The sequence below is a fragment of the Variovorax sp. OAS795 genome (assembly GCF_040546685.1).
Lineage (GTDB): Bacteria > Pseudomonadota > Gammaproteobacteria > Burkholderiales > Burkholderiaceae_C > Variovorax.
This window is the reverse complement of the sequence record NZ_JBEPOH010000001.1, coordinates 1,676,730-1,732,153: the sequence shown is the minus strand read 5'-3', so window position 1 is coordinate 1,732,153 and position 55,424 is coordinate 1,676,730. Positions and strand designations below refer to the sequence as shown.

Genomic DNA, 55,424 nt, shown 5'->3' with positions numbered 1-55,424 from the left:
AGGCATTGAGCCCGCTGCCGCGCGTGGCCACCGCGTTGAGCGGGGGCAGTTCGTCCACGCTGCGCATCAGCTCGTCGAGCTTCTGCAGCGCTTCGCCGGTATCGGCGCTGGCGCTGCTGCGCAAGCGGTCGGCATCGCGCTGCATGGCACGCTGCAGCGGCGCAAGGCGCGGCTGGGCGGCGCGCGCAATGCGCTGGTCGCCGGCCTTGAGGGCCGCAAGCAAGGGCTCCACGCTGCCCGTGACCTGGGCCTGCTGCAGCGCAAGGCGCACGGCCGACTCGATGTCGACCACCAGGTTCTCGTCGCGCGAGCGCGAGAGGCTTTGCATCAGCTCCTCGAGTTGCGAGCGCTGCAGTGCGACCTCGGCGACGCGGGTTTCGGTCAGGGCGGCGCGCGCCGCGGTGTCCCGCACCGTGTCCATGGCCTGGCGCGCGAGCGTGCGCGCTTCGAGCGATTGGGCTTGCGCATCCGCGCTCTGTCGCGCCAGCTGCTCCTGCATGCCGCTGACCTTCTGCCAGAGCGAAATGGCCACGACCAGGGCCGCAAGCGACACGAGCGCCAACAGGCCGAGCCCGATGCGCGAGAGCGTGGTCGCGGCGGCGGCCAGCGCTTCCGGCGACTGCGATGCCGCCAGCGGGGCAGGCACCGGAGGGGGGGCGGAGGGGGGGGAGAAGTCGTCGGACGGGGACGCGGCACTCATGTGAAGGATTCTATCGACGCGATCAGTGCCTCACGAAGTGGCTTGCACACCCGCACCGCGCCGAATCCCGCGGCCCGCGCGGCTTCCGCGATGCGCGCATGCGTTGCGACCGCGCAGGCCGCGTGCCATGGGGTGCCGGGCATCGCATGGCACAGGTTCGCGATCGCTTCGGAACTGCTGAACAGCCATAGCGCACGCCCCGCGGCGCCCTCCAATGCCAGCGCGCGCGCCGCCTCGTCGAGGAACGGCGCGAGGCGCCGATAAGCAACCACCGTGTCTCGGTCTCCATGGGCGGCATCGATTTCGTTCGCAAGCCAGTCGCGCCCGCTCGGGTGCCCGGCCGCATCGCCGCCCCGGACGATCAGCACGCGCACGCCCGCCGCGACCTGGGTCCGCACCCGTTCCCACAGCGCCTCGGAGTCGAAGCGATCGGCATCGGATGGCGGCGCGTCGATGGCCTCGGCCGGCACGCCCGCGCGCAACAGCGCGCGCGAAGTGCCCGGCCCGGTGGCCCAGAAACGAAGGCCCGCCGCGATCGCATCCTTTGCTGCCGCTTCGTCCGCATGAAGGAAGAAATGCTCGGCGGCCGTGGCGCTCACGAACATCAGCGCCGCGTAGTCCGAGAGGCGTCTCCAGGCGGCCCGCAGCGGCTCGGCGTCCACGGCAGGCTCGATGGCAATCAACGGCAGCGCGGCGGCCTCGACCCCGGCGGCGCGAAATTCGTCGACCCACTGCGCGGCCTCGCGCGCCGGCCGCGTCACGATCACGGGCTTGGCGGCAGCCATCCGTCTTTTCGCGATCGCCTCAGCGGGCGCCGGCAGCACGAAGCAGCGCGGCGGCGAGCTCGCCGAGCGCGCCGGCCTCTGCATGATCGGCCGCCTGGGCTTCGGCATGGACCCGCACCAGCGGCGCGCTGCCATCGGGGTCGCCCCACGCCGCATCGATGCGCAACGCGCCACCGGCTTGCCAGCGCGCATGGGCCGCCAGCGGCATCGAGCAGCTGCCACCCATCGACCGGCTGACCGCGCGCTCGGCGGCGGTGGCCAGCCAGTCGCCGCGGTGCGAGAGCGATTCGAGCAGCCCGATCAGCTCGGTGCGGTCGGCCCGCACCTCGATGCCGAGGGCGCCCTGCCCCGCGGCCGGCAGCATGGTGTCGGGATCGAACGCGACACGGATGCGCGTTTCGAGCCCGAGCCGCTTGAGCCCGGCCGCCGCGAGCACGATCGCGTCGTACTGGCCTTCGTCGAGCTTGCGCAGGCGGGTGTCGAGATTGCCGCGCAGCGGCTCGATGCGCAGGTCGGGCCGCAGCGCGCGCAGCAGCACCACGCGGCGCAGGCTGGAGGTGCCGACCACAGCCCCCTGGGGGAGTTCGTCGAGCGAGGCATATTTCGGCGACACCAGCGCGTCGCGCGGGTCTTCGCGTTCCAGCACGCAGGCCAGCACGAAGCCCGCGGGCAGGTCCATCGGCACGTCCTTGAGCGAGTGCACCGCGATGTCGGCGCGGCCTTCTTCGAGCGCCAGCTCCAGCTCTTTCACGAAGAGGCCCTTGCCGCCCACCTTGCTGAGCGACTTGTCCAGGATCTGGTCGCCACGCGTGGTCATGCCCAGCAGGCTGACCGCGTGGCCTCTTTCTTGCAGCAGCGCTTGCACGTGTTCGGCCTGCCACAGTGCCAGCCGGCTCTCGCGCGTGGCGATCACGATATTGCTCAAGACCGCTCCCAAAAAGTATGAGTTTCAGACCGCCGGAATGCTAGCATGTTGCGCCGCAGCAACGCAGGCGGCGCACCCATTCAAGTCCCCAGGAACAACATCGAATGAAAGCCAGCAAGACCCCTGCCCCGCCCAAGCGCCGCCAAGCCGAAGACCAGCCGCTGATCGACGACATCCGGCTTCTGGGCCGCATCCTCGGCGACGTGATCCGGGAGCAGGAGGGCGAGGAGAGCTATGCCCTGGTCGAGAAGATCCGCACCCTGTCGGTGGCCTTCCGCCGCGATGCCGACCAGGCCGCGGACCGCGCGCTCAAGAACCTGCTCAAGGGCCTGAGCGCCGCCGAGACGGTGCGCGTGATCCGCGCCTTCACGTATTTCAGCCACCTGGCCAACCTGGCGGAAGACCGCCACCTGATCCGCCGCCGCACCGAATCCGAGCGCGCGGGCGAAAGCGCCGACGGCGACCTGCAGACCGCGCTCGCGCGCATCCGCAAGGCGGGCGTCAAGCCCGACGAGGTGGTGGCTTCGCTGGCGCGCAGCTATGTCTCGCCGGTGCTCACCGCGCACCCCACCGAAGTGCAGCGCAAGAGCATCCTGGACGCCGAGCGCGCCATCGCGCAGCTGCTCACCACGCGCGACGAAATCAAGCTGCGCCAGAATGCCTATGCCGCGGCCAAGGACGCACTCACGCCGCTCGAATTCGCAGAGAACGAAACGCAGATGCGCATCCGCGTCACGCAGATCTGGCAGACGCGCCTGCTGCGCTTCTCCAAGCTCACCGTGGCCGACGAGATCGAGAATGCGCTGAGCTACTACGAGGCGACTTTCCTGCGCGAGATCCCGCGCGTGTATGCCGACCTCGAGAAGGCGCTGGGCCAGGGCGGCGTGGTCCCTTCCGTGGCGCCCTTCCTGCGCATGGGCCAGTGGATCGGCGGCGACCGCGACGGCAACCCGAACGTCACGGCCGAAACGCTCGAGTACGCGCTGCGCCGCCAGGCCGAACTGGCGCTGCGCCACTACCTCACCGAGGTGCATTACCTCGGCGGCGAACTTTCGCTCTCCGCCACGTTGGTCGACGTGTCTGTCGAGATGCAGGCGCTGGCCGAACGCTCGCCCGACACCAGCGAGCACCGCAAGGACGAGCCCTACCGCCGCGCCCTCACCGGCGTGTATGCGCGCCTGGCGGCCACGCTGCGCGACCTGACCGGCGGCGAGGCCGCGCGCCACGCGGTTCCGCCGCAGAACCCCTACGCCACAGCCGAGGAGTTCCTCGCGGATCTCCACACGGTAGAACAGTCACTCGCCGAAAAGCACGGCAGCGTGCTCGCGGCGCCGCGGCTGAGGCCGCTGATCCGCGGCGTGGAGGTGTTCGGTTTCCACCTGGCCACGGTCGACCTGCGCCAGAGCTCGGACAAGCACGAGGCCGTGATCGCCGAGCTGCTGGCCACCGCGCGCATCGAACCCGCCTACGCTTCTTTGGCCGAAGAGGCCAAGCAGACGCTGCTGCTCAAGCTGCTCGACGATGCGCGCCCGCTGCGTGTGCCCGACGCCGATTATTCGCCGCTCGCGACGAGCGAGCTCGCGATCTTCGCGGCCGCGCGCACTGCGCGTGCGCGCTACGGCGCGGCGGCCATCCGCCACTACATCATCAGCCACACCGAGACGGTGAGCGACCTGCTCGAGGCGCTGCTGCTGCAAAAGGAAGTGGGCCTCCTGCGCGGCAAGATGGACAGCAACGCCACTTGCGACCTGATCGTGGTGCCGCTGTTCGAAACCATCGAAGACCTGCGCAACGCCGCGCCCATCGTGCGCGCCTTCTATGCACTGCCGAACATCCAGGCGCTCATCGAACGCTCGGGCGGCGAGCAGGACGTGATGCTCGGCTACAGCGACAGCAACAAGGACGGCGGCATCTTCACCAGCAACTGGGAGCTCTACCGCGCGGGCATCGCACTGGTGGCGCTGTTCGACGAGCTCAACAAGAAGAAGAAAACCAACCCGATCCGCCTGCGCATGTTCCACGGCCGCGGCGGCACCGTGGGCCGAGGCGGCGGCCCGAGCTACCAGGCCATCCTTGCGCAGCCCCCGGGCACGGTGCGCGGCCAGATCCGCCTCACCGAGCAGGGCGAGGTCATCGGCTCCAAGTACGCGAACCGCGAGATCGGCCGGCGCAACCTCGAGACGCTGGTCGCCGCCACGCTCGAAGCCACGCTGCTGCCGCAGGCCAAGTCGGCACCCGCGACCTTCCTCTCGGCGGCCGGTGAGCTGTCGGCCGCGAGCATGGCGGCCTACCGCAAGCTGGTCTACGAAACACCAGGCTTCGGCGACTACTTCTTCGGCTCCACGCCGATCCGCGAGATCGCCGAACTCAACATCGGCTCGCGTCCGGCCTCGCGCAACCCGAGCCACAAGATCGACGACCTGCGCGCCGTGCCGTGGAGCTTCAGCTGGGGCCAATGCCGGCTCACCATTCCCGGCTGGTTCGGCTTCGGCGCCGGCGTGGAGCAGTTCCTTGCCTCGGCCGAAACGCCGGCCGCGCGCAAGGAGCGTGTCGCGCTGCTGCGCCGCATGTATGCGCAGTGGCCGTTCTTTCGCACGCTGCTGTCCAACATGGACATGGTGCTTGCCAAGAGCGACCTCGCACTGGCCTCGCGCTACGCCGAGCTCGTGACCGATCGCAAGCTGCGCCAGAAGGTGTTCTCGATGATCGACACCGAGTGGCACCGCACCTCCGACGCGCTCACCCTCATCACCGGCGCCAAGCAACGCCTGGAGGGCAACGCCGAGATGCAGCGCTCGGTGCGCCACCGCTTCCCGTACATCGATCCGCTGCATCACCTGCAGGTCGAGCTGATGCGCCGCTATCGCGCAGGCGAAGGCGGCGAGCGGCTGCAGCGCGGCATCCACATCTCGATCAACGGCGTGGCGGCCGGTTTGCGCAACACCGGTTGATGCGAGTGAAACCATCGGCAGGCGCGCGGCCATGACCACCATCCAATCCCGCCGCAGGCTGATCGTCATCATCCTGCTGTGCGTGGCGATCGGCGGTGCGCTGCTGCGGCACTATGCCGAGCGCGGCACGACCACGCGCGACATCGGCACGCTCCTGATGGTGCTGTGGGTGCCGATCATCGGCAACGTCATCGGCTGGCTCATCGGCAAGATCCCGCGGCGCGCGGCGCCGGCCGAGCCCGTGGGCTTCGATGCGGCGGGCGCGTTCACGCCGCACCTTCGCATCGAACTCACGCTGCGGCCCACGGCGCTGCTGTCGCACAACGTGCCGCTGTCCGCAGGCGAGTACCGCTGCGCGCTGGTGGTCGGCAACGAGGGCTTCTCCGCGCGCTGGGTCGTGCCCCGGGGCGCAGTGCTCGAGCGCGGCACGCCGCACGCGCTCGAGGTCGAACTGCTGGCGCCGGACACGGCGAGGGTGAAATTCCCCGAAGGCGAGAGCTTTCGCGTGCTGGTGGGCGACTCTTTCATTGCCGACGGGCGGGTGCTGCAAGCCCGCATCTGACGCGGGCCGGCGAAAGCCGGCGCCGCAGCAAAAGGGCCGATTGTTCGCCCTGGGGAAACTGACTACTGCTTGCAAGGCCCTTTGTCAGGAAGCGGTCTGCTTCCACACTGGACGGCCATTGCAACAACGCATCCGCCGCGCCCCGGCCGGTGCGAGCCCAGGATCCAGTTCCCCATGAATTCACCCAGCAGCAACCCTTGCGCCGACGACCTCGTGCACGAACCGGCCGAGGCCGCCCGCTCCACCCGTTCCGCCTGGCCGGCCGTCGGCTCGATCGCCGTCGGCACCTTCGCCATGGTGTCGACCGAGTTCATGCCGATCGGCCTCCTGACCGACATCGCGCGCGGGCTCGACGTGTCCGACGGCACGGCCGGCCTCATGATCACGATGCCGGGCGTGCTGGCCGCCTTTGCCGGACCCGCGCTGATCGTCGCCTCGGGCCGCCTGGACCGCCGCACCGTGCTGATCGCGCTCACCAGCCTGCTGATCGCCTCGAACCTGCTCGCCGCCTTTGCGCCCAACTTCGCCACCATGCTGGTGGCACGGCTGATGCTCGGCCTGTGCGTCGGGGGCTTCTGGACCTTTGCGCCCGCCGCGGCCACGCAGCTGGTGCCCGACGCATCGAAGGCGCGCGCCATGTCGCTGGTGCTGGCGGGCGTGTCCGCCGCCACCGTGCTCGGCGTGCCCGCGGGCTCGTTCCTCGGCACCCTGTTCGGCTGGCGTGCTTCCTTCGCGGTGACCGGTGCGCTCGCGGCGCTGGTGCTGGTGGTGCAGCTTTGGCTGCTGCCCGCGATGCCGCCAGCGCGCGCGATCGGCGCACGCGACCTGCTCACGCCGCTCACGCGGCGCATGGCCCAGGTCGGCCTGCTCGCGGTGCTGTTCTTCATCGCCGGCCACTTCGCGGCCTACACCTACCTCAAGCCGCTGCTGCAGCAAGTGTTCGGGCTGGCGCCGAACTCTGTCTCCGCGCTGCTGCTGGTGTATGGCGCGGTGGGCTTCATCGGCACCTTCATCGGCGGCAGCCTGGTGGCGCGCAGCGTGCGCGGCACCACATTGCTGGCGGCGCTGATGCTCGCGACGGCGCTGCTGCTGTCGACGGTGATCGGCAGCGGCCTGGTGCCCGGCGCGATCGTGGTCTTCATCTGGGGCGTGGCCTTCGGCCTGATCCCGGTGGCGCTCACGGGCTGGATGATGGAAGCCGTGCCCGACGCGCCCGAAGCAGGCCAGGCCCTGCTCGTGAGCGGCTTCCAGGTGGCGATCGCCTCGGGCGCGTTGATCGGCGGCGTCACGGTCGACAGCTACGGCATTTCGCACACGATGGTGCTGAGCGGCGTGCTGGTGCTGATCGCCGCGCTCATCGTCGGCACCTTGGGACGTGCCCGCGGTGGCGCGCCGGCACTGGCGGTTACGTCGCCCGAGTGAGAAGCGCCGCTCGGGCGCCGCGGCGGGGCTACTCCCCCAGCAGTTCACCAATCGGCTGAAGGTCTTCGACCCGGTCGCAGATCGACTTGATCACCATGGTGATGGGAATGCCCAGCAGCAGCCCCCAGACGCCCCACAGCCAGCCCCAGAAGATCACGCCGACGAAGACCGCGACGGGGTTCATGCGGCTGGTCCGGCTGGTGAGCCAGGGCACCAGCAGGTTGCCGACGAGGGTGTGGATGACCAGCGAGGTGCCGGCCACCAGCAGGCCCATCTCGATGGTGTTGAACTGCACGAAGGCCACCAGCCCGGCCGCGGCCATGACGATCACCGAGCCGATGTACGGCATGAGGTTGGTGACCGCCGCCACAATGCCCCAGACGGCCGCGTTGTCCAGGCCCAGGAACCAGAACGCGAGCCCGGTGGCAACGCCCACCAGGATGCTGGTCAGTATCTGCACCAGCAGGTAGCGCTCGATGTTCTTCGTGATGTCGTCCAGCACGTGCACGGTGATCTTTTTCTTCTGCAGGCTGGGGCCGGTGATCTTGATCAGCTTGCGCCGGAACGTGTTGCCCGAGCACAGCGCGAAGAAGGTGAGAAAGGCCACCAGGGTGAGCTGCCCCATGGCGCTCAGCAGGCCGACGGTGCCGCTCCACAGGTACTCGCGCACATTGAACGGCGGCCGCTCGATGACGACGCGCGCCACGCCCTTGCGCGCCGCGACGCGGGCCGAGTTCTCCTCGGCCGCGCGTTCGAGCTGCGCGGCAGCCTGCTGCACGCTGTCCAGCGGCGTGGCGGCAGCGTTCCTGTCGCTGCGCGCGGCCTGGCGCAGCTTCTGCGCCGCGACCGGCAACGCGTCCAGCAGCTCCGAGGCGCTGCCCGAGAGCGAATAGCCAGTCCAGCCCAGTCCGCCACCCAGGCCCAGCAGGATCACCGCCGCGCCGATCCAGCGCGGCACCTTCCAGTTCTCCAGCACGTCGACCAAGGGCGACAGCGCGTAGCTCAGGAGCAGGCTCAGCATCAGCGGAATGAAAACCGCCGAAGCCCAGCGCAAGGCGAAGACGCTGGCGAGCACCGCAAGCACGACCAGCGAGGCGCTGCGCACGTCGACCGGCATGTGCAGCAGCACGCGGTCGGGTTCGGGCTCCGGTTCGGGCTTGGTTTCCGGCGGCGCGGCGGCCTCGGGAAGCGGTTCGGTGACGGGCTCGGGGGGCAGTTCGGGCGGAGGCTCGACGGGCTGCGAGGCCGCCTTGTCCGCCACAGCCTGGCCGCCTGGATTCTTGTCGTCGCTCATCGCGGCTCCTTCAGCACTTCTCGCACTGCAGCCAGTTGCCGCCGCGATACGGCGACGGGTTCGGGGATCGCGTCGAGGCGCAGGGCCCAGCCCTCGGCGTCTTCCCCGTCATCGTATTTCTCGAGCGCGCGGATGGCCGAGCGCGCCACCAGCGCATTGCGGTGCACCCGCAGGAAGAGCGCCGGATACCGCTCCTCGAATTCGTTCAGCGAACCGTCCAGGATGTGGCTGCGGGAAGCGGTGCGCACCGTGAGGTACTTGTACTCCGACTTCAGGTAGAGCACCTCGGACAGCGGCACCCGCTCGGCGCGGCCGCGGTCCTGGATCAGCACGCTTTCCTGCATGGCGCCGGCTTGCAGCGCACGGCGCTCCTTGAGAAAGCGCTCCGCCTTCTGCAGCGCCTGCTGGAGGCGCTCGGCGCGTACGGGCTTGGTCAGGTAGTCGACCGCGTCGAGATCGAAGGCCGTCACGGCATGGGCCGCATGGGCGGTGACGAACACCACGGCCGGCGCATCGGAGCGGTCGCGCAGGGCCCGGGCCACCTCGATGCCGTCGACACCGGGCATGTGCACGTCCAGCAGCACCAGGTCGAGCGCCATGCTTTGCAGGTGCGCCTGCGCCTCGGCGCCTTGCGCAGCCTCGGCCACCACGTCGGCGGCGGGCGAACGGCACTCGCGCAGCAGCGTGCGCAGGCGCGAGCGGGCCAGGGCTTCGTCGTCGACGATCAGGGTCTTGAGGGTCATGGTTCGGCGGGGATGGCGATGCGTACGCGGTAGTTCTTCTGGTCCATGCCGGCGCTGAACTGCATCTGCATGTCGTGCAGCAGCCGCAGCCGGTCGCGCACGTTGGCCAGCGCAATGCCATGGCCACGCGGCAAGGGTTCGTCGGCCCAGCGCAGGGGCGGCAGGCTGTTGACCACTTCGATCACCACCACGCTGCCGCGCCGCTCGGTGCGGATGCGCAGCTTGGCGCCCTCGGGGCTGGGCTCCACGCCGTGCTTGATGGCGTTTTCCACCAGCGGCTGCAGCAAAAGCGGCGGCAGCCGCGCGCTGCTGGCGGCGGCGTCCAGGTCCCAGCGGATGCGCAGGCGGTCGCCGAAACGCACCTGCTCGATGGCCAGGTAGCGCTCGGCCAGCGCGATTTCGTCCGCCAGCGTGCCGGATTCGCCCGGGTCCGCCAGCGCCTGGCGGAACAGCTCGGCCAGGTCTTCCAGCATGGTCTCCGCCTTGGCCGGCTCCTCGCGCACCAGGGCGATCGCGCTGTTGAGGGTGTTGAACAGAAAGTGCGGCTGGATGCGCGACTGCAGTTCCTCGAGCCGCGCGGTGGTAGCGGCAGGCGTCTGGCCGCGCGCGCGCAGCACCATCGCCGCCATGACCAGCGCGGCGATGAAGCCGCCGGCCACCGCGCTGGCGACCCAGGGCGCCGAGCCGACGACGCCGGTGAGCCGCAGCAGGCCGCAGCCATAGAGCGAGGAGACCGCGCCGAGCATGGCGCCGGCCACGTACTGCGCCTGCCGGGGCAGCCGCCCGAGGGGTTTCCTGAGCCCGCAGGCGGCCACCAGCCACAGCAGGGTGGCGGGCAAGGCACCGCCGGTCACGGTGGCGGTCTGCACCAGCCATTCCCCGGCGGAGGGCGACACGAAGAGCGTGCCAGTGGCCACCACCGCCTCCACGAAGAGCACGGTGCGCAGCACCACGCCGATCTGGCAGGCGTCGAACAGCCCCGCGCTGCCGCGCGCGGGCAAACGCCCTCTTTCCGGCGGGGCGGAAGGCGTGGAGGTGGAGCTGGCCGATAAAATCGCCGGGTTGCGCATCAAAGATACATTGGGTAACCAACCCATTATTGCCTCTCCAACGGTTCCCATGACTCAAAACCAACTCGACAAGAAATCCGAAGCCTGGTCGGCGCTGTTCTCCGAACCCATGAGCGACCTCGTGAAGCGCTACACCGCCAGCGTGTTCTTCGACAAGCGTCTGTGGCAGGCCGATATCGAGGGTTCTCTTGCGCATGCCGGGATGCTCGCCGCCCAGGGCATCATCGAAAAGCAGGACCACGCCGAGATCGAACGTGGGATGGCGCAGATTCGCGGTGAAATCGAATCGGGCGCCTTCGAGTGGAAACTCGACCTGGAAGACGTGCACCTGAACATCGAGGCCCGGCTGACCCAGCTCGTGGGCGACGCCGGCAAGCGCCTGCACACCGGCCGCAGCCGCAACGACCAGGTCGCCACCGACGTGCGCCTGTGGCTGCGCGGCGAGATCGACCTGATTGCCGAGCTGCTCGTCGCGCTGCAGGTGTCGCTGGTGGACATCGCCGAGAAGAACGTCGAGGTCATCCTGCCCGGCTTCACGCACCTGCAGGTGGCGCAGCCGGTGAGCTTCGGCCACCACATGCTGGCCTACGTGGAAATGTTCAGCCGCGATGCCGAGCGACTGCAGGACGTGCGCAAGCGCGTCAACCGCCTGCCGCTGGGTGCCGCCGCGCTGGCCGGCACCAGCTACCCGCTGGACCGCGAGCTGGTCGCCCGGACACTGAAGATGGACGGCGTGTGCCAGAACAGCCTGGACGCCGTGAGCGACCGCGACTTCGCCATCGAGTTCACCGCCGCCGCCAGCCTGTGCATGGTGCACATCAGCCGCATGAGCGAGGAACTCATTCTCTGGATGAGCCAGAACTTCGGCTTCATCCAGATTGCCGACCGCTTCACCACCGGCTCTTCGATCATGCCGCAGAAGAAGAACCCCGACGTGCCCGAGCTCGCGCGCGGCAAGACCGGCCGCGTGGTCGGCCACCTGATGGCGCTCATCACCCTGATGAAGGGCCAGCCGCTGGCCTACAACAAGGACAACCAGGAAGACAAGGAGCCGCTGTTCGACACGGTCGACACGCTCAAGGACACGCTGCGCATCTTCGCCGAGATGATCGGCGGCATCACCGTGAAGCCCGAGGCCATGGAAGCCGCCGCCCTGCGCGGCTACGCCACCGCCACCGACCTGGCCGACTACCTCGTGAAGAAGGGGCTGCCCTTCCGCGACGCGCACGAGACCGTGGCGCATGCCGTGAAGGCCGCCACCTCGCACAAGGTCGACCTCGCGGAGCTGCCGCTGGCCGTGCTGCAGCAGTTCAACCCGAAGATCGAGAAGGACGTGTACGACGTGCTGAGCCTGCGCGGCTCGCTCAATGCACGCAACATCCTGGGCGGCACCGCGCCCGCGCAAGTGAAGGCGCAGATCACGCGCCATCGCCAACGCCTCGCCTGACCGGAAGTCCCGCTTGTTCTACGCCATCCCGCTCGAGAACAGACCGAGCTGGCGCAATCCACCGTGGATGACGGTGCTGCTGATCCTCGTGAACATGATCGTGTTCTGGGGTCCGCAGCGTGGCGAAGAAAAGGCCGACGAGCGCGCGGCCCACTACTACGCGCACAGCGCGCTGCCCGAACTCGAGCTGCCGGCCTTCGTGGCCTGGCTCGAGGAAACACGCTCGCCCCGCGCCAAGGCGGCGCGGCGCCTGCTGGCGCGCGAAGAAACCGGGCTGCTGCTCGAAGGCATGCAGCGCGAAAAGGCGTTCCTCAAAAAGCTGCGCGCCGAGGGCGTGGTCACGCCCGCCAACCCGCGCTACGCCGAATGGAAGCGCGACCGCCAGCAGTACGAATCGATGCGGCCCGCGCCCTTCACCGAACGCTGGGCGCAGGACTACACCAAGGACGCCGAATTCAAGCCCTGGACCTGGGTCACCGCCGCCTTCCTGCACGGCAGCACCGGGCACCTGCTGGGCAACATGCTGTTCCTGTTCCTGTTCGGCTTCTCGGTCGAGCTGGCGCTGGGGCGCGGCACCTACCTGTCCTTCTACATCCTGGGCGCGGTGGGCGCGTCGATGCTGGCCGACTGGGCCTATGCCGGCAAGGGCAGCTATGGCCTCGGCGCCTCGGGTGCGGTGTCGGCGCTGATGGGCATGTACGCCGTGATGTACCGGCTGCGGCGCATCCGGTTCTTCTACCACGCTCTTCTTCTATTTCAACTACGTCACGGCGCCGGCCCTGCTGCTGCTGCCGGCCTGGATCGCCAACGAACTGCTGCAACACCTGGTGGGCGGCCAGGGCATTGCCTACATGGCGCACCTGGGCGGCCTGTTGGCCGGTGCGGCGCTGATGGCCGGCGCCATGGCGCTGAACCGGGTCAAGACCCCGGAGGCCGTGGCCTCGGAGCAGGCGGCCGACAACGGCGACTTCGACCGCCACGTGGCCGCCGCACGCCGGCTGGGTGCCGCGATGAAGTTCGAGGCGGCCACGGCCGAATGGCGTGCCGCCGCAACGCTGCGCCCGGGTGACACCGACACGCTGCGCGCCTGGTTCAACACCGCGCGGCTGCAGCCGGCCGGCGAGGATTTCCACCGTGCCGCGCGCCGCATCTTCCGCCTGCCGGCCACCGACCCGGACACGCTGGACCTGCAGCACGCCAGCTACAGGACCTACCTCGACCAGGCCAAGCCCGGCGCCCGGCTCAAGCCCGACGACATGGCCCGCCTGGCGCGCCGCTTCACGCGCGCGCGCCAGTTCCAGGACGCCGACAAGCTGTGCCGCGCGCTGCTGAAGACCGCGCCCGACCATCCGGAGCTGGCCGACACGCTGTCGGTCTGCGCCAACGGCCTGCTGCATGCCGGCGAGCGCGACATGGCCGTCGGCTGGCTGCCGCACCTGCTGCGCATTGCGCCCAACGACATGGTGACGCGCGCCCTCGAGCGCGCCTAGCGGCCGGCGAAAATCAGGCGGTCGGCCGCAGCAGCCAGCGCACTTCCTGCGTCTGTTCGCTGTCCGGAAAACGCGATTCCAGCGTCGTCAGGATCGGCTGCGCCATGTCGGCACGGCCCAGGCCCTGCACCAGCACCCGCGCCGCCAGTTCATAGGCTTGCGGAATGGCCGCATGGCCGCGAAAACGCCGGTCGAAGCCCGACAGCAGCGCCAGCGCGGCATGGGCGTCGCCGTTGCGCCACTCGGCCCTGGGCCAGCGTCATGACCGCGGGTGCGTCGTCGATCGCAAAAGCGGTGTCCTTCTCGCGGCAGGCCTTGAAGACCTTGAGCGCCTCGGACCCGAGGTCGCGCCCGAGCAGCAGCGGAATGTAGCGGCGCGCATGGTCGAGCAAGGTGGCAGCCTTGTCGGGCGCGAGCAGCAGCACGCGGTGGTAGCGGCGCTGGGCGGCCAGGTCGTCGGCCGGTGCCACGCGCTGCGCCTCGTAGGCCACGCCCAGGGCGGCGGCCAGGTCGCCCTCGGTCACCAGCTGCGCCACTTCGGCGTCGGTGCGCTGCGCGGCAATCTGCTCGGGCGTGCGGCGGTCCACCGGCGCGCCATCGTCCACGCCGCCGCCGGGCAGCAGGTCGATGCCGAAGGCGTCGTGGTGCTGGTACATCACGTAGCCCAGCAGGCTCGCCATCACCCAGCCGAAGTAGATGAACGCGAAGTTGGCGATCGGCAGCACGATGACGCCGTTGATCATCGGCAGCAGCACCCCGATGGCGATCTGCGCCCCCGTGCTCAGCAGGAACAGGAAGAAGCACAGCAGCGCATAGGGCCAGCCGATGATGCGCATCGCGTCCATCACATGGCCCGGATTCATCGCCTGGAAGAAGCTGGCCGACTGCACCAGCACGATCACCGCGGCCGGAAAGGTGAACGACACCACGAACAGCGCCACGGTCCCGAGCACCGGCGAAAGCCAGGCCAGCCATCCGATCAACGCGCCCTGCACCACCGAGATGGCGAACAGCTTCCACGGCAGGTTGACCCAGTCCTCGTCGAGCTCGCGCGGAAAATCGGCCGATCGCCAGACGCCGCGCGAACCGAGCGCGGTCACCCTGAACCCATAGCGGCTGGCCGCCAGCACGATGCCGAGTTCGATCAAAAGCAGCGCCAGCCCCGGATGCACGAAGGGAACGGCCTCGAACAGCAGGCTGCAGAACGCGAGCCCCAGGGCGTACATCAACGGCCGCAGCTGGAACGGAAACGCGAAGAAGCTGTTCAGGCGGTGCCAGAACGGCGGCGGGGTCGGCAGGGAATCGGCGGCGAGCATCATGGCAACCTGCTTACTTGAAGAAATCGCTCTGGCTCATGGCGCCGCGCCCGCCCAGGCGGACCACGGTGACGTCGTCGCCGCGCACGAGCCGCATCTGGCCGAGTTCGCGTTCCAGCCGCTGCGTGAAGCTGCTCTTGAACTGCATGGCGGCCTCGCCCATCTTGAGCACGCTGGTGCCCTCGACGGTGGCGCTCTTGCGGTCGCTGGCGATGTCGACGCTGTCGATGTGGTATTCGTACTCGATGGTGAGAATGCCGCCCATGCGTTCCCCCACCGATTCGAACATCTTGAAGGTCTTGCGCACGGACTCGCAGGCCTGGTCACGGCCGCTGGTGCTCTCCTGCGTGCGCCCCATCATGACCGTCTTGCTCTGGATGACGGCCTTCTTGCTGAGCTGCTTGCACAGCTGCTCCGCATCGCGCGAATAGATGGCGTGCGCCTCTTTCTCGTAGTACTGGCGCACCATGGCATCGTCGAGCTTGCGCCCGCCGATGAAAAAATACCACGCGCCCACGCAGAGCGCGACGACGACCGCAAATTGCTTCATTCCCCGTCCCGCACCTGGGTGCGCCCCGCTCCGATTTTGCGGCGCAGTATACGTTGCCGAATGTATTCCTGGGGCGGGGAGCGGGGCTGCGGGCCGGCTCAGCTGGCGCGGTAGAAGATGTAGTCGGCCTGGTATTTCACGACCTGCTTCTTACCCATGGCCGAGGCATCGCATGCCGCCGCGGGGGCCACGCCGCCCTGGGTTGCGACGCGCTGGATGTAGCTCACACCCTGCATGGCACCCATGCCCATGGCCGGGTTCGCCTTGACCAGCTGGTTCGGGATGTTGCCGCTGCCGTTGGGCGCCACCGCCACCTGCGTGGCCGTCACCTTGGAGCCGTCCATGCTCTCCCAGGTGGCGGGCGGGCCGTAGTACTTGCCGACCTGCTTGCCGCTGCGGTCCATCAACCGGGCATCGGGCCCGACGAAGACCCATTCGTGCTGGCCCGGCATGTTGGCCTTGGCGCGGCACTCGTAGGTGATGTCTCCGGCGCCCACGGTTTCCAGGGCCACGACGTGGCCGGCCGGCACCTTCACGGCGTCGGGCAGGCTGGCCTGGGAGTACATCGGCGCCTTGGCGCCCATGCCGGAACAGGCGGCAAGGTTGGCGGCGGCGGCGAGCACGGTCAGGAGGCGGATGGTCATGGTCGGTTCCTTTTTCTCGGTTTCTTCGGATCGGTGACAGTTGAATGGCGCGCGAGCCCGTGCCTGTTGTCATGCGTTCTGGACGGCCTCGCATGCCTGTACGCCAGGCGCGGGCAATTGGATTCATCGCGGCCGGAATGAATCCGACCGCGTGGCCCGGCCGTACCTTTTCCATGCAGGCCGATGCCCCACAATCCGCTCATGACAGCTCCCAGCCCCGACGCCGAACTGATCGCGTTGATCGATCGCATCGGCCGCCGCGACGAAGCCGCCTTGCGCCAGCTCTACGACCGGACCGCCCCCAGGCTCATGGGCCTGGCCATGCGCGTGGTGCGGCAGCGCGAATGGGCCGAGGACGTGCTGCAGGAATCGTTCATGACGGTCTGGCGCGCGGCCGGGGACTACCGCGGCACATTGAGCCCGCCGCTCGCATGGCTGGGCCTGATCGTGCGCAGCCGCTCGCTCGACCTGCTGCGCCGCCGCACCGCCGACCGCGCCCAGCTCACCCAGGAATTCGACGAGCTGATGGCCGAGACCCTCGAGTCCGACGCGCCCAACCCGGCCGACACAGCGGACGCCAGCGAGCAGGCCTGGGCGCTGCACCAGTGCCTGAGCCAGCTCGAGGCCCGCCAGCGCGAGGTCGTGAGCCTGGCCTACCTGCGCGAGCTGAGCCATGGCGAACTCGCCGAGCAGCTCAAGCTGCCGCTCGGCACGGTCAAGACCTGGATCCGGCGCGGACTCGAGAAACTGCGCGTCTGCATGGGGCGCTTCGCCTAGCGCCGCCAGTGGCAAGCCTTCCATGAACCTCATCGCCCATCCCGAACTGCTCGACCTGCTGGCCGCGAGCCATGCGCTCGGCACGCTGCGCGGCGGCGCCCGCCGGCGCTTCGAAACCCTGGCGCGCGAACAGGCGCCGGTGCGCGCCGCGGCGCTGGTGTGGCAAGGCCGGCTCGCGGGCATGACCGAGCTGCAGAGCCCGGTCGTCCCGGACGCCGCCGTGTGGACCCGCATCCGCAACATGATCGATGCCGAGCAGGCACAGCTCGCCGTCGCGCGGCAGCGCAATGCAACGTCGGCGGCCGCACCGCCGCAGGGCGGCTGGCTGCGCAGCCTCGCGCTCTGGCGCGGCGCCGCGGCGGCCGGTGCGCTGGCCACCGTCATGGCGGTGGTGACCGGGCTGAACCTGCGCGACCAGCTGCAGAACGCGCCGGCCATCCAGTACGTGGCGGTGCTGTCCGACGACAAGGCCTCCGCCTCGATGCTCGTGACCTTCGACCCCCGCAAGCGCCAGCTGGTGCTGCAGCGCGTGGGCAGCTACGACGAAGGCGCCGACAAATCGCTGCAGCTTTGGGCCTTGCCCCCCGGCGGCGCGCCGCGCTCGCTCGGCGTGCTCGACCATGCGCCGGCGCTGCGGCTGCCTGCGTCAGAATCGGATGTTCGCGTGCCCGCGCTGGCCATCAGCCTCGAGCCCAAGGGTGGCGTGCCCAGCGAGCGCGGCCCCACCGGGCCGGTGCTGTTCAAGGGCCCGCTGATAGAAAAAACGATCTGACGACCGACTTGCGTTTCGCCTTTCCTTCGATGCCTTCGATGAAAACCGCGCTGGCCGCGGCACTGCTGCTCACGGCGGCACTTGCCGCAGAGGCCCAGAACCACAACGCCGTCCAGCCCTACGAGTCGCTGGACAGCACGGCGGTCGACGCCTCCTCCGACTACCTGGCGGCCAAGGCGCGCTGGCACAACGAGCTCGCGGCTTTTTCGCGGGCCGACCAGCAGCAGTTCCCGCTGCCGGGCGGCGTGGTGTTCGTGGGCAGTTCCACCGTGCGCATGTGGAAGAACCTCGCGCAGGACTTCCGCCAGGTGCCCAACATCGTCAACCGCGGCTTCGGCGGCTCGACCATGGCCGACTGCAGCCTGTTCGCGCGCGACCTGGTGGTGCGCTACAAGCCGCGCCAGGTGCTGGTGTACGCCGGCGACAACGACCTGGCCGAAGGCCGCACGCCGCTGCAGGTGCTCGAAAGCTTCGCCCGCTTTGCCAACGCGGTGCGCGCCGAGCTGCCCCACACGCGCATCAGCTTCATCTCGGTCAAGCCAAGCCCGTCGCGCGAGCACCTGATGCCGCTGATCCGCGAAACCAACAACGTGATCTCGGCCTACCTCAACCGGCTGCCCGACAGCGAATACATCGACATTTTCACGCCCATGCTGGGCGCCGACGGCCGGCCGCGGCCGGAACTGTTCCGCAGCGACCGGCTGCACCTGACCGACGAAGGCTACCGGTTGTGGCAGTCGATCATCGCGGCACGGCTTCCCGCGGCGGGGCCGGCCATTTCGTCGGCGCCGATGCCGATGCCGCTCCCGATGACCTCGCCGGCGTCTTCAACTCCCTGAAGAGCCTCCTCAGGCCCGCGCCGGCTCCGTAGGCATGTCGTCCGCCGGCGGCGGCACGTCGGCCCCGCGCGTGAAGCGGGCCACCGCGTACATGCCCGCGAACACCGCGAGCAGCAGCAGGCCATCGCCCCACCAGGGCCGCGCGGTCTGGCTGTCGCCGTAGAAGGCCAGCACCAGCAGTACCGCCACCAGGTGCGCGCAGAACACCGGCAGCGAGGCCGAGCCCATGGCCTCGAGCCAGTGCAGGCGCGGAATGCGGCGCATGAACCACGGTCCGAAGCGCACTGCCAGGACGCCCAGCGCCACCAGGTTGACGATGCGTAGCGGCCCCAGCTGCCACTTGTCGAATAGCAGGTTCAGTTCCACGTCGCCGCCGAACGGCGCCTGGCCGTTGATGCCATGGTGGCGCCACCAGACGCCATAGAGCGCAATGGCCAGCGCCGGCATCCACACCCAAACCGGAAAGCGCAGCGGCCGGGCATCGGGCTGGTTCCGGCTGGCGCCGAGGCACAGGCCCGAGAACCACAGGAACTGCCAGGCGTAGGTGTTGAAGGCGCCCATTTCATGGAACGGCACCGGAATGCCCAGGTGGCGCTCGGCCAGGCCGTAGATCCATTCGCTGAGCCCGAACTGCGCCATGGCCCACAGCGCCACGCTGGCCGCCATGACCAGCGTCCAGCCATGCCGCATGGCAAAGGCCAGCACCCACGGGCTCATCAGCATGAAGAAGATGTACATCGGCAGGATGTCGAGCAGCGCGGGCTCGTAGATCAGCAGCAGGCCGAACAGGAAGCCGTCGCGCGGCTCCGCCAGGTAATAGGACACCAGGTTCTTGACCGCCGGCTGGTCGATGTGCAGCCCCAGCGCCGCGATCACGGTGAAGAGAAACAGCAGGATCGCCGCCTGGCAGAGATACACCTTGAGCACCCGACGCCAGAAGGCCTGGCGCATCGAGTCGACGCCGCGCAGGTGGCCGATGCGGCTGTAGACCAGCCCCGCCACGAAGGCCGACAGCAGCACGAAGCCTTCGGCGGCCGAAACGAAGCCGAAGGGCTGCCCGAGCGGGTCGGTGAGGCGTGTCGGCAGATGGGTGACGGTCATCAGCACGAGCATCAGCCCGCGCAAGGCGTCTATTTCCCAGTAGCGTTTCATCGGTCGGCGGCGAGGTCTTGGTGGCGGTCCGCGCGGCGCACGCACGACGGTGCCGATTGTATGAAGTCGCGGCGAGGCATATGGCGCCTGTCACATTCGAAGCGCCTTGCAAATCGGCTACGCTGCGCGTGCTTCAAGGTGGAGAAAAAAATTGAAAAGAATCATTCCAGCACTGCTCCTGGCCGGCAGTGCCTTTTGTGCCGCGCCCGGCCATGCCCTCCAGATCACCAGCCTGGCGCCGCAGGGCGAAGTGGCCCGCGTGCGCCAGGTCGTCGCCAAGTTCGACCAGCCGGCCGTCAACTTCGGTGACCCGAAGGCGCCCGCGCCGCTCGCCGTGAGCTGCTCCGACGCGCAAGCCGGCAAGGGCACGGGCCGCTGGACCGACGCGAAAACCTGGGTCCACGACTTCGAGAACGACCTGCCGCCCGGCGTGCGCTGCACCGTCACGCGTGTCTCCACCTTCAAGCCCGCATCCGGCGAGCTGACCGGACCCGAGCGCTATCAGTTCAATAGCGGCGGGCCGTTCGTGCGCAACTTCATGCCCGGCAGCTACGAGCGGATCGACGAGCAGCAGATGTTCGTGCTCGAGCTCAATGGCGCGGCCACCGTGGAGAGCGTGCGCCAGAACGTCTGGTGCGCCGCCGAGGGCATGGGCGAGCGCATTCCCGTCAGGCTGCTCGAAGGCGAGCAGCGCACGGGCCTTCTCAAGGCCTTTGGCCGCGACAAGGAAGCCGCCAAGGACCCGCTGCGCTTCATTGCGCTGCAATGCAACCGCACGCTCACGCCGGGCAGCAAGGTGCAGATCGTCTACGGCAAGGGCGTGGCGACGCCCTCGGGCGTGATCAACAAGGTGGAGCGCCGCCTGGGCTTCCAGGTGCGCGAGCCGTTCGCTGTCTCGTTCAGCTGCGAACGCGAGAACGCGCAGGCCGCCTGCCTGCCGCTGCGGCCGATGCAGCTGCAGTTCAATGCGCCGGTCACGCGCAAGCTGGCGGCGCAGATCCAGCTCAAGGGCGGCAACAAGACGGTGGCTGCAACGCTCGAGAACGACGGCGGCAAGCCCAGCGAAGACGACGTGGTCAGCTCGGCCAGCTTCGCGCCGCCATTCCCGGAGGACACCAGGTTCACCATCGAGCTGCCCGCCAGGTTCGAGGACGCCTCGGGCCGGCCGCTGGCCTCGCCCGGCACCTTTCCGCTGAAGGTGGCGACCGGCGCCATGCCGCCGCTGGCCAAGTTCGCGGCCTCGCCTTTCGGCGTGGTCGAGCGGCTGGCCGAACCCGGAACGCCGGCCATGATGCCGGTGACCGTGCGCCGCGTGGAGCCCGCACTCATGGTGCAGGCGCTCACGCCCGGCAAGGTCAGCGACATGAACCCGAAGACCGACGCCGAGATCATCGCGTGGTTCCGCAAGGTGCGCCGCTACGACAACTACACCGTCTCGCGCGACGTGGCGCGCAAGGACATCAAGGGCACGCTGCCGCCGGTCATCGACAAGGACGACCGCACCAGCCTGCAGACCCGCATGCTCTCCCTGCTGGCGGGCCAGCCGGGCGTGAAGACGCTCGACATGCCCAAGGCCGAGAGCGGCGATCCGCGGCCCTTCGAAGTCATCGGCATCCCGCTCACGCCCGGTTTCCACGTGCTCGAGATCGCCTCGCAGAAGCTCGGCGACGCGCTGCTCGACGAGCGCTACGGCGCCGGCCGCACGATGTTCGTGCGCACCACCGCGCTGGCCACCAACCTGGCCGTGCACTTCAAGCTCGGCCGCGAGAACTCGATGGCCTGGGTCACCACGCTCGACAAGGGCAAGGTGGTGGCGGGTGCCGAGGTGCGCGTGTCGGGCTGCGACGGCAAGGCCGTGGCCAGCGGCACCACCGATGCCAACGGCATCGTCAGGCTCGCGGGCATCTCGCCCGAGGCGCCCAGCTGCAACGGCCCCGACGAATACAACAGCGGCGCGTGGTTCGTCAGCGCGCGCGCCAAGGACGAAAAGGGCGTGGAGGACCTGGCCTTCACCTGGAGCGACTGGCAGCGCGGCATCGAGCCCTGGCGCTTCAACGTGCCCACCAACCTGCAGGCCGAGCCCGACCGCGTGGCCCACACCATCTTCGACCGCACCCTGCTGCGCGCCGGGGAAACGGTGTCGATGAAGCACCTGATCCGCACCCAGACCAGCAAGGGTTTCGGCCTGCCCGAGAACCGGCCGGACACGCTGGTCGTGACCCACACGGGCAGCGGCCAGCGCTTCACGCAACCGCTGGCCTGGCGCAAGACGCCGACCGGCGGCCTGAGCGCCGAGAACACCTTTCCCATACCGCCGGCCGCGAAGCTCGGCGTGTATGAAGTGATGCTGCGCAACGGCAAGGGCAAGGACGCGGACAGCGGCGAATCCGAAGGCGAAGGCGGCGACAGCGATGTCAACCGCAGCTTCCCGACCGGCCAGTTCCGCGTCGAGGAGTTCCGCCTGCCGGTGCTCGAAGGCCGCATCGCGCCCACCGACAAGAAGCCGCTGGTGGCCGCGACTGCGGTGCCGGCCGATGTGCAGATCAACTACGTGGCCGGCGGCGGCGCCGCCAACCTGCCGGTGCGCGTCTCGGCCATGGTTCGCGGCAAGAGCCTGGCCTTTGCCGACCATGACGCCTTCAGCTTCAACCCGCCGCGCGTGCAGGCCGACGGCGCGCAGGCGGCCACCACCGCCGCCGACACCGCGGGCAGCGAGGAAGACATCAACAGCGCCAGCGACACCCGCGTGATCGCAGACAAGCTGCCGCTCACGCTCAACAAGGACGGCGCCGGCAAGGTCACGATCGACAAGGTGCCCAAGGTCAAGGCGGCGCGCGAGCTGCTGCTCGAGGCCACCTATGCCGACCCGAACGGCGAGGTGCAGACGATCCGCAGCACGCAGACGCTGTGGCCCGCCTCCGTCATCGCGGGCATCAAGACCGAGGGCTGGGTGTCGACGAGCCAGAAGCTGAAGTACCAGGCGCTCGCGCTCGACCTGTCGGGCAAGCCCCAGGCCGGCGTCACGCTCAACGTGCGCGCCGTGGCACGCATCACCACCACCAGCCGCAAGCGCATGGTGGGCGGCTTCTACACCTACGACAACAAGACCGAGACCAAGGACATCGGCACCGTCTGCAGCGGCAAGAGCGACGCACGCGGCCTGCTGCTGTGCGAGTCCGAACTGAAGGAACCCGGCGAGGTCGAGCTGGTGGCCAGCGCCACCGACAGCGAAGGCCGCGACAGCCGCGCCGCCAGCTCGGTCTATGTGACCAAACAGGGCGAACTCTGGTTCGGCGGCGAGGACAACGACCGCATCGACGTGCTGCCCGAGAAAAAGAGCTACCAGCCCGGCGAGACGGCCAAGTTCCAGGTGCGCAGCCCGTTCCGCTTTGCCACCGCGCTGGTGTCGGTCGAACGCGAGGGCATCATCGAGACCCAGGTGGTGCAGCTCGACGGCAAGGACCCGACCGTGAGCCTGCAGGTCAAACCCGAGTGGGGGCCGAACGCCTACGTGAGCGTGCTCGCGCTGCGCGGCCGCCTGCGCGAAGTGCCGTGGTACAGCTTCTTCACCTGGGGCTTCAAGGCACCGCGCGAGTGGTGGACCGCCTTCTGGTACGAAGGCAAGGAATACGTCGCACCGACCGCGATGGTCGACCTGAGCAAGCCCGCCTACCGCCTCGGCATGGCCGAGATCCGCGTCGGCACGCGCGCACACCAGATCGACGTGACCGTGACCAGCGACAAGCCCAGCTACCCGGTGCGCGGCAAGGCGCAGGTCACCATCTCCGCCAAGCTGCCCGACGGCAAGCCCGCGGCCGGTGCCGAAGTGGCCTTGGCCGCGGTCGACCAAGCCCTGCTGGAGCTGATGCCCAACGACAGCTGGAACCTGCTCAACGCGATGCTGCAGCGGCGCAGCTGGGGCGTTTCCACCTCCACCGCGCAGATGGAAATCGTCGGCCGGCGCCACTACGGGCGCAAGGCCGTGCCCGCGGGCGGCGGCGGCGGCAAGGGGCAGACGCGCGAGCTGCTCGACACGCTCTTGCTGTGGAACCCGAAGGTGGTGCTCGACGCCAATGGCCAGGCCGTGGTGACGGTGCCGCTCAACGATGCACTCACCACCTTCAGGATCGTGGCCGTGGCCGATTCGGGCACCAGCCTGTTCGGCACCGGCCAGGCCACCATCCAGGCCACGCAGGACCTGCAGATCATCAGCGGCCTGCCGCCGCTGGTGCGCGAGGACGACCAGTTCCGCGCACAAATCACGCTGCGCAACACCACGCAGAAACCGATGAAGGTGGAAGCCACGCCGCGCGCCACGCTGCTCACGCTGGAGACGCAGACAGTGGACATCCCCGCCGGCGAGGCGCGCGAAGTCGCCTGGATGGTGACAGCGCCCGCACAGCTTGCGCAAACGCGCGCCGAAGCCATCCTCTGGGAGATCGAAGCCCGGGACACGCTCGGCGGCGCACGCGACGCGCTCAAGGTGCGCCAGCGCATCGTGCCCTCGGTGCCGCTCACGGTGCAGCAGGCCACGCTGGTGCAGGTCGACGGGCCTTTCACGCTCGACGTGGCACCGCCCGCCGACGCCCTGCCCGGCCGCGGCGGCCTGAAGCTTTCGCTGCAACCCAGGCTCGCCGAAGGCCTGCCGGGCGTGCGCGACTGGTTCGCCAACTACCCCTTCGCCTGCCTCGAACAGAAGACCAGCAAGTCGGTCGGCCTGCGCGACGCGAAGATGTGGCAGGGCGTGCTGGCCCAGCTGCCCACCTACCTGGACAGCGACGGCCTGGCAAACTACTTTCCGCCGCGCGACGGTGAGTCCAACCGCGGCAGCGACATCCTGACCTCCTACCTGCTCGCGGCCACGCACGAGGCGGCGGCCCTGAACCCGGCCTTCGCGCTGCCCGACGAAGCGCGTGCGCCGATGCAATCGGGCCTCATCGCCTTTGTCGAAGGCCGGATCCAGCGCGAGTTCTGGAGCCCGCGCAAGGACCTGGACGTGCGCAAGCTCGCCGCGCTCGAGGCCCTGTCGCGCTATGGCGCGGCCAAGGGCAGCATGCTCGGCAGCATCACCATTGCGCCGAACCAGTGGCCCACCTCCGCGGTGATCGACTGGCTCAACATCCTGAAGCGCGTGCAGGACGTGCCGCAGCGCCAGCAGCGGCTGGACGAAGCCAGCAACGTGCTGAAGGCGCGCCTGTCTTACCAGGGCACCAGGCTGGTCTTCAGCACCGAGCAGGACGACTACTGGTGGTGGCTCATGACCAACGGCGACGTCAACACCGCGCGTCTTTTGCTCAGCGTGATGGACGACCCGGCCTGGAAGGACGACATCGGCAAGCTCGCCAGCGGCTTCATCGGCCGCCAGCAGAACGGCGCCTGGCACACCACCACCGCCAACCTGTGGGGCGGGCTCGCGCTCGAGAAGTTCTCCAAGGTTTTCGAGAGCACACCGGTGGCCGGCGTCACTGCCGCCACGCTGGGTGCGGTGAAGGCACAGGTCGACTGGCGCAACGTCGTGCGCGTGAAGACCACCGACCCGGCCGGTGCACCGAACCAGACCACCTTCTTCGGCGCGCCCGCCTCGCCCGGCAACCTGGCCAACAACACCATGTTCCTGCCCTGGGCCGCATCGCCCTCGGGTGCGCCGGTGCGCGACACGCTGCTGGTCACGCAGCAAGGCACCGGCAAGCCGTGGCTCACGATGCAGTCGATTGCCGCGGTGCAGCTGAAGGCGCCGTTCGCCGCCGGCTACGCGATCAAGAAGACCATCACGCCGGTCGAGCAGGCCACCGCGGGCAAGTACACGCGCGGCGACGTGCTGCGCGTGACCGTCGAGGTGAACGCCAGCGCGGACATGACCTGGGTGGTGGTGAGCGACCCGATTCCGGCCGGCGCCACCATCCTGGGCAGCGGCCTGGGCCGCGACTCGCAGATTGCCACGCAAGGCGAAAAGAAGTCGGGCGCCGGCTGGCCGGCGTTCGAGGAGCGCAGCTTCGAGGCCTTCCGCAGCTACTACGAATACCTGCCCAAGGGCGTGGTCAAGGTCGAGTACACCGTGCGCCTGAACAACGCCGGCGACTTCGCGCTGCCGCCGAGCCGCGTGGAGGCGATGTATGCGCCGGAAATGTTCGGCGAGACGCCGAATGCGCGGGTGAAGGTGGAAGCCGCGAAGTAAGGCTGGCCGGGGCTTGCTAGGCAGGCCCCGCGAGCGCTGCCTCGTACACCGCAAGGTCCGCGTCCGAGAAGCAGCAGAACGTGACCTCCTGAACGCTGCCACTCTCGGCCAGCGCCGACCGGACCGTGGCCACCGCAAGGGGCGCCGCAAGTTCGATCGGGTAGCCGTAGATGCCCGTGCTGATCGAAGGAAACGCGAGGGTCCGGACACCGTGTTGCCCGGCGATTTCCATCGACCGCCGGTAGCACGATGCGAGCAGTTCGGGCTCGCCGTTCGCGCCGCCGCGCCAGACCGGGCCCACGGTGTGGATGATGAACCGGGCCGGCAGCCGGTAGCCCTTGGTCAGCTTGGCCTCGCCGGTCTTGCAGCCCGCCAGCAGGCGGCACTCATGCAGGAGTTCGGGCCCGGCCGCGCGATGGATCGCGCCATCCACGCCGCCACCGCCCAGCAGCGACGAGTTCGCTGCATTGACGATGGCATCGACCTGCAGCGTGGTGATGTTGCCGCGCACGGCACGAAGCGCTTTCTGCATGATGTGGCCCCCTTGTAGGGCCGATTAGACGACAGGCGCGGTGAATGCGATGAGCTTGCCCATGTTGCTCACGAAGCTCGCCACCGTGATCGCTTGCGGCTGCTCCTTCTTCACGTAGGGTTCGATCAGCGGCGGGTCCGCGGGATCGTAGGGCGAGGTGTCGTACACATCGCCCACGTGCTTGCTGCGGTAGGCATCGCCCGTGTACGGCGTGGAAGGGCCATCGCCCTTGTATGGGTTGGTCACGGCCGACAGCGGCGCAAGCCAGTAGCCCTTCGGATCGAGCTTGTCCATCACGGCCGCGGCATCGGTTGCGCTCACCGCCGGGGTGGTCATGACGCGGTCGGCGAACAGGTCGGCAAAGTCCACCTCCCGGATCGAGAAATACTTCGGCAACGGCCTTTGCTCCCCGTGGCGCAGCGGTGAGGCCGCAACCATCTGCTGGATGGCCGCATCGCTCATGCCGTTGAGCTGGGCGTAGGTCTGGCGCATGCCCGCGATGTCGATGCTGCGGCCCGCCGAGTAATGGCTCGGCGTGGCGCGATGGTCATGGTCGACGTAGTAGGCGCCGTTGTGGATGTTCGAGCCATAGCGGTGCACGAAGCGCGGCTGGTTGGTGCCGAGCTCCACGAAGGTGGGGTGCGTGCGCCCCTTGAGGAGCGGGTTCTCCGCGATCATGGTGTCGGTGAGCTTGCAGCTGTCCAGCCAGTCGAGCGCCTCCGGCACGCGGGCCAGGTAGCCGCGATCGCCCGTGAGGCGGAAATAGTTGAACAGCTGCTGCACGTTGGTCTGCGTGGTGTGCGTGGCCAGCGACCTCGGCTCGTAGCTGCGCGCGCCGGCAGGCGCCCCGGCCGGGCGGCCGTTCTGGTCCGTGGCCAGGTGCTGCAAGCCCCAGCCTGCCTGCGGCCCGGGCTGCTGCATGCGGCGCAGGCAATCCATCGCGCGGGTGATGTACGGCACGAGGCTCTGGTCGCCGAGCGCCACCACGCACATCAGCATGAACTTGATGTTCTCGCCCGCCACGTCGTCGTTGAAGGTGACGTGGCGCGTGTAGTCGCCATCCTCCATGCCCGCCGTGGCGCCCGCGGGCAGCTGCTGCGGATTGGGCAGCGGCATCGAGGAGATCGCGTCCGGCGACGGCGGATAGCGCTGCGGCCAGCCGCCCTCGGCCACGCCGCCGGCGAACTGCGCCTGCGTGACGAAGCCGATGGCCTTCTGCAGCGCCGCGAGGAAGCGCGGGTCTTTTTTCTCGAGGTACATGCGCAGCATGAACTGCGACGACACCGCCGTGCCCGCGTCGTCGAAGGTGGCGTTGGCGTAGTAGTGCTGGAACTCCTCCAGCCGCCAGCCGTTGGCGCCCACCGTGGCGTACCACTCGCGCAGCGAGGCTTCGCCGGCAAAGTCGTGGATGTAGTTCCAGCCGCCCGACGCATGCTGCGCCTCGATCAGCGCGAGCCCCGTGCGTTCGGCGGCGTTGTAGAAGAGTTCGTCGCCCGTCGCGTGATAGGCGTCGAGCATGCAATGCCCCGCCGTCGGGGTGCCGGGCGGCTGGATCCAGCACATGGTGCGGCGGGCTTCCATCTCGCCCCAGAGCATCGAGAGGTCCGGCAGGTAGGCCCAGACGTAGCCGCCGCGGTAGGACACCGTTTCGTCCATGAAGCCCGCGGCGCGCCGCATCGCCTTGCGCGCCAGCACCTCGGTGCTGGGCGGCGGCTCCGGGGCAGGCGCTGGCGGGGGAACCGGGAACGGCGGAAAGGCGGGCCCATCTCCTCCGCCGCCCCCGCAAGCGCTCAGCGCGAGGGGCGAAAGGGTCGAGAGGACGAAGTTTCTTCGTTTCATCTTTTGTCTCCAGTTGAGAGCGGTGGTCCGCTTTGGTACTTTTCAACTCATACGATGTCCGATGAGTTGCCGGAAATTCTGCCATTCCGAGCCGTTTTGCTAGAACGTTGTACGACAACTAAAGATGCAAGATCGCCGACTTTTTTGTGTGAAATCGTTAGTGGAACGGGGCTCGATCGCGAGCCCCGGGGTCACGGGAGGTGAGCGCGTTTAGCGGTAGAACGCCTCGACCCGGCCCTTGAGCTTGATCAAAAGCGGCTTGCCCTTGCGGTCCACGGTCTTGCCCGCGGGCACCTTGATCCAGCCTTCGCTGATGCAGTATTCCTCCACGTCGAGGCGTTCCTTGTCGTTGAAGCGGATGCCGACGTCGTGCTCGAAGACGGCCGCCACGTGATGGGGGCTGCGCGGATCGCTGGAGAGGTGGTCGGGAAGGGGCGGGAGAGGAGTGGCTTCTGTCATGACGCGGATGATATGGCGTCTGCCGGAAGCCCCGCCCGGCGCCCTGCGTCAGCGCTTCTTCTTGGCCGCCCTGGGTGGCGGCTTGGGCGCAAAGCCCAGCGATGCGCGCGCCAGTGCATCGGCCTCGTAGTTGCGGTGCCGAGGCACCCATCGCAGGCTCGCCTCCTCGAACGATGCGAGCAAGAGGCGCGCCTCGTCGAAGAGGTTTGCCAGGCGCGCGATCGGCCGGGCACCGGCCGCGACGAGCTGCTCGACGAGGATGCTGTTGTCGGTGTAGGCCAGCACCGAAGTCGCGCCGCGCGCCTTCAGGTCCTCCAGCGCGAGAGTCAGTGCCCGGAGCTCGGCTTCGTTGTTGCAGCCGATCGCATGGCTCGCCTGCGACAGGGTGTGGCGCGTGCCGTCGGGCGCGGTGATGACCGCGCCGGCTCCCATGCGGCCGGGGTTCGGCATGGCGCTGCCGTCACAGTAGACGGTCCAATGGCCCGGCGGCATCGGCTCCCGCAGCTCAGCAGTTGCTGCGCTTGAGGCCCGCGAGGTTCTGGCACGGCCGCTGGCCCGGCGGCGGACCCGGGTCGACCTGCGGGCGGGGGTGCCGAGGACGAACGATGGGACGCCCGCCGTCGTAGTACGGCTCCGGTCCCCAGCTGTAGACCGGCGGTGGCGACTCGGCCTCCGCGCGCGGCTCGTCGACATTGCGCGGAATGATGGCCGGGCCCTGCGGGGCGCCGGCCACGGGGGGTGGCGGCAACGCCGCGCGTGGCGCCGGCGTGTACGCCGGCCGCTTCGCCTCGGCGGAGGCCGAAGGAATCACCGCCACCGGTTCGGTGAGGGGCACCTGGCGAGAGACCCGGCTGCCCGCGGGACAAGGACCGTCGGTGTAGGCGATGGCGCCGCTCGCATCGGTGCAGCGGACCACGCCGGCGGCCTGGGCGCCGGCCGCAGCGAGTGCAGCGAATACGGCCATGGCCGCCATGGCCGGAATGAAGAGAACCGATGTGCGCATCATGCGACCTCCGTTGTGGACTGCCGAAGACGACCTGTCTCCCCTGGATGGCATTCTGGCCCGAAGCGGCGCGCTGCGCCGGGGCCATCCGGCTTCATGGTCTTCAGGCCGAGACGCGCAGCCGCGCAGGGCCGGGCGCCATCCGGCCGACGACCGCGGCGTGCGCAAAGCCTTCGCCGCGGAACACCTGCAGCACCGCATCGGCCGATTCGGCGGCACAGCTCACCAGCAGCCCGCCCGAGGTCTGCGGATCGCTCAGCAGCGCCTGCGCGGTGGCGGGCAGGCCCGGCGCGAGCTCGACGTCCATGCCGTAGCCGGCCCAGTTGCGGCCCGAGGCGCCGGTCACGAAGCCGTCCGCCGCCATGGCCGCCACGCCGTCCAGCAGCGGCACGCGCGGCCACTCGATGACAGCGGTGAGCCCGGCGCCGCGCGCGAGTTCGAGCACATGGCCGGCCAGCCCGAAGCCGGTGACATCGGTGAGCGCGTGCACGCCCGGCATCGTGGCCAGCGCCATGCCCGGCGTATTGAGCCGCGTGGTGTTCTCGATGAGCTGGCGGTAGCCCGCGAGCGGCAGCTTCTCCTTCTTGAGCGCGGCCGAGAGCACGCCCACGCCCAGCGGCTTGCCCAGCACCAGCACGTCGCCCGCGCGCGCCTCGGCGTTGCGCTTGACGTGAAACGGATCGACCAGGCCCATCACCACCAGCCCGTAGATCGGCTCGACGGAATCGATGGTGTGCCCGCCCGCGATCGGGATGCCGGCCGCGCGGCACACGTCCTGCCCGCCGCGCACGATGTCGCCGATGACCGATACCGGCAGCTGGTTGACCGGCATCGCGACCAGCGCCAGCGCCATGATCGGCCGGCCCCCCATCGCATACACGTCGCTGATGGCATTGGTGGCGGCAATGCGGCCGAACTCGTACGGGTCGTCGACGATCGGCATGAAGAAGTCGGTCGTCGCGATCAGCGCCTGCTTGTCGTTGAGGCGGTAGACGGCCGCATCGTCGGCGGTTTCGATGCCCACCATCAGCTCGGGCGGAATCAGGCCGCCGCCGCTGTTCTTCAATATTTCCGACAGCACGCCGGGCGCGATCTTGCAGCCGCATCCGCCGCCATGGGAGAAGCTGGTGAGCCGCAACGGCGCCAGCGGGTTGAGCGGGTCGGGAGCGGAAATCGTCGGGGTGTCGGTCATGGCGCAATTCGGAGCGGGGGCAATCGCCCATTATCGAAGCGGGCCGGGAACGGCGCCCGGGCGCGGGTTTCTACAATCGAGGGTTGTCCGTCCTCCTTGCGCCCTGCCGCGCCATTCCATGAAACCCCTCTTTCGCCTTGCCCTTGCACTTTCGCTGTCCGTCCTCGCCCTGGGTGCCTCGGCACAAGGCAAGGTGCTGCGCGTGTCCGCCATTCCCGACGAGGCCCCCACGGAGCTGCAGCGCAAGTTCACGCCCCTGGGCGACTACCTGAAGAAGGAAACCGGCCTCGAGGTGCAGTTCACGCCCGTGACCGACTACGCCGCCGTGGTCGAGGGCCTGGCCACCAACAAGATCGACCTGGCCTGGCTCGGCGGCTTCACCTTCGTGCAGGCCCGCATCCGCACCAACGGCGGCGCCGTGCCGATCGTGCAGCGCGCCGAAGACGAGGTGTTCACCAGCAAGTTCATCGTGCCGCAGGACAGCAGCGCCAAGACCCTGGCCGACCTGAAGGGCAAGACCTTCGCGTTCGGTGCGCCCTCTTCCACCTCGGGCAGCCTGATGCCGCGCTACTTCCTGATGCAGGCGGGCATCGATCCCGAGAAGGACTTCAAGACAGTCGCGTTCTCGGGCGCGCACGACGCCACCGTGGCTTTCGTGGCTGCGTCGCGCGCCGAGGCCGGCGTGCTCAACGCGTCGGTCTGGGAAAAGCTGGTCGAAAGCAAGAACCCGAACGCTGCCAAGGTGCGCGTGCTCGCCACCACGCCCACCTACTACGACTACAACTGGACGGTGCGCCCCGGCCTGGACCCGGCCCTCACGAAGAAGCTCACCGAAGCCTTCCTGAAGCTCGATCCCGCGAACCCGGCCATGAAGGAGATCATGGACCTGCAGCGCGCGAGCAAGTTCGTCGCCACCAAGTCGTCGAACTACGACGGCATCGAAGCCGCCGCCAAGTCGGCCGGCCTGGTCAAGTGATGCGGCAGGGGCGCGCCGCCGGAGCCTTCGCGTGAGCTTTGCGCTCGGCGAGGTCGGGCTGGTGCACCCGAACGGCCATCGGGCCCTGCAGGGTGTCTCGCTGGCCGCGCGCGATGGCGAGCGGCTCGCCGTCATCGGCCCCTCGGGTGCCGGCAAGACCACGCTGCTGCGCGTGCTCGGCGCGGCATTGCGGCCCGGCGAAGGCACGGTGCGGCTGCTTGGCGAAGCACCCTGGAACCTCGCCGCACCGGCGCTGCGCAAGCTGCGGTCGCGCATCGGCACCGTGCACCAGAGCCCGCCGATCGCGCCACGCCTGCGCGTCGTCACGGCGGTGCTGTCGGGCCGGCTCGGGCAATGGAGCGCGATGCGCGCGATGGCGTCGCTGCTGCGCCCCTCGGACCTGGAAGGCGCGCACGAAGCCCTGTCGCGGCTCTCGCTCGAAGACCGGCTGTTCGACCGCTGCGACCGCCTCTCGGGCGGACAGTTGCAGCGCGTGGGCATCGCGCGCGTGCTCTACCAGCGGCCCGCGCTGATGCTGGCCGACGAACCCGTGTCCGCGCTCGACCCGACGCTGGCCGACGCCACGCTGCAGCAGCTGGTGGCGCAGAGCGAATCGACCGGCGCCACGCTCGTGGCCTCCCTGCATGCGGTGGACCTGGCGCTGCGCTGGTTTCCGCGCATCGTGGGCATGCGCGGCGGCCAGGTGGTGTTCGACGAACCCGTGGGCAACGTGACGGAGCCGATGCTCGCGGCGCTCTATGCGAGCGAAGGCGGGCTGCCGACGCAGGCACGCGGCGCGTCGATCCCCGCCATCGCATCCGCCCCATTCGCCACGGGCGCCGCACACCCCGTCCCGCGCCCGGACTGCCTGTGACCACCGCGCAACCCTTGCGGCGAGACGCGCTGCGCGATCCCCTCGCGCGGCGCCGTGTCGTGTGGCTGCTGGCCGCGCTTGTGATTGCATGGCCGATGCTGCAGCTCTCGGGCTTCGCACCCGCGGCCCTCTTCGCGCCCGGCAACCTTCAGGTGATCGGCGGCTTCCTGGCCGGCTTCCTGCCGCCCGAGACGTCGCCGGCCTTTCTGGCGATGCTGGGCAAGGCCACGCTCGAGACGCTGGCCATGGCCACCGCGGGCACGGCGCTGGCATTCGCCATCGGCGCGCCGCTCGCCTTCGTGACCACGCGCGCGCTCTCGGTCTCGCGCATCGGACCGGGGCCGGGGCGTGTGCAAGCGGGCGTGGTGCGCCAGGCCGGGCGTTCCGTGCTGATGGTGCTGCGCGCCATTCCGGAAATCGTCTGGGCGCTGGTCTTCGTGCGCGCGCTCGGCCTTGGCCCCGCGGCGGGCGTGCTGGCGCTGGCCATCACCTACGGCGGCATGCTGGGCAAGGTGTACGCCGAGGTGCTCGAATCGACCGACACGCGGCCCGCCCGCGCGTTGTTGGAAAGCGGCAGCGCGCGCCTGGCCGCGCTGGTCTACGGGTTGTTGCCCCATTGCGGGCAGGAGCTCATCTCGTACACGGTGTACCGGTGGGAGTGCGCCGTCAGGGCCTCGGTCGTCATGGGCTTCGTGGGCGCGGGCGGCCTGGGCCAGCTCATGGACCAGTCGATGAAGATGCTCAACGGCGGCGAAGCGAGCAGCATCCTGCTGGTGTTCCTGGTGCTGGTGCTGCTCGCGGATGCGCTGAGCAATGCGCTGCGGCGGTTGCTGGCATGAACGCGCGCATGAAGCTGGCCGGGCCGCCGCGCTGCATCCGCTGCTGGATCGCATCGGCGCTGGTGCTCGCAGGCGTGGCGGCCAGCTTCGCCTACCTGGCCATCGACTACCGCGCGCTCTTCACAGCCGAATCGATCGGCCTCATGGGCAAGTTCGTCGCCGAGTTCTTTCCGCCGGATCTTTCGAGCGCCTTCCTTGCCAAGACGGCGTGGGGCGCGCTGCAGACGCTGGCCGTGTCGGCGCTCGGCACGCTGCTGGCGGCCGTGGGCGCCGCCCTGCTCGCGCTGCCCGCGTCGGGCCGCTCGGGCCTGCTGCTGCGGCAGGCCTGCCGCTTTGTCCTCAACTTCCTGCGCAGCGTGCCCGAGCTGGTGTGGGCCGCGCTCATGGTGCTGGCCGCGGGCATCGGCCCGTTTGCCGGCGCGCTCGCGCTCGCGCTGCACACCACCGGCGTGCTCGGCCGGCTGTTCGCCGAGAGCCTGGAGAACGCGCCGCGCGAACCCGAGCAGGCGCTGGCGCTCGGCGGTGCCGGCGCGGTCGCGGCCTTCGGCTACGGCAGCCTTCCGCTCGTGCTGCCGCAATGGGTGGCCTATGCGCTGTATCGTTGGGAAATGAACATCCGGATGGCCGCGGTGCTGGGCTTCGTCGGCGGCGGCGGCCTGGGGCAACTTCTCTACTTTCACTTGTCGATCTTCCAACAGCAGCAGGCCATGACCGTACTGATTGCAATGTTCGTGCTGGTGGCCGTCGTCGACCTGGCGAGCGGCCGGCTGCGGCGCAACCTGGGGCACGCCCATGCGTGAACACGACAACCCGCGCCACCAGCCCACGCGCGTGGGCGACATGCACCGGTTCGACACCGTCATCGACGCGCGCTCGCCTTCGGAGTTTGCGCTCGACCACATTCCGGGCGCCATCAATTGCCCGGTGCTCGACGACGACGAGCGCCGCATCGTCGGCACCATCTACAAGCAGACCGGCGCCTTCGAGGCGCGGCGCGTCGGCGGCGCCATGGTGGCCGCCAACCTCGCGCGGCACCTGCGCGAGCGCTTTGCCGATCAGCCCGCCAGCTGGCGCCCGCTCGTCTATTGCTGGCGCGGGGGCCTGCGCAGCGGCTCGATGGTGACCTGGCTGCGCCTGGTCGGCTGGGACGCGCAGCAGCTTGCCGGCGGCTACAAGAGCTTTCGCCATCACGTGCTGGCGCAGATCGAGGCCACCGTGCCCAGGCTGCAGTTGCGGGTGATCTGCGGCGCTACCGGCAGCGCCAAGACGCGGGTGCTGCAGGCGCTGGCGGCGCGCGGCGAACAGGTGCTCGACCTGGAGCATTGCGCAAGCCACAAGGGGTCGCTGCTGGGCGCCCTGCCCGGCGTGCCGCAGCCCTCGCAGAAGCAGTTCGAGACCCGCATCGCGGCCTGCCTCGAGGCGCTCGATCTTTCGCGCCCGCTCTACGTCGAAGGCGAGAGCGCGCGCATCGGCCGGCTCTCGGTGCCCATTCCACTCGTCGCGCACATGCGCGCCGCGGCCTGCATCGAAATCCAGGCCGACGCCGCCGCGCGGCTCGACTACCTGCTGCGCGACTACGCCTACCTGGGCGACGACCGCGCCGGGCTCGCGGCCCAGCTGGAGCGCCTGAAGGAAATGCAGGGCAAGACGGTGGTGCAGCGCTGGCAGGAATGGGCGTTCGAGGGCGACCTGCCGCAGCTCTTTGCGGAACTCATGGCGCTTCACTACGATCCGCACTACGAACGCTCGCAGGCGCGCCACTTCGAGAAGTGGCCCGGGCGGCAGCAGGTGGCGGCACCCGACCTCACGGAACAGGGCATCGAAGCCGTGGCAGACGCCATCCTGCAGTTGAACCCCGCGGGCTGACCGGCCGCACACCCAACAGGCACGCTCCATGACACTCGAATGGCGCCATTCGCTCGAAGGCATCGATTGGGAAGAGCTCTCGCGGCTCTACCAGGCCGCACCGCTCGGCAACAAGCAGCCCGACGGCCTGAAGCTCGTGTTTTCCAACAGCATGTTCAAGAGCTTCGTCTACAACGAAGGCCGCCTGGTGGGCGCCGGGCGCGCGCTGGCCGACGGGCTCGACTGCGCGTACATCTGCGACGTGGCCGTGCATCCGAGCCACCAGGGCACCGGCCTGGGCAAGCAAATCGTCTCGCGGCTCATGGATCTTTCCAAAGGACACCGCAAGATCATCCTGTACGCGGTCGCCGGCAAGGAGCCCTTCTACGCGAAGTTCGGCTTCCGGCGAATGAAGACCGCGATGGCGATCTTCGAGAACCAGGCGCAGGCCGCGGAGCGCGGGCTGCTCGAATGAAATGGAGTTCCCATGTGCAGAAGCATCAAGACCCTCTACAACTTCGAGCCTCCCGCCACCGAGCAGGAGATCCGTGCCGCCGCGCTGCAGTTCGTGCGCAAGCTCAGCGGCTTCAGCGTGCCGTCGAAGGCGAACCAGCAAGCCTTCGAGCGCGCGGTCGATGAAGTGGCAGCCAGCGCAACGCGCCTCATCGATTCGCTGGTGACCACCGCCGAGCCGCGCGACCGGGCCATCGAGGCCGAACGCGCCCGTGCCCGGTCGGCCGAGCGCTTCGGCACCTGAACAACGCAACATCCACTTGGAGACTCTTCATGCCCGTTGAACTCTGGCTCGCCTTCGTGGCCGCATCCGCCGTGCTCTTGATCATTCCGGGTCCGACCATCCTCACGGTGATCAGCTATTCGATGTCGCACGGCCGCCGCGCCAACGTGCCGCTGGTGGCCGCGGTGGCGCTCGGCGATTCGACCGCGCTGGTGGTGTCGCTGCTGGGCCTGGGGGCGCTGCTCGCCACCTCGGCGTTCTGGTTCATGGTGGTGAAGTGGGTGGGCGGCCTGTACCTGATCTATCTCGGCATCAAGCTGCTGCGGGCGGGCATCGCGCCGGCGGAAATCGCTGCACCGGCCGCGCAGGTTTCGCGATGGAGGCTGTTCGCCAACACCTACCTGGTGACCGCGCTGAACCCCAAGGGCATCGTGTTCTTCGTGGCATTCCTGCCGCAGTTCCTGAGTCCGACGGCCGACGCGACGCGCCAGCTGTGGGTGCTGGCGGTCACCTTCGTGGCCATGGCCGCGCTCAATGCCACGCTCTACGCGGTGTTCGCGGGCACGGCGCGCAGGCTGCTTTCTTCTGCGCGTGCACAGCGGCGTTTCAACCTTGCAGGCGGATCGCTGCTGAGCGCGGCGGGTGTGTGGGCCCTGCTCGCGCGCCGGCCCGCCTGAGGTGCGCTGAGCGTGGATCAGCGATAGGGGTTGTTCGGCCGGCGATCGTAGCGGTTGGGCACCCCATCGCCATCGCGGTCTCGGTCATACCGATTGGGTACGCCGTCGCGGTCTCGGTCACCGCCATAGTATTGGCCACGCGGCGGCGGCGAACGGTCGTAAGGTGCGACCACGCAGCCGGCCAGGACAGCCGATGCGGCGAGCAGAACAGCCAGTGTCTTGATCATCATTTGATTTCTCCTTGGAGTTATGGAAAGGCGGCTTGCCTCCGCAAGCCGGCATCTGCATTGAAGGCCACCTCCGTCTCGGTCCGGTATCTGCCATGGGGCCGGGGCGTGAAGTTCGTTACCGGATGTGGAACGTGCTGCAGACTCTGGCGCCAAGCCGCTGCCACCGCAGGCGGCGGCCCGCCCGTCTGCAAGTAGGTGCAGTTCCCGTGGACGCATGGCCGAGAATGGCGCCCCGCGCAGCCGATTCCCGCCCTGCATCCACGCCGCCTTCCATGAACCGCCCGTTCTTCACCGCCCGCCGCAGTTGCCTTGCCGCAACGCTGACGGCCCTCGCCTGGGTACAGCCGGCGCCGGCATCGGCCGGCGTCGTGAGCTTCGACGAAGTGAAGCGCGAGTTCCGTTCGTCCGATACCGCAGTGCTCGATCGCAACGGCGAGCTGCTGCAGCGCGTGCGCACCGATGCCACTGTGCGGCGCGGCCAATGGACGGCGCTGGCCGATGTCTCGCCCGCGCTGCGCATGGCCATGGTGATGAGCGAGGACCGGCGCTTCTACGAGCACAGCGGCATCGACTGGCGCGCCGTATCGGCTGCTGCCTGGGGCAATTTGTGGAACACCCGCACGCGCGGCGCATCGACCATCACGATGCAGCTGTCGGGCCTGCTCGACGAAGACCTGCGCCGCGCCAACAGCGGACGCACCTTCACGCAGAAGATCGGCCAGACCGTGGCGGCCGCACAGCTGGAACGCAGCTGGCGCAAGGACCAGATCCTCGAGGCCTACCTCAACACCGTGCCCTTCCGCGGCGAGATCGTGGGCATCGATGCGCTCTCGCGCACGCTGTTCGGCAAGGCGCCGAATGGCCTGGACGCGCGCGAGGCCAGCGTGGCCGCCGCGCTGGTGCGCGCGCCCAACGCCAAGCCCGCGCTGGTGGCGCAGCGTGCCTGCGAGGTCATGCGCGCCATGGAGCCCGAGCGCAAGATCGATTGCGAAGCGCTCGACATGTTCACGAGCGCCGCCGTGCAGCGGCGCGCCTTCGATGCGAACGAAGGCATCGCGCCGCACGCGGCGCGCCGTGCGCTGAGGGAGTTGCGCGAAGCCGGTGAAGCGGCGGGCGCTGCCGTCCCATCCGCACGGCAGGTGGCAAACAAGGATGCGGCCATCAGGACCACGCTGCGCGCACCGCTGCAGCGCTTTGCGCTCGGCACGCTGCAGCGCCACCTGAAGGAACTGCGCGGCCGGCATGTGGAAGACGGCGCGCTGGTGGTGCTCGACAACGCGAGCGGCGAGGTGCTGGCCTGGGTCGGATCGTCGGGCCCGCTGAGCCAGGCGGCCGAGGTCGATGCCGTCACCGCGCTGCGCCAGCCCGGCTCGACGCTCAAGCCGCTGCTCTATGCGCAGGCCATCGCCGAGCGGCGACTCACCGCGGCCTCGCTGATCGACGATTCGTCGGCGCAGATCAACACCGCGAGCGGGCTCTACATTCCGCAAAACTACGACCGGCAGTTCAAGGGGCCGGTGTCGGCGCGCACGGCACTCGCAGCTTCGCTCAACGTGCCGGCGGTGCGCACGCTGGTGATGGTGTCGCCTGAATCGTTTGCGCGCCAGCTGCGCGCGGCCGGGCTGCCGCTGCGCGAAAGCGGCGACTACTACGGCTACAGCCTCGCGCTCGGGAGCGCCGAGGTCTCGTTGCTGTCGCTCACCAACGCCTACCGCATGCTCGCCAACGGCGGGCGCTACGGCCCCACCACGCTGTCCGCGCCAACGCCCGCCGGGAAGAAGGCCGTCGACCCCGCAGCGTCCATCCTCGACGCGGGCGCTGCCTTCATCGTCGGCGACATCCTGTCCGACGCGAATGCACGCACGCGCACCTTCGGCCTGGACAGCATCCTTTCGACGCGTTTCTGGACCGCGGTGAAGACCGGCACCAGCAAGGACATGCGCGACAACTGGGCCGTGGGCTGGTCGCAGCGCTACACGGTGGGCGTGTGGGTCGGCAACGCGAGCGGCGCATCGATGTGGGACGTGAGCGGCACCAGCGGCGCGGCGCCGGTCTGGGCCGAGGTGATGCGCTTCCTGCATGCGCGGGAACCGAGCCGCGCACCCCGGCCGCCGCCCGGCCTGGTCGAGGCCCGCGTGGCATTCGGCCCCGGCGGCGACGGCAACCCGCTCGAGGCGACGCGGAGCGACTGGTTCCTGCAAGGCACGGAACAGCCGCTGTTCGCGCTCGACAACAGCGGCGCGCCGGTCGAAGCCGCGGCCGCACGCATCACCGCGCCCGCGGACGGCACCATCATCGCGCTGGACCCGGACATTCCGCCGCTGCACCAGCGCGTGCGTTTCGAGTCCGAAGGCCGCGGCGTGCAGTGGCGCATCGACGGCAAGCACTTTGCGCGCGGCAACACCGCGCAATGGCTGCCCTGGCCCGGGCGCCACGTGATCGAACTGGTCGATGCCACCGGCAAGGTGGTGGACCAGCGCAAGCTCGAAGTGCGCGGCGCCGGCGTCATCGCGAAGAGCGGCACAAGCACGCGCCGATAGCCGGCAGGCATCCCGCTTGCCACGGCCCGGCAGCAGCCGCGCTGCGTGCAGACGCGCCGTGTGCGAAGTCCCTCTGCCCGACTGCGACAATCCAGATGCGCGAAAATTCGTCCAATGATTCAATGAATTAGGTCTTTTTTCTTCATATGCTCCTTCAAGCTCCGCGCACCTCCCTGGCCGACAGCGCCGCCGACAGCATCCGGGCCGAAATTGCCGGCGGCCGCTGGCATGTCGGCTCGCGCATACCGATCGAACCGCAGTTGGCACTGCTGCTGGGCGTGAGCCGCGGCACCGTGCGCGAAGCCGTCAAGACGCTGGTCTCGCGCGGCCTGCTCGAAGTGCGCCAGGGTTCCGGCACCTACGTGCGCTCGGGCTTCGACCCCTCGCTCAGCTTGCAGAAGATGCGGCGCGCGAGCCTTCGGGACCAGTTCGAGGTGCGCCGCGCACTCGAGGTCGAGGCCGCACGGCTGGCCGCGCTGCGCCACACCGCCAGGGACCTGCGCAACCTCAAGACGCTGCTCGAAAAGCGCGGCGTGCCCGAGGCGAAAGACGGCGGTGCGGCTTTCATCGAGCGCGACCTGGCCTTTCACCTGGCCATCGTCGACATGTCCGGCAATCTCGCGCTGGCCGAAACCTGCCGCTTCATCGCGGGCTACATCAAGGAAACCATCGCCAGCACCATGGACACCAGCCTGCCGGAACCCGACACGGCCGCGCACACCGCCATCGTGGCAGCCATTGCCAGCCGGGACCCCGACCGTGCCGCGGAGGCAGTGCGCGATTTCATGTCGCCGATGATCGACGCGCTAGCGCAGGACGCGGAGCCCGTGCGATGAGCGCGCTGCCGCTGCGCGCATCTCACGCCGCCGACGACCTGCTGATCGACGCCGAGGCCGACAGCTTGCCCGCGCCCCGCGCCACGCCGGCGGGCAGTCTGGGCCGCCGCATCCTGCTGGGCGCGAGCGTGGTGCTGATCGCCTTCAACCTTCGCCCGGTGTTCGCCAGCCTGTCGGTGGTGCTGCCCGAAATCATCGCGGCCACCGGCCTCTCCGCCACCGCCGCGAGCTTGCTGACCACGCTGCCCATCGTCTGCCTGGGCGTGTTCGCACCGCTGGCACCGGGCCTCGGCCGCCGCTTCGGCACGGAGCGCACGCTGCTCGGCTGCATGGTGCTCATCCTTGTGGGCACGCTGCTGCGCGGCACCGGCAACATCCCGCTGCTGTTCCTGGCCTCGGCCATCGCGGGCAGCGGCATCGCAGTATCGAACGTGCTGCTCTCGGGCCTCGTGAAGCGCGACTTCGCCGGGCAGGCGGCGCTGATGATGGGCCTCTACACCATGGCCGTGTGCGGCGGCGCGGCCAGCGCCGCGGGCCTCACGGTGCCGCTGGAGCATGCGCTCGGCGGCGGCTGGCCCTACGCCCTGGCCATGTGGGCCGCGCCGGCCTTGCTGGTCACGCTGATCTGGGCACCGCAGGCCTTGCCGCTGAAGCCGGTGGCCAGCGAATCGGGCTTCACGGTGCGCGGGCTGTGGCGCGACCGGCTCGCGTGGCAGGTCACATTCTTCATGGGACTGCAATCGGCGCTGGCCTACATCGTGATGGGATGGCTCGCACCCATCCTGCGCGAACGCGGGCTGGGCAGCGAGACCGCGGGCTACGTGGTCTCGCTCTCGGTCATGACGCAGGTCGTGACCTGCCTCGTGGTGCCGGCCGTGGCGGTGAAGCTGCGCAACCAGCGCGGCTTGGCCGTGGTGCTGGCCGCGCTCACGGTGGCCGCCATGCTGGCCATGCTGTTCGCGCCGCTCGGCGGCGTGTGGCTGTGGGCCGTGCTGCTGGGCATCGCGCAGGGCGGCACCTTTGCGCTGGCGCTCACGATGATCGTTCTGCGCTCGCCCGACTCGCACGTGGCGGCGCACCTGTCGGGCATGGCACAGGGCGTCGGTTATGTGGTGGCCGCGTGCGGGCCGCTCCTGGCCGGCCTGCTGCACGGATGGACCGGCAGCTTCCGTTCGTCGTCGTGGCTCTTCATCGGGCTCGGCATCGCCCTGGTGGCTGCGGGTATCGGCGCGGGCCGCACCCTGCACGTGGGCGCGGTCACGGTTCCGCGGCGCTGAGAAGGCACCGGGCTATCGCGGCCCGCCGCAGAACCCCGCACGTTCGGTGGTCCTGGCGGCAAAGTGCAGGCGCGTGGTGGCCGCGGCGCTCGCTGGCGTGTGTGCGGGCCATTCACTTTGCAGCCAGGTGTATTGCCATTGGTACGGTTCGCCGGGCCTGGCGGGTTCGCCGTAGGCGATGCGCAGGCTGCCGCTGCTCTCGTCGTGGCAATGCTTCGACTGCTTGTATTCCTTCTCGCTGAAGCAGGCGCGGACCATCTTCGAACAGGAGAAGGGAATGCCCTCGTGCACGGCCTTGCTCTTGTCGAGCGGAACGAAGTCGGCCGTGGTGGACGAGGAGCCGCCGCCCGAGTACATCTCCGACACTGTCTGGAGCACGGCCACGGCCCATTGGCCTTCGGCCAGCGGATAGAGCGCCGGGGCGAGCGAAACGCGCAGCTCGGACAAGCCCGCGCCGCTTTCCTTCTTCAATGCGGCCGCATAGCCGCTGAAGTCATGCAGGCGCTCGAGCTGCCAGGTTTTCGAATCCGCCACGCGCTTGTAGCGCACCATCGCCATGGCCAGCGGCTCGTTCGACAGCACTGCGTAATTTCCAGCTGCAGCGCCGCGCGGCCGGTACAGGCCGAGCACCTGCGGATCACAGGGTTGCGGCAGCAGCGCGCACAGGCGGTCGCGCCATTCGGGGTCGATGGACTCCGGCTTCTTGACCGCGTCGAACGGCCGGGCGGCAGGTGCGGCAACGACATGGCCGGCCAGCAGCAGGGCGAGCATCGGCGCAACGATGCGAAGAGCTGGCGGCGGCTTTCTCATGCAGCGGATGATAGCCAGACGGCCAGGAAGCAGCTGCTACCAAATGCCGCAAATGATGTCGGCCGCGATGTTGTAGCCTTCGCACCGGAGGCCCCCCTCGGCCTCTGGAACGGAGTGAAGATGGCTGACAGGATCCTGGTGTTCTATGGCTCGTACCGCTCGGACCGCATGGGCATTCGCCTGGCGGACTACCTGGTGGCCGGGCTCACTGCGCGCGGCGCCCAAGCCGAGCTTGTCGATGCCCGGGCCGTCGGACTGCCGATGCTGGACCGCATGTACAAGGAGTACCCACAGGGTACCGCGCCCGCGCCGATGGAAGCGCTGGCGCAGAAGATTCGCGGCGCCGACGCCTTCGTCTTCGTGACCGGGGAGTACAACTGGGGTCCGCAGCCGGGCCTGAAGAACCTGACCGACCACTTCCTCGAGGAATGGTTCTGGCGCCCTGCCGCCATTGCGAGCTACTCGGCGGGACGCTTCTCCGGTGTGCGCTCGGGCACCGCCTGGCACTCGATCCTGTCCGAGATGGGAATGGTCGTCATCTCGAGCACACTGGCGGCCGGTCCCCTTTCGCAAACGCTGGACGAGAGCGGCAAGCCCACGGGCAGTGCCGGCCAATCGCTCGAGCGCTCGTTCGGCCGCTTTGCCGATGACCTTGCATGGTGGACCGAGGCGGCACGCACGCAGCGGTCGCGCAAGGCGCCACCCTACTGAGCGACGCGAGCCGCTGCGCGGCCGGCGCTAGCTGGCGTTGAACCGCGCGCGCGTGCGCGACCGGGGCGTGGCCTTGGGCGGCTCGCGGAGAATCATTTCATCGCGGCAGTTCTTCAGGCGCGGTCCGGCGACGGCGATCTTCTTCGTCCGATGGTCGTATCGGAGGAACAGGCCGGACACGCTGCCGACATAGGCGTCGATGCCGAAATCGTCCGCCACGCCCCGGTCTTCGGGCGAGAACTTGTCCGGCTCCATCTTGAAGCCGGCGCCCTTGACCGCCGGGTGCGTGTGGTAGTAGGCCACGGCGCTGGTGCCCTCGGGGCAGCCCTTGTTGCCACCGCGGTGGCCCACGTCGACGGTGTTGGTGTCTCCCTCGCGCGGCGGCATGGCGAAGTACCGGGTGCCCCATTGGCAGATCATTCCGCCAAACTCCTTGCGGCGTTCGATCGACTCGATGAGCACGGCCTCGAGCGCCGCGCGCGCGGCCTCGGTCGGGGTGTCGAAGGGTTGGACTTCGAAGGGGAATGGGGGCGCTGCGGTGTCCATGCCCGCAGTGTCGCGGCTGCGCACGCATGCGGCCATCTGCCGGAAAGCGTATGACGCCCGGCCGGTGCCGCAAGCCCCACGTCTGCAGGATCAGGCAAGAAGCCCGTTCGATCCGGATAACGCCCCGGGCACCATCCGCGCGAGACTTGCATCCATGCCCGGCGCCGCATTGCGCCATGGTCCACACCCATCCGCAAGAGGAGATTCTCATGAGCGCAATCCAGGAAAAAGTCGTCCTCATCACGGGCGCAAGCGGTGGCATCGGCGAAGCGGCCGCGCGGCTGCTGGCGCGCCGCGGCGCCAAGGTGGTGCTCGGCGCGCGCCGCACCGAACGGCTCGAGGCGCTGGCCGAGGACATCACGGCCGCCGGCGGAACCGCGAGCTTCCAGCGGCTCGACGTGACCTATCGCCCGGACGTGGAGGCCTTTGCCGAGTTCGCGCTCGAGACGCACGACCGCATCGACGTGCTGGTGAACGCCGCCGGCGTGATGCCGCTCTCGCCGCTGTGGACGCGCAAGATCGACGAATGGGAATTGATGATCGACGTCAACCTGCGCGGCGTGCTGCTGGGCATCGCGGCGGTGCTGCCGACGATGCAGGAGCAGGGCTGGGGCCACATCGTCAACGTGGCGCCGGTGCCGGCGCATGGCGCATCGCCCAACTCGGCAGTGTATTGCGGCACGCAGTACGCGGTCGATGCCATCTCGGAAGGGCTGCGCCAGGAGCATGCCGGGCGCGTGCGCGTGACGGTGGTGCGCCCCGACGTGAGCGAGGCCGACACCCTGCTGGCCGACCGCATGGCGGCCTGCAGCTCTTTCGAGCGCATGGTCACGCGGCGGCGCATCGCGGTGCCGGTGGAAGCCGTGGCCCGGTCGATCGCGGGCGCCATCGAGGGCGGCAGCATCTCGGCGCCCCGGCGCACGGCCTGCCGTGTGCGGCCGGCCGGACACGCGGCCTTCTGAGCGCGCACGCCGCGCGGGCCGTGCCGCGTCAGTAGGTCTTGTAGGGCAGGAACTTGCCGGACAGCACCACGTTCACGCGGTCGCCCTTGGGGTCGGCTTGGCGCTGGATGTCCATGCTGAAGTCGATGGCGCTCATGATGCCGTCGCCGAACTCCTCGTGGATCAGTTCCTTGATGGTGGTGCCGTACACGCTCACGACCTCGTACCAGCGGTAGATGAGCGGATCGGTCGGCACCGGCGTGGGCAGCGACCCCTTGTAGGGCACCACCTGGAGCCACTTCTGCTCCTCCGCGGTCAGGCCGAAGATCTTGCCGACGGTCCTGGCCTGCTTGTCGTCGAGCGTCATCTGGCCCAGGCATGCGGCGGTGGTCCACTCCTTGGAGAGCCCCACCTTCCTGGCCACGTCGGCCCACTGGATGCCCTTGGCCACCTTCACGGTGATGATCTTCTCGGTCACGTCGTTGCGGTTCATGCAGGTTTGCTCCTGGAGTTGGTTGGGCTGAAGCGGAAGCAACAAATGTTCCCGCTGCCACTCCCAGCGTGAAAGCAGGCGCTCACCGGTCCCAGTGGAACTTGCGCTCCGACGCCGCGATGGGCTGGTCGTTGATGCTCGCGAAGCGCCGCTGCATCAGCCCGTTCCCGGCGAACTCCCAGTTCTCGTTGCCATGGCTGCGAAACCACTGCCCGGCCGCGTCGTGCCATTCGTATTCGAAGCGCACCGCAATGCGGTTGTCCATGAAGGCCCAGAGCTGTTTCTTGAGGCGGTAGTCGTGCTCGCGCTCCCACTTGCGCGCGAGGAACTCGACCACCTGCTCGCGGCCGTTGACGAAGTCGGCGCGGTTGCGCCATTCGGTATCGGGCGTGTAGGCCAGGCTCACGCGCACCGGGTCGCGGGTGTTCCAGGCGTCTTCGGCGGCCTGTACTTTCCGGGTGGCGGATTCGAGGGTGAAGGGCGGCAAAGGCGGGCGGGATTCCATGTCGGTCTTTCGTCGAAGGGATGAATCGGAAGAACCGCAATGTGCCACATGTAGACAGACCTGTCTACATGCCTACAATAGCCGCATGGACACCTCTGCACTGCCCGCGCGCGAACGCATCCTGCACACGGCGCACGAGCTCTTCTATGCCCATGGCATCCGCGCCACCGGCATCGACCGCGTCATCGCCGAATCGGGTGTGACCAAGGTCACCTTCTACCGGCACTTCCCGTCCAAGGACGACCTGGTGCGCGAGTTCCTCGACCACCGCCATGCGCGCTGGATGGCATGGTTCGTCGATGCGCTCGGACGCCGCGGCGCGCATGAGCGCGTGGGCAATGCGGGCGCCCTGCTGCTGCTTGCCGACGTGATGGCCGAATGGTTCGCCGATCCGGCGTTTCGCGGCTGCGCCTTCATCAACTCGGTGGCCGAGGTGGGCGGCAGCGTGGCGGGCGCGGTAGAGCGTGCGCGCGATCACAAGCGCGAAATGACCGAAGTCATCGCCGGCTTGCTGCCCGCGGATTCGCCGTCGCGTATGGCGCTTGCGCAGGCCGCTGCGCTCGGCGTGGACGGCGCCATCGTCAAGGCGCAGATGGGCGAGGCCGCGCTCGCGCGCGAAGCCGTGGACGACCTGCGCAGGCTGCTCAAGGCATTGGCCGCCGCGCCGAGCGTGCCGCCGACCCGATAACATCGCCCCACTCTATGGCTTCGATGCGACTCCCCTCGACCCAGGGCCTGCAGGCCTTCGAGGCGGTGGCACGGCTGCGCAGCGTGAACCTCGCGGCCGAAGAGCTCAGCGTCACGCCCAGCGCCGTGAGCCATCGCATCCGCCAGCTCGAGACGCTGCTCGAACGCCGCTTCTTCGTGGGCAACGATTTCAGCCTCAGCGCCGACGGCATCGCCTACCTGGCGCGCGTGCGCGAAGCCATCGCGGCGCTGCAGCAGGTGCCCGGGCGCGAGCCGGCCTCGCAGGTGCGCCGGCTGCGGGTGGCCGTGACGCCCACCTTCTCGCGCCAGATGCTGCTGCCCCGGCTGGCCGTGTTCCGCGATGCCTACCCGAACATCGAGCTGATGCTGCAGGTGACCACACCGGTGCGCAACATGACGGCCGAGGAGGCCGACATCGAGCTGCGCTTCGGCACCGGGCCCTTCCACGACCGCGAGTTCTTCCAGCTGCTGGCCGACGAGGTCTCGCCGGTGTGCAGCCCGGCCTACCTGGAACGCCACGGTCCCTTCGACGGCTTTGCCACCGATGCGGAAGTCTCGCGCGCCCAGCTGCTGCGCACGCCGCTCGAATCGTGGCGCACCTGGTTCAAGGCGTGCGGCATCGGCCTGCCCGAGCCGGCGACGGGCCACCAGTTCAACGACCTGGGGCTCGCCCTCGACGCGGCGGCCGAAGACTTCGGCGTGGTGCTCATGCACCTGAAGCTGGGCAGCGCGTGGCTCGACAGCGGCCGCCTCGTGCGGCTCTCGCCGCGCAGCGTGCCATCGCCCAATGCCTACTTCATCTGCTGGAAGCCGGGCGCCATGGAGCGCTGGGAGTGCGCGACCTTCGTCGAATGGCTGCGCCAGGCGCTGCGCGACTGAGCTGAATTCTTTTCAGCTGCGCGCGGGGTAATTTTCAGGCGCGCCGCTGCTGGGCGAATCACACTGGGGCCGCTGCGGGGCTGACGATAATGGCCCCGCCCTGCCCCCAAGAAGACCCAACAGGAGACCGCCTCGTGCCAGACCTTTCCAAGATCACCTGCATCGAAGACCTGCGGGTGGTCGCCAAGCGGCGCGTGCCCCGGATGTTCTACGACTACGCCGATTCCGGCGCCTGGACCGAGAGCACCTACCGCGCCAACGAGAGCGACTTCCAGAAAATCAAGCTGCGCCAGCGCGTGGCCGTGAACATGGAAGGCCGCTCCACCCGCACCACGATGATCGGCCAGGACGTGGCCATGCCCGTGGCCATTGCGCCCACCGGCCTCACCGGCATGCAGCACGCCGACGGCGAGATCCTGGGCGCGCGCGCGGCCAAGGCCTTCGGCATCCCGTTCACGCTCTCGACCATGAGCATCTGCTCGCTCGAGGACATTGCCGAACACACCGGCCGGCATCCGTTCTGGTTCCAGCTCTACGTCATGAAGGACCGCGACTTCATCGAGCGGCTGATCGAGCGGGCACGCGCCGCGAACGTGTCGGCGCTGCAGCTCACGCTCGACCTGCAGATCCTCGGGCAGCGCCACAAGGACATCAAGAACGGCCTCTCGACGCCGCCCAAGCCGACGATCGCGAACATGATCAACCTGGCGACCAAGCCGCACTGGTGCCTGGGCATGCTGGGCACCCGGCGCCGCACCTTCGGCAACATCGCGGGCCATGCCAAGGGCGTGAAGGACCTGTCGTCGCTGTCGTCATGGACGGCCGAGCAGTTCGACCCGGCACTGAGCTGGGCCGACGTCGAATGGATCAAGAAGCGCTGGGGCGGCAAGCTGATCCTCAAGGGCATCATGGATGCGGAAGACGCGCGCCTGGCTGCCGCAAGCGGCGCCGATGCGCTCATCGTCTCCAACCACGGCGGGCGCCAGCTCGATGGCGCGCCCTCCTCGATCTCGGCGCTGCCCGCCATCGTCGAGGCGGTGGGGCGCGACATCGAGGTGTGGATGGACGGCGGCATCCGCAGCGGCCAGGACGTGCTCAAGGCCCGTGCGCTCGGCGCGCGGGGCACGCTGATCGGGCGAAGCTTTCTCTACGGGCTGGGCGCCTACGGCCAGGCCGGCGTGACGCGCGCGCTGCAACTCATCCACAAGGAACTGGACATCACCATGGCCTTCTGCGGCCACACCGATATCGAGAACGTGGATTCGGGCATCCTGCTACCGGGCACCTTCTAAGCCCACGCCGGCGACAGGCTTGCGGCGCTGGCTGACAGCGCGAACAAGCGCACGTGCAGAGAATGTTGCTTCCAACAACATCGCCTTCACGGCGGCACAACGCATCATGAGCGCAGCCACGCCTGTAACGGGGAGCTCATCGGCTTCCGCATCCTCCCCGCCTCCGATCCACTACACGTCAGAAGAAAAACGCCACCGCGTCTTCTCGATCATGGCGGCCTCGTCGGGCAACCTCGTCGAGTGGTTCGACTTCTACGTGTATGCCTTCTCGGCGCTGTACTTCGCATCGGCGTTCTTTCCCAAGTCGGACCCGACGGTACAACTGCTGAACACGGCCGGCGTGTTCGCAGCAGGCTTCCTCATGCGGCCCATCGGCGGCTGGCTGTTCGGGCGCGTCGCCGACAAGGTCGGGCGCAAGACGTCGATGCTGATCTCCGTCACCATGATGTGCGGTGGTTCGCTGGTCATCGCGTTCCTGCCCACCTACGCGCAGATCGGTGCGTGGGCGCCCTTCCTGCTGCTGGTCTGCCGGCTGTTCCAGGGGCTTTCGGTGGGCGGCGAATACGGCACCACGGCCACCTACATGAGCGAGGTCGCGCTGCGCGGGCAGCGGGGCTTCTTCTCGTCGTTCCAGTACGTCACGCTGATCGGCGGGCAGCTGCTCGCGGTGCTGGTGATCGTGGTGCTCGAACAGCTGCTCACCGAGGCCGAGCTCAAGGCCTGGGGCTGGCGCATCCCGTTCGTCATCGGCGCCGTGGCGGCGGTGGTGGCATTGCTGCTGCGGCGCACGCTGCACGAGACCCAGAGCGCCGAGGCCAAGGCCAACAAGGAGGCGGGTTCCATGGCCGGGCTCTTCAAGCACCACACGCCGGCCTTCCTCACCGTGCTGGGCTTCACGGCCGGCGGCTCGCTCATCTTCTACACCTTCACCACCTACATGCAGAAGTACCTGGTGAACACGGTGCACCTGCCGATCAAGACCGCCAGCTACGTCATGACCGGCGCGCTCTTCGTCTACATGTGCATGCAGCCGGTGTTCGGCGCGCTCTCCGACCGCATCGGGCGGCGCAACAACATGCTGCTGTTCGGCGGACTCGGCGCGCTGGCCACGATACCGATCCTCACGGCGCTGCAGCACACCACCAACCCTGTCATGGCGTTCGTGCTGATCATCATCGCGCTGGCGGTGGTGAGCTTCTACACCTCGATCAGCGGCATCGTGAAGGCCGAGATGTTTCCGCCCGAAGTGCGCGCGCTGGGCGTGGGGCTGGCCTATGCGATCGCCAATGCCATCTTCGGCGGTTCCGCCGAGTACGTGGCGCTGGGCCTCAAGTCGCTGGGACACGAGTCGGCCTTCTTCTGGTACGTGAGCGCCATGATGGTGATCGCGTTCCTCGTGAGCCTGCGGCTGCCGCGGGAGGCCGCCTACCTGCACCACGGCCACTGACGGGCGTGGCGCCGGCGGCCCGGCAGCTAGGCCTCGGCAATCCAGAGGCCGGGGTAGTCGTGCACAAAGCAGTCCCCCGTCACGCGCAGCGTCGCTGCGTAGTCGAAGCGCCGGGCTTCGTAGGCATACGCGTCGTCGGCAGTTCGCTCGTAGCGCTGGTTCAATTCGCTGAGCAGGCCGCCGTCCAGGTCGACCCAGGCTGCCCGCGCATCGGCGCCTTCACCCTTCGCCAGGTTGAGCCGGCGCAGCTGCAGCAGGTTGGTGGCGGGCGTGAAGCCCAGGTCCAGGTCGACGCAATGCGACAGGTCGGACACAGCCTCGTCGTTGAGCTTCCAGTGGCCCCGCGCATCGCGGGCAATGGACAGGTCGACGGCAGCGCCGCCGAGCCAGCCGCGCACGGTGCCCCACTGCGTGTGCCAGTGCGTGTCGCAGCGCACGCGGTAGTGCAGCTGCGCAATGCGCTGGTCCTCCAGCCGGAACACGGCGGCGCCGTCGAGCTGCCACGCGCTCGCGCTGCGCTCGAGCCGGCAGGCGTCGTGGCCCGGTGCATCGAGCCTGCGCCACAAGATGGAAGCGACGGTTTGCATGGCGCGGATGATGGCCCCAGCGGGCGCAACAGGCAAGCATTGTCCGATAGCAGCCCGCCGGCACCCGGACATGCGTGCGGACACCGCCCGGCCGCGAGACAATCGCAGCCGTGAGTTCCCAGCCCGTGACCAAGCCCCCGATCCGCCGCATCGCCCACCTCGACATGGACGCCTTCTTCGCGTCCGTGGAACTGCTTCGCTATCCACAGCTCAAGGGGTTGCCCGTGGTGATCGGGGGCGGGCGGCGCAGCGTGGACGAGGCGATCCGCCACGTACCCGAAGGCGGCACGCTGGCGGACATTCCGGTGAGCGCGTTCCCGCGCCTCAAGGACTATGCGGGCCGCGGCGTGATCACCACCGCCACCTACCCCGCGCGGCAGTTCGGCGTGGGCTCGGCGATGGGGCTCATGAAGGCCGCCAAGCTGTGCCCGCAAGCGATCATCCTGCCGGTCGATTTCGACGAGATCCGCAAGTATTCGCGCGCCTTCAAGGAGATCATCCGGGAGGTTGCGCCGCTGATGGAAGACCGGGGCGTGGACGAGGTGTACATCGACTTCACCGACGTGCCCGGCGGCCAGCGCGAGGGCGGGCGCTCGCTGGCGCGGCTGATCCAGAAAGCCATTCTCGACGCGACCGGCCTCACCTGCTCCATCGGCGTGGCGCCCAACAAGCTCATCGCCAAGATGGCGAGCGAATTCAACAAGCCCAATGGCATCTCGGTGGTCTACGAGGACGACCTGCAGGCGCGCATCTGGCCGCTGCCCTGCCGCAAGGTGAACGGCATCGGGCCCAAGGCCGACGAGAAGCTCAAGCGCTTCGGCATCGAGACGGTGGGCCAGCTCGCGGCGCGCGACCGCGACTGGCTGATCCAGAATTTCGGCAAGTCCACGGGCGCCTGGATGCACGAGGTGGCCTGGGGCCGCGACGACCGGCCGGTGGTGACCGAAAGCGAGCCCGTCTCGATGAGCCGGGAGACCACCTTCGACCGCGACCTGCATGCGGTGCGCGACCGCGCCGAACTCGGCGCCATCTTCACCCACCTGTGCGAGAAGCTGGCCGAAGACCTGCAACGCAAGGGCTACGTGGGAAAGACCATCGGCATCAAGCTGCGCTACGACGATTTCAAGATTGCCACGCGCGACCAGACCATCGACCGCCACACCGCCGACGGCAAGACCATCCGGCAGGTCGGCGGGCTGTGCCTGAAGCGCGTGCCGCTGGAGCGGCCGCTGCGCCTGCTGGGCGTGCGCGTGGGCGCACTGGCCAAGGCGGGGAGCGCCGAGGCGCTGGCCGCCGCCTTGGGCCCGGCGTCGCGCGCCTCCTCGGAACCGGCCTCGACCACGGCGTCGCTGTTCTGAAGCAGTGATGAAACGCTGGCTCCGGCGGGTCGCATTCACGCTGCTCGGGATCATGGCCCTGGCGGCGCTGTATGTGGCGGTTGCCTGTGCGCTGATGTTCTGGCCGGCCAACGCGAAAGCGCCGCCCGCGCCTGAACTGGAGGCCTGGGTGCTGAGCAACGGCGTGCACACCGACCTGGTGTTTCCGATCCACTCGGCGGCCATCGACTGGCGCCAAATCTTCCCGCTCGCGCACTTCGAGGCCGTGCCGCCTGATGCCGAGTTCATCGCCATCGGCTGGGGCGACCGCGAGTTCTACCTCAACACGCCGACCTGGGCCGACCTGACCGCATCGCGCGCTTTCGGCGCCATGCTCGGCGGCAATCGGGCGTTGCTGCACGTGACCTATCTGCGCCGCGCCCAGCTGCGGCGCGGCGCCTACCGGCTGCCGCTGTCAGAGGCGCAGTACAAGCAGCTTGCCGCGTACGTGCGCGCCACGCTGCCATCGGGGCGCGCGGTGCCGATTGCGGGTGCGCACTACGGCAAGGACGATGCCTTCTATGAAGCCGAAGGCGGCTACCACCTCTTCGAGACCTGCAACACCTGGACCGGGCGCGCCTTGCGGCACGCAGGCGTCTCGGCGAGCCGCTGGACGCCGTTCGACTTCAATGTGACCTGGCACCTGCAGCCTGCAAGCCCCTGAGCCTTGCCCGTCAGTCGAGCCCGTCGAAGTCCGCGTCGTCCGGCCCGATGTGGGCCGGCGAGCGCCAGCCCGCATCGCGCATGGAGCGCGCCACCTGGTGCTCCACGCCCATCAGCACCGCGAAGAGCGCCATGCGCACCGGGATGCCGTTGTCCGTCTGCCGGAAGATCGCGAGCCGCGGATCGTGGTTCAAGTCGATGCTCAGGTCGTTCGCGCCCGGACGCCCGTCCCGCGGCAAGGGGTGCATGAGGATGGTGTCGGGCTTGCAGAGCGTGTCCACCAGCGCCTTGCGAATCTGGAACTCGGGCGTGTAGCCCTCGATCTCCTCGCCCGCGAAGCGTTCCTTCTGGATGCGGGTGGCATAGACCACGTCCGCGCCGCGCAGGCCCTGCTCGAGCGACTGCGTCTGCTCGACCACATGGCCGTTGCGCGCCACCAGGTCCAGCAGATAGGCCGGCATCTCGAGCGACGGCGGCGCAATGAGCGTGAATTTCAGCCCGCGGTAGAGCGACAGCAGCCGGATCAGCGAGTGCACCGTGCGGCCGTATTTGAGGTCGCCGACCATCGCGACGTGCGTGCCGTCCACCAGCTTGCCCATGCGCGAGAACTCGCGCTGGATGGTGTACAGGTCGAGGATGGCCTGGCTCGGATGCTCGCCCGGGCCGTCGCCGGCATTGATGACGGGGATGTTGGTCGCCCGCGCGAACTCCGCGACCGAGCCCTGCTCGGGGTGCCGCACCACCAGCGCATCGACATAGCCGCTCATCACGCGGCTGGTGTCGTAGATCGACTCGCCCTTGGCCATTGAAGAGAAGGTGAAGCCCGTGGTGTCGCAGACGGTGCCGCCCAGCCGGCAGAAGGCCGCGCCGAAGCTCACGCGGGTGCGGGTGCTCGCCTCGAAGAAAAGGCTGCCGAGCACCGCGCCTTCGAGCACGCGCGTGACCTTCTGGCGCCGCGCGATGGGCTGCATCACGTCGGCGACCTGGAACAGCGCCTCGAGGCTTTCGCGATCGAACTGCGCAACCGACAGGAGGTGCGGCCGCCCTTCGGCCGCGATGCGCTGCGCGAGGGGCCGATGGTCCGGGCCGGCGCTGGCCTGCGCCTCGCGCTGCAGGATCTCGGCGACGAACTTGCCCACCATTTCCGGCATCGCGCGCGATTCGCCGGAGTCGGCCGGCAGCAGCCAGGTGTCGAGTGCCCGGCGGCGCACGCCCAGGCGTTGGGAGAACGCGTCGCGGGTGAGGTTGAGGCGGCGCATGGCATCGCGCAGGGTGTCTTGTTGGCTCATGGGCCGAAATATACGCTACGCGTCTAAATTACGCACAAAGAGTTACTCAGTGCGTATATTCGACAACCCGACTCCGGTTTCAGGGTTTCGGCACGCCGCCCTGCCAGTGCGGCCAGTTGGCCACGATGTGATCGACCACGCGCGTGCCCACCAGCGCGATGTTCTCCACCGTCTCGGCAAAGCCGCCCGCCGTCTCGCCCGGCGCAGGATCCAGGTGCTGCAGCGTGCTTTCCTTCGGATTGCCCTGGTCGAAATTGACCGCGCCGCGCAGGCTCATCACGCGGTCGGTGCCATGGGTGCGCTTGATCACAAGCGTGATGGCGGCGGCTTCCATCTCGGTGATCACGTAGTCGTCGGCGCCGTAGAGCCGGGCGATGTACTGCGCCTGCGCCGACATGCCGGGCCCATGGAAGAAGGTGTCGCCGGTCATGTGGGTGCCGGTGCCCACGAAAGGCGCGCGCCGGGCCGCGGCATCGGGGTAGCGCAGGCGGTACTTGCGCGCGCCATCCGAATCCTTGAGCGGCGTGTCGGCCGAGAGTTTCATGGCCCAGCCCACGAGGTCGGGGTTGAGCTTGAAGCGGCGGTAGTCCTCGTAGCCCTTGCGCGGCATGAAGGTGGGTTCGCCGGGCTTGTTTTCCTCCGGCGCCCAGCGGTGGCCAAGGTCGTAGTCGACGAGCCACGTGGCCCAGCTCACTTCGCCGATGGTGCCGCGCGAGGGCGGCGTGCCGGCCACGCCGGAAATCACGTAGTAGGCCTGCGAGAAGTCGAACTGCGGGTTCAGCAGGATGGCCTGCATCGACGACGACGAGTTGACCTTGCCCATGCCGAGCACCGCGCCGCAGACGCCGTCTGCGTTGCAGTACACCGGCTGTAGCGCGCCGGGCACGGCCATGGGCGCCGAGCCTTTCCAGTAGCGCTCGTACCAATGCTGGAACTCACCCGCCCGGTCGCCGGTGTTCTGGCCGATCTCGAACATGGCCGCGACAAAGACCTTCACCTTGACGGGCGCGGCCGCGGCGGTGGAAGCGGTGCGCGCGAGGGGCGGCGGCGCGGGCGGCGAGGCACAGGCTGCGGCAAGCAGCGCCATGCCGCACACGCAGAGCCAGCGTGCGCTGGCGAATGAAAACGGGCGAGGGAAATGCATCATGGGTTCAGACTCCAGGAAGAACAAAGAGCCTCCATCGCACCAGCGGCGATTGCGGCGTCCTACAGGCGGCCATTGTCGGCGCAGGCACAAGCTCTGCTTACCGCCACCACGCAAATCACATGCCGGCTCGCTCCACACCGCCCTCGGCGCCCGATGCGCCCGTACCGCCTTCGAAGCCGACGCCGATCGCCAATGGCCTCGTCTATGTGAACCCCGATATGCCGGGCATCCGGCGACTGAAGCAAGGCGAGCGTTTTCGCTACCGCGACGCCGAAGGCCGCTGGATCCGCGATCCGGACGAGCTCTCGCGCATCCGCATGCTGGCGATTCCGCCGGCCTACACCGATGTCTGGATCTGCCCGCTGCCCAATGGCCATCTGCAGGCGACCGGCATGGATGCGCGGGGCCGCAAGCAGTACCGCTACCACGCCGACTGGCGGCTCTTCAAGGACGAGACCAAGTTCGAGCGCCTGGAGGCCTTCGGGCTCGCGCTGCCGCGCATCCGTGCCCGCGTGGCGCAAGACCTGCAGGAAGCCGCGGGCACCCCCAAAGGCGCTCCCG

The 55,424-nt window shown here is 68.9% G+C and carries 51 protein-coding genes and 2 pseudogenes (2 of these 53 cut by a window edge); 29 read left to right on the top strand and 24 right to left on the bottom strand.

From position 1 onward, the window contains the following. The 3 genes in view from ABID97_RS08235 to hemC are tightly spaced (at most 19 nt apart) and all read right to left on the bottom strand, a layout consistent with a single transcriptional unit that may run on beyond the window. A protein-coding gene (locus ABID97_RS08235; protein WP_354398034.1) for a uroporphyrinogen-III C-methyltransferase crosses the window boundary here: on the bottom strand, positions 1 to 700 show its 5' portion. It extends 392 nt beyond the left edge of the window; 700 of the gene's 1,092 nt are visible here — the first part of the coding sequence; the start codon lies at positions 698 to 700; its stop codon lies beyond the left edge, outside the window. Continuing rightward, entirely contained in the window at positions 697 to 1,485 is a 789-nt protein-coding gene (locus ABID97_RS08230; RefSeq protein WP_354401702.1) for a uroporphyrinogen-III synthase, read from the bottom strand. The genes ABID97_RS08235 and ABID97_RS08230 overlap by 4 nt, the downstream gene beginning before the upstream one ends. A gap of 19 nt (positions 1,486 to 1,504) precedes the next feature. Further along, positions 1,505 to 2,410, bottom strand: a complete 906-nt coding sequence (gene hemC, locus ABID97_RS08225; RefSeq protein WP_354398033.1) for a hydroxymethylbilane synthase — start codon at positions 2,408 to 2,410, stop codon at positions 1,505 to 1,507. Positions 2,411 to 2,514: 104 nt separating this feature from the next. Here hemC and ppc point away from each other — a divergent pair, with 104 nt between their 5' ends. The 3 genes from ppc to ABID97_RS08210 all read left to right on the top strand — a co-directional run bounded on the left by ppc (position 2,515) and on the right by ABID97_RS08210 (position 7,345). Beyond that, entirely contained in the window at positions 2,515 to 5,361 is a 2,847-nt protein-coding gene (ppc, locus tag ABID97_RS08220; RefSeq protein WP_354398032.1) for a phosphoenolpyruvate carboxylase, read from the top strand. A gap of 31 nt (positions 5,362 to 5,392) precedes the next feature. Continuing rightward, entirely contained in the window at positions 5,393 to 5,923 is a 531-nt protein-coding gene (locus tag ABID97_RS08215; protein WP_354398031.1) for a hypothetical protein, read from the top strand. A gap of 174 nt (positions 5,924 to 6,097) precedes the next feature. Continuing rightward, positions 6,098 to 7,345, top strand: coding sequence for an MFS transporter (locus tag ABID97_RS08210; RefSeq protein ID WP_354398030.1), 1,248 nt, complete (start codon positions 6,098 to 6,100; stop codon positions 7,343 to 7,345). 28 nt (positions 7,346 to 7,373) lie between these two features. On the opposite strand, the gene ABID97_RS08205 is transcribed toward ABID97_RS08210, so the two are convergent. From ABID97_RS08205 to ABID97_RS08195, 3 genes are read right to left on the bottom strand one after another with little or no spacing between them, the layout of a single operon-like run. Next, a complete protein-coding gene (locus ABID97_RS08205; RefSeq protein WP_354398029.1) occupies positions 7,374 to 8,639 on the bottom strand; it encodes an AI-2E family transporter in 1,266 nt (421 codons plus the stop codon). Continuing rightward, positions 8,636 to 9,382, bottom strand: coding sequence for a LytR/AlgR family response regulator transcription factor (locus tag ABID97_RS08200; RefSeq protein ID WP_354398028.1), 747 nt, complete (start codon positions 9,380 to 9,382; stop codon positions 8,636 to 8,638). Before ABID97_RS08200 ends, ABID97_RS08205 begins: the two co-directional genes overlap by 4 nt. Next, positions 9,379 to 10,452, bottom strand: coding sequence for a sensor histidine kinase (locus tag ABID97_RS08195; protein WP_503012758.1), 1,074 nt, complete (start codon positions 10,450 to 10,452; stop codon positions 9,379 to 9,381). Before ABID97_RS08195 ends, ABID97_RS08200 begins: the two co-directional genes overlap by 4 nt. Before the next feature lie 49 nt (positions 10,453 to 10,501). Between ABID97_RS08195 and argH the strand changes: the two genes are divergently transcribed. Beyond that, entirely contained in the window at positions 10,502 to 11,899 is a 1,398-nt protein-coding gene (gene argH, locus ABID97_RS08190; RefSeq protein WP_354398026.1) for an argininosuccinate lyase, read from the top strand. Between the two features lie 13 nt (positions 11,900 to 11,912). After that, positions 11,913 to 13,389: pseudogene (locus ABID97_RS08185) on the top strand (rhomboid family intramembrane serine protease). Positions 13,390 to 13,402: 13 nt separating this feature from the next. On the opposite strand, the pseudogene ABID97_RS08180 reads toward ABID97_RS08185, so the two are convergent. The 3 genes and pseudogenes from ABID97_RS08180 to ABID97_RS08170 form a co-directional block, all read right to left on the bottom strand. After that, positions 13,403 to 14,705, bottom strand: a pseudogene (locus tag ABID97_RS08180) (tetratricopeptide repeat protein). Positions 14,706 to 14,718: 13 nt separating this feature from the next. Next, the gene (locus ABID97_RS08175) at positions 14,719 to 15,255 is read right to left on the bottom strand and encodes a hypothetical protein (RefSeq protein WP_354398025.1); all 537 of its coding nucleotides are present in this window, start codon (positions 15,253 to 15,255) and stop codon (positions 14,719 to 14,721) included. A gap of 98 nt (positions 15,256 to 15,353) precedes the next feature. After that, positions 15,354 to 15,899: a DUF3455 domain-containing protein gene (locus ABID97_RS08170; protein ID WP_354398024.1), complete on the bottom strand. Its 546-nt coding sequence runs from the start codon at positions 15,897 to 15,899 to the stop codon at positions 15,354 to 15,356. A gap of 201 nt (positions 15,900 to 16,100) precedes the next feature. On the opposite strand from ABID97_RS08170, the gene ABID97_RS08165 reads away from it, so the two are divergent. From ABID97_RS08165 to ABID97_RS08155, 3 genes are read left to right on the top strand one after another with little or no spacing between them, the layout of a single operon-like run. After that, the gene (locus ABID97_RS08165) at positions 16,101 to 16,676 is read left to right on the top strand and encodes an RNA polymerase sigma factor (protein ID WP_354398023.1); all 576 of its coding nucleotides are present in this window, start codon (positions 16,101 to 16,103) and stop codon (positions 16,674 to 16,676) included. 22 nt (positions 16,677 to 16,698) lie between these two features. After that, positions 16,699 to 17,448 (top strand): anti-sigma factor, encoded by a 750-nt coding sequence (locus tag ABID97_RS08160; protein WP_354398022.1) that lies wholly within the window; start codon positions 16,699 to 16,701, stop codon positions 17,446 to 17,448. A gap of 38 nt (positions 17,449 to 17,486) precedes the next feature. Continuing rightward, a complete protein-coding gene (locus ABID97_RS08155) occupies positions 17,487 to 18,287 on the top strand; it encodes an SGNH/GDSL hydrolase family protein (protein WP_354401700.1) in 801 nt (266 codons plus the stop codon). Between the two features lie 9 nt (positions 18,288 to 18,296). Here the strand turns inward: ABID97_RS08155 and opgC are convergent, their stop codons facing one another. After that, the gene (opgC, locus tag ABID97_RS08150) at positions 18,297 to 19,439 is read right to left on the bottom strand and encodes an OpgC domain-containing protein (RefSeq protein WP_354398021.1); all 1,143 of its coding nucleotides are present in this window, start codon (positions 19,437 to 19,439) and stop codon (positions 18,297 to 18,299) included. Positions 19,440 to 19,590: 151 nt separating this feature from the next. On the opposite strand from opgC, the gene ABID97_RS08145 reads away from it, so the two are divergent. After that, on the top strand, positions 19,591 to 25,614 hold the full coding sequence (locus ABID97_RS08145) for an alpha-2-macroglobulin family protein (RefSeq protein WP_354398020.1): 6,024 nt from the start codon (positions 19,591 to 19,593) through the stop codon (positions 25,612 to 25,614). Positions 25,615 to 25,630: 16 nt separating this feature from the next. Here ABID97_RS08145 and ABID97_RS08140 read toward each other — a convergent pair whose 3' ends face one another. From ABID97_RS08140 to selD, 6 genes are all read right to left on the bottom strand, one after another. Continuing rightward, positions 25,631 to 26,146, bottom strand: coding sequence for an O-acetyl-ADP-ribose deacetylase (locus tag ABID97_RS08140; RefSeq protein WP_354398019.1), 516 nt, complete (start codon positions 26,144 to 26,146; stop codon positions 25,631 to 25,633). A 24-nt stretch (positions 26,147 to 26,170) separates the two neighbouring features. After that, a complete protein-coding gene (locus ABID97_RS08135; protein ID WP_354398018.1) occupies positions 26,171 to 27,985 on the bottom strand; it encodes a pectate lyase in 1,815 nt (604 codons plus the stop codon). 210 nt (positions 27,986 to 28,195) lie between these two features. After that, positions 28,196 to 28,444 carry a DUF3297 family protein gene (locus ABID97_RS08130; RefSeq protein WP_354398017.1) on the bottom strand — a complete coding sequence of 83 codons (249 nt, stop codon included), beginning with the start codon at positions 28,442 to 28,444 and terminating at the stop codon, positions 28,196 to 28,198. 48 nt (positions 28,445 to 28,492) lie between these two features. Then, a complete protein-coding gene (locus ABID97_RS08125) occupies positions 28,493 to 28,936 on the bottom strand; it encodes a ribonuclease HI family protein (protein WP_354398016.1) in 444 nt (147 codons plus the stop codon). Between the two features lie 13 nt (positions 28,937 to 28,949). Further along, the gene (locus ABID97_RS08120) at positions 28,950 to 29,447 is read right to left on the bottom strand and encodes a DUF4124 domain-containing protein (protein ID WP_354398015.1); all 498 of its coding nucleotides are present in this window, start codon (positions 29,445 to 29,447) and stop codon (positions 28,950 to 28,952) included. Positions 29,448 to 29,550: 103 nt separating this feature from the next. Further along, positions 29,551 to 30,639 carry a selenide, water dikinase SelD gene (gene selD / locus ABID97_RS08115; RefSeq protein ID WP_354398014.1) on the bottom strand — a complete coding sequence of 363 codons (1,089 nt, stop codon included), beginning with the start codon at positions 30,637 to 30,639 and terminating at the stop codon, positions 29,551 to 29,553. Positions 30,640 to 30,757: 118 nt separating this feature from the next. Here selD and ABID97_RS08110 point away from each other — a divergent pair, with 118 nt between their 5' ends. Genes ABID97_RS08110 through ABID97_RS08075 form a run of 8 tightly spaced genes read left to right on the top strand, consistent with a single transcriptional unit; the run spans position 30,758 to position 36,586 of the window. Continuing rightward, complete coding sequence (locus ABID97_RS08110) at positions 30,758 to 31,615, top strand: putative selenate ABC transporter substrate-binding protein (RefSeq protein ID WP_354398013.1); 858 nt, start codon at positions 30,758 to 30,760, stop codon at positions 31,613 to 31,615. 31 nt (positions 31,616 to 31,646) lie between these two features. Beyond that, positions 31,647 to 32,489 (top strand): phosphonate ABC transporter ATP-binding protein, encoded by an 843-nt coding sequence (locus tag ABID97_RS08105; RefSeq protein ID WP_354398012.1) that lies wholly within the window; start codon positions 31,647 to 31,649, stop codon positions 32,487 to 32,489. After that, positions 32,486 to 33,328, top strand: a complete 843-nt coding sequence (locus tag ABID97_RS08100) for a PhnE/PtxC family ABC transporter permease (protein WP_354398011.1) — start codon at positions 32,486 to 32,488, stop codon at positions 33,326 to 33,328. Before ABID97_RS08105 ends, ABID97_RS08100 begins: the two co-directional genes overlap by 4 nt. After that, positions 33,325 to 34,128 carry a phosphonate ABC transporter, permease protein PhnE gene (phnE, locus tag ABID97_RS08095; protein ID WP_354398010.1) on the top strand — a complete coding sequence of 268 codons (804 nt, stop codon included), beginning with the start codon at positions 33,325 to 33,327 and terminating at the stop codon, positions 34,126 to 34,128. Before ABID97_RS08100 ends, phnE begins: the two co-directional genes overlap by 4 nt. Beyond that, positions 34,121 to 35,194 (top strand): tRNA 2-selenouridine(34) synthase MnmH, encoded by a 1,074-nt coding sequence (gene mnmH, locus ABID97_RS08090; protein WP_354398009.1) that lies wholly within the window; start codon positions 34,121 to 34,123, stop codon positions 35,192 to 35,194. The genes phnE and mnmH overlap by 8 nt, the downstream gene beginning before the upstream one ends. A 28-nt stretch (positions 35,195 to 35,222) precedes the next feature. After that, entirely contained in the window at positions 35,223 to 35,648 is a 426-nt protein-coding gene (locus ABID97_RS08085; protein ID WP_354398007.1) for a GNAT family N-acetyltransferase, read from the top strand. A 12-nt stretch (positions 35,649 to 35,660) separates the two neighbouring features. Beyond that, a complete protein-coding gene (locus ABID97_RS08080; protein ID WP_354398006.1) occupies positions 35,661 to 35,930 on the top strand; it encodes a DUF2277 domain-containing protein in 270 nt (89 codons plus the stop codon). 29 nt (positions 35,931 to 35,959) lie between these two features. Further along, a complete protein-coding gene (locus tag ABID97_RS08075; protein ID WP_354398005.1) occupies positions 35,960 to 36,586 on the top strand; it encodes a LysE family translocator in 627 nt (208 codons plus the stop codon). A gap of 17 nt (positions 36,587 to 36,603) precedes the next feature. Here ABID97_RS08075 and ABID97_RS08070 read toward each other — a convergent pair whose 3' ends face one another. Further along, the gene (locus ABID97_RS08070) at positions 36,604 to 36,813 is read right to left on the bottom strand and encodes a thrombospondin type 3 repeat-containing protein (RefSeq protein WP_354401699.1); all 210 of its coding nucleotides are present in this window, start codon (positions 36,811 to 36,813) and stop codon (positions 36,604 to 36,606) included. Between the two features lie 275 nt (positions 36,814 to 37,088). On the opposite strand from ABID97_RS08070, the gene pbpC reads away from it, so the two are divergent. The 3 genes from pbpC (at position 37,089) to ABID97_RS08055 (ending at position 41,469) form a co-directional block, all read left to right on the top strand. Next, positions 37,089 to 39,356, top strand: coding sequence for a penicillin-binding protein 1C (gene pbpC / locus ABID97_RS08065; RefSeq protein ID WP_354398004.1), 2,268 nt, complete (start codon positions 37,089 to 37,091; stop codon positions 39,354 to 39,356). 146 nt (positions 39,357 to 39,502) lie between these two features. Beyond that, positions 39,503 to 40,192: a FadR/GntR family transcriptional regulator gene (locus ABID97_RS08060; RefSeq protein ID WP_354398003.1), complete on the top strand. Its 690-nt coding sequence runs from the start codon at positions 39,503 to 39,505 to the stop codon at positions 40,190 to 40,192. Then, positions 40,189 to 41,469, top strand: a complete 1,281-nt coding sequence (locus ABID97_RS08055) for a CynX/NimT family MFS transporter (RefSeq protein ID WP_354398002.1) — start codon at positions 40,189 to 40,191, stop codon at positions 41,467 to 41,469. Before ABID97_RS08060 ends, ABID97_RS08055 begins: the two co-directional genes overlap by 4 nt. A gap of 12 nt (positions 41,470 to 41,481) precedes the next feature. On the opposite strand, the gene ABID97_RS08050 is transcribed toward ABID97_RS08055, so the two are convergent. Next, complete coding sequence (locus ABID97_RS08050; RefSeq protein WP_354398001.1) at positions 41,482 to 42,279, bottom strand: hypothetical protein; 798 nt, start codon at positions 42,277 to 42,279, stop codon at positions 41,482 to 41,484. 120 nt (positions 42,280 to 42,399) lie between these two features. Here ABID97_RS08050 and ABID97_RS08045 point away from each other — a divergent pair, with 120 nt between their 5' ends. After that, complete coding sequence (locus ABID97_RS08045; RefSeq protein ID WP_354398000.1) at positions 42,400 to 42,990, top strand: NADPH-dependent FMN reductase; 591 nt, start codon at positions 42,400 to 42,402, stop codon at positions 42,988 to 42,990. Between the two features lie 27 nt (positions 42,991 to 43,017). Here the strand turns inward: ABID97_RS08045 and ABID97_RS08040 are convergent, their stop codons facing one another. Further along, a complete protein-coding gene (locus ABID97_RS08040; RefSeq protein ID WP_354397999.1) occupies positions 43,018 to 43,536 on the bottom strand; it encodes a DUF4329 domain-containing protein in 519 nt (172 codons plus the stop codon). A gap of 209 nt (positions 43,537 to 43,745) precedes the next feature. Between ABID97_RS08040 and ABID97_RS08035 the strand changes: the two genes are divergently transcribed. Further along, positions 43,746 to 44,498 (top strand): SDR family oxidoreductase, encoded by a 753-nt coding sequence (locus ABID97_RS08035; RefSeq protein WP_354397998.1) that lies wholly within the window; start codon positions 43,746 to 43,748, stop codon positions 44,496 to 44,498. 28 nt (positions 44,499 to 44,526) lie between these two features. Here the strand turns inward: ABID97_RS08035 and cynS are convergent, their stop codons facing one another. Together cynS and ABID97_RS08025 are read right to left on the bottom strand one after the other, a co-directional pair. After that, complete coding sequence (gene cynS, locus ABID97_RS08030; RefSeq protein ID WP_354397997.1) at positions 44,527 to 44,970, bottom strand: cyanase; 444 nt, start codon at positions 44,968 to 44,970, stop codon at positions 44,527 to 44,529. A gap of 82 nt (positions 44,971 to 45,052) precedes the next feature. Then, positions 45,053 to 45,475: a nuclear transport factor 2 family protein gene (locus ABID97_RS08025; RefSeq protein ID WP_354397996.1), complete on the bottom strand. Its 423-nt coding sequence runs from the start codon at positions 45,473 to 45,475 to the stop codon at positions 45,053 to 45,055. A gap of 85 nt (positions 45,476 to 45,560) precedes the next feature. Here ABID97_RS08025 and ABID97_RS08020 point away from each other — a divergent pair, with 85 nt between their 5' ends. The 4 genes from ABID97_RS08020 (at position 45,561) to ABID97_RS08005 (ending at position 49,801) form a co-directional block, all read left to right on the top strand. Further along, positions 45,561 to 46,163: a TetR/AcrR family transcriptional regulator gene (locus ABID97_RS08020; RefSeq protein ID WP_354397995.1), complete on the top strand. Its 603-nt coding sequence runs from the start codon at positions 45,561 to 45,563 to the stop codon at positions 46,161 to 46,163. 14 nt (positions 46,164 to 46,177) lie between these two features. Continuing rightward, complete coding sequence (locus tag ABID97_RS08015) at positions 46,178 to 47,062, top strand: LysR substrate-binding domain-containing protein (RefSeq protein ID WP_354397994.1); 885 nt, start codon at positions 46,178 to 46,180, stop codon at positions 47,060 to 47,062. Between the two features lie 134 nt (positions 47,063 to 47,196). After that, the gene (locus tag ABID97_RS08010) at positions 47,197 to 48,354 is read left to right on the top strand and encodes an alpha-hydroxy acid oxidase (protein ID WP_354397993.1); all 1,158 of its coding nucleotides are present in this window, start codon (positions 47,197 to 47,199) and stop codon (positions 48,352 to 48,354) included. 106 nt (positions 48,355 to 48,460) lie between these two features. Next, complete coding sequence (locus ABID97_RS08005; protein ID WP_354397992.1) at positions 48,461 to 49,801, top strand: MFS family transporter; 1,341 nt, start codon at positions 48,461 to 48,463, stop codon at positions 49,799 to 49,801. Positions 49,802 to 49,827: 26 nt separating this feature from the next. Here ABID97_RS08005 and ABID97_RS08000 read toward each other — a convergent pair whose 3' ends face one another. Continuing rightward, a complete protein-coding gene (locus ABID97_RS08000; RefSeq protein ID WP_354397991.1) occupies positions 49,828 to 50,388 on the bottom strand; it encodes a putative glycolipid-binding domain-containing protein in 561 nt (186 codons plus the stop codon). A gap of 164 nt (positions 50,389 to 50,552) precedes the next feature. On the opposite strand from ABID97_RS08000, the gene dinB reads away from it, so the two are divergent. Next, positions 50,553 to 51,746 (top strand): DNA polymerase IV, encoded by a 1,194-nt coding sequence (gene dinB / locus ABID97_RS07995; RefSeq protein ID WP_503012808.1) that lies wholly within the window; start codon positions 50,553 to 50,555, stop codon positions 51,744 to 51,746. Positions 51,747 to 51,753: 7 nt separating this feature from the next. Next, positions 51,754 to 52,428: a TIGR02117 family protein gene (locus ABID97_RS07990; protein WP_354397989.1), complete on the top strand. Its 675-nt coding sequence runs from the start codon at positions 51,754 to 51,756 to the stop codon at positions 52,426 to 52,428. Positions 52,429 to 52,438: 10 nt separating this feature from the next. Here ABID97_RS07990 and ABID97_RS07985 read toward each other — a convergent pair whose 3' ends face one another. Continuing rightward, positions 52,439 to 53,716, bottom strand: coding sequence for an aspartate carbamoyltransferase (locus tag ABID97_RS07985; RefSeq protein ID WP_354397988.1), 1,278 nt, complete (start codon positions 53,714 to 53,716; stop codon positions 52,439 to 52,441). A 79-nt stretch (positions 53,717 to 53,795) separates the two neighbouring features. Next, positions 53,796 to 54,863 carry a purine-nucleoside phosphorylase gene (locus tag ABID97_RS07980; RefSeq protein ID WP_354397987.1) on the bottom strand — a complete coding sequence of 356 codons (1,068 nt, stop codon included), beginning with the start codon at positions 54,861 to 54,863 and terminating at the stop codon, positions 53,796 to 53,798. 119 nt (positions 54,864 to 54,982) lie between these two features. Between ABID97_RS07980 and ABID97_RS07975 the strand changes: the two genes are divergently transcribed. Further along, positions 54,983 to 55,424: the 5' end (the start) of a DNA topoisomerase IB gene (locus tag ABID97_RS07975; RefSeq protein ID WP_354397986.1), read on the top strand. It continues 845 nt past the right edge of the window; only the first 442 of its 1,287 coding nucleotides appear in the window; its start codon is at positions 54,983 to 54,985; its stop codon lies beyond the right edge, outside the window.

What these genes read in the sequence shown, in the direction of transcription:
- ABID97_RS08230 (WP_354401702.1), bottom strand. Translation starts at nt 1,485, where the DNA reads ATGGCTGCCGCCAAGCCCGTGATCGTGACGCGGCCGGCGCGCGAGGCC.
- ppc (WP_354398032.1), top strand. Translation starts at nt 2,515, where the DNA reads ATGAAAGCCAGCAAGACCCCTGCCCCGCCCAAGCGCCGCCAAGCCGAA.
- ABID97_RS08215 (WP_354398031.1), top strand. Translation starts at nt 5,393, where the DNA reads ATGACCACCATCCAATCCCGCCGCAGGCTGATCGTCATCATCCTGCTG.
- ABID97_RS08210 (WP_354398030.1), top strand. Translation starts at nt 6,098, where the DNA reads ATGAATTCACCCAGCAGCAACCCTTGCGCCGACGACCTCGTGCACGAA.
- ABID97_RS08205 (WP_354398029.1), bottom strand. Translation starts at nt 8,639, where the DNA reads ATGAGCGACGACAAGAATCCAGGCGGCCAGGCTGTGGCGGACAAGGCG.
- ABID97_RS08200 (WP_354398028.1), bottom strand. Translation starts at nt 9,382, where the DNA reads ATGACCCTCAAGACCCTGATCGTCGACGACGAAGCCCTGGCCCGCTCG.
- ABID97_RS08195 (WP_503012758.1), bottom strand. Translation starts at nt 10,452, where the DNA reads ATGCGCAACCCGGCGATTTTATCGGCCAGCTCCACCTCCACGCCTTCC.
- argH (WP_354398026.1), top strand. Translation starts at nt 10,502, where the DNA reads ATGACTCAAAACCAACTCGACAAGAAATCCGAAGCCTGGTCGGCGCTG.
- ABID97_RS08175 (WP_354398025.1), bottom strand. Translation starts at nt 15,255, where the DNA reads ATGAAGCAATTTGCGGTCGTCGTCGCGCTCTGCGTGGGCGCGTGGTAT.
- ABID97_RS08170 (WP_354398024.1), bottom strand. Translation starts at nt 15,899, where the DNA reads ATGACCATCCGCCTCCTGACCGTGCTCGCCGCCGCCGCCAACCTTGCC.
- ABID97_RS08165 (WP_354398023.1), top strand. Translation starts at nt 16,101, where the DNA reads ATGACAGCTCCCAGCCCCGACGCCGAACTGATCGCGTTGATCGATCGC.
- ABID97_RS08160 (WP_354398022.1), top strand. Translation starts at nt 16,699, where the DNA reads ATGAACCTCATCGCCCATCCCGAACTGCTCGACCTGCTGGCCGCGAGC.
- ABID97_RS08155 (WP_354401700.1), top strand. Translation starts at nt 17,487, where the DNA reads ATGAAAACCGCGCTGGCCGCGGCACTGCTGCTCACGGCGGCACTTGCC.
- opgC (WP_354398021.1), bottom strand. Translation starts at nt 19,439, where the DNA reads ATGAAACGCTACTGGGAAATAGACGCCTTGCGCGGGCTGATGCTCGTG.
- ABID97_RS08140 (WP_354398019.1), bottom strand. Translation starts at nt 26,146, where the DNA reads ATGCAGAAAGCGCTTCGTGCCGTGCGCGGCAACATCACCACGCTGCAG.
- ABID97_RS08135 (WP_354398018.1), bottom strand. Translation starts at nt 27,985, where the DNA reads ATGAAACGAAGAAACTTCGTCCTCTCGACCCTTTCGCCCCTCGCGCTG.
- ABID97_RS08130 (WP_354398017.1), bottom strand. Translation starts at nt 28,444, where the DNA reads ATGACAGAAGCCACTCCTCTCCCGCCCCTTCCCGACCACCTCTCCAGC.
- ABID97_RS08125 (WP_354398016.1), bottom strand. Translation starts at nt 28,936, where the DNA reads ATGCCGCCGGGCCATTGGACCGTCTACTGTGACGGCAGCGCCATGCCG.
- ABID97_RS08120 (WP_354398015.1), bottom strand. Translation starts at nt 29,447, where the DNA reads ATGCGCACATCGGTTCTCTTCATTCCGGCCATGGCGGCCATGGCCGTA.
- selD (WP_354398014.1), bottom strand. Translation starts at nt 30,639, where the DNA reads ATGACCGACACCCCGACGATTTCCGCTCCCGACCCGCTCAACCCGCTG.
- ABID97_RS08110 (WP_354398013.1), top strand. Translation starts at nt 30,758, where the DNA reads ATGAAACCCCTCTTTCGCCTTGCCCTTGCACTTTCGCTGTCCGTCCTC.
- phnE (WP_354398010.1), top strand. Translation starts at nt 33,325, where the DNA reads ATGAACGCGCGCATGAAGCTGGCCGGGCCGCCGCGCTGCATCCGCTGC.
- mnmH (WP_354398009.1), top strand. Translation starts at nt 34,121, where the DNA reads ATGCGTGAACACGACAACCCGCGCCACCAGCCCACGCGCGTGGGCGAC.
- ABID97_RS08085 (WP_354398007.1), top strand. Translation starts at nt 35,223, where the DNA reads ATGACACTCGAATGGCGCCATTCGCTCGAAGGCATCGATTGGGAAGAG.
- ABID97_RS08080 (WP_354398006.1), top strand. Translation starts at nt 35,661, where the DNA reads ATGTGCAGAAGCATCAAGACCCTCTACAACTTCGAGCCTCCCGCCACC.
- ABID97_RS08075 (WP_354398005.1), top strand. Translation starts at nt 35,960, where the DNA reads ATGCCCGTTGAACTCTGGCTCGCCTTCGTGGCCGCATCCGCCGTGCTC.
- ABID97_RS08070 (WP_354401699.1), bottom strand. Translation starts at nt 36,813, where the DNA reads ATGATCAAGACACTGGCTGTTCTGCTCGCCGCATCGGCTGTCCTGGCC.
- pbpC (WP_354398004.1), top strand. Translation starts at nt 37,089, where the DNA reads ATGAACCGCCCGTTCTTCACCGCCCGCCGCAGTTGCCTTGCCGCAACG.
- ABID97_RS08060 (WP_354398003.1), top strand. Translation starts at nt 39,503, where the DNA reads ATGCTCCTTCAAGCTCCGCGCACCTCCCTGGCCGACAGCGCCGCCGAC.
- ABID97_RS08055 (WP_354398002.1), top strand. Translation starts at nt 40,189, where the DNA reads ATGAGCGCGCTGCCGCTGCGCGCATCTCACGCCGCCGACGACCTGCTG.
- ABID97_RS08050 (WP_354398001.1), bottom strand. Translation starts at nt 42,279, where the DNA reads ATGAGAAAGCCGCCGCCAGCTCTTCGCATCGTTGCGCCGATGCTCGCC.
- ABID97_RS08045 (WP_354398000.1), top strand. Translation starts at nt 42,400, where the DNA reads ATGGCTGACAGGATCCTGGTGTTCTATGGCTCGTACCGCTCGGACCGC.
- ABID97_RS08040 (WP_354397999.1), bottom strand. Translation starts at nt 43,536, where the DNA reads ATGGACACCGCAGCGCCCCCATTCCCCTTCGAAGTCCAACCCTTCGAC.
- ABID97_RS08035 (WP_354397998.1), top strand. Translation starts at nt 43,746, where the DNA reads ATGAGCGCAATCCAGGAAAAAGTCGTCCTCATCACGGGCGCAAGCGGT.
- cynS (WP_354397997.1), bottom strand. Translation starts at nt 44,970, where the DNA reads ATGAACCGCAACGACGTGACCGAGAAGATCATCACCGTGAAGGTGGCC.
- ABID97_RS08025 (WP_354397996.1), bottom strand. Translation starts at nt 45,475, where the DNA reads ATGGAATCCCGCCCGCCTTTGCCGCCCTTCACCCTCGAATCCGCCACC.
- ABID97_RS08020 (WP_354397995.1), top strand. Translation starts at nt 45,561, where the DNA reads ATGGACACCTCTGCACTGCCCGCGCGCGAACGCATCCTGCACACGGCG.
- ABID97_RS08015 (WP_354397994.1), top strand. Translation starts at nt 46,178, where the DNA reads ATGGCTTCGATGCGACTCCCCTCGACCCAGGGCCTGCAGGCCTTCGAG.
- ABID97_RS08005 (WP_354397992.1), top strand. Translation starts at nt 48,461, where the DNA reads ATGAGCGCAGCCACGCCTGTAACGGGGAGCTCATCGGCTTCCGCATCC.
- ABID97_RS08000 (WP_354397991.1), bottom strand. Translation starts at nt 50,388, where the DNA reads ATGCAAACCGTCGCTTCCATCTTGTGGCGCAGGCTCGATGCACCGGGC.
- dinB (WP_503012808.1), top strand. Translation starts at nt 50,553, where the DNA reads ATGGACGCCTTCTTCGCGTCCGTGGAACTGCTTCGCTATCCACAGCTC.
- ABID97_RS07990 (WP_354397989.1), top strand. Translation starts at nt 51,754, where the DNA reads ATGAAACGCTGGCTCCGGCGGGTCGCATTCACGCTGCTCGGGATCATG.
- ABID97_RS07985 (WP_354397988.1), bottom strand. Translation starts at nt 53,716, where the DNA reads ATGAGCCAACAAGACACCCTGCGCGATGCCATGCGCCGCCTCAACCTC.
- ABID97_RS07980 (WP_354397987.1), bottom strand. Translation starts at nt 54,863, where the DNA reads ATGATGCATTTCCCTCGCCCGTTTTCATTCGCCAGCGCACGCTGGCTC.